44 protein-coding genes and 1 tRNA gene (1 of these 45 running past the window's edge) are annotated in these 57671 nt (G+C 45.8%); 31 read left to right on the plus strand and 14 right to left on the minus strand.

The genetic code is table 11. The features are described 5' to 3' along the window. On the minus strand, positions 1-650 hold a 650-nt coding region (locus D7V92_RS06290; RefSeq protein ID WP_121772562.1), incomplete at its 3' end, for a site-specific integrase. 84 nt (positions 651-734) lie between these two features. On the opposite strand from D7V92_RS06290, the gene D7V92_RS06295 reads away from it, so the two are divergent. The 6 genes from D7V92_RS06295 (at position 735) to D7V92_RS22210 (ending at position 9499) form a co-directional block, all read left to right on the plus strand. Then, positions 735-3557: a sugar-binding domain-containing protein gene (locus D7V92_RS06295; protein ID WP_121772516.1), complete on the plus strand. Its 2823-nt coding sequence runs from the start codon at positions 735-737 to the stop codon at positions 3555-3557. 96 nt (positions 3558-3653) lie between these two features. Then, complete coding sequence (locus D7V92_RS06300) at positions 3654-7373, plus strand: Eco57I restriction-modification methylase domain-containing protein (protein ID WP_121772517.1); 3720 nt, start codon at positions 3654-3656, stop codon at positions 7371-7373. A gap of 24 nt (positions 7374-7397) precedes the next feature. Further along, entirely contained in the window at positions 7398-8201 is an 804-nt protein-coding gene (locus D7V92_RS06305) for a hypothetical protein (RefSeq protein ID WP_048927439.1), read from the plus strand. After that, positions 8194-8724 (plus strand): hypothetical protein, encoded by a 531-nt coding sequence (locus D7V92_RS06310; protein ID WP_121772518.1) that lies wholly within the window; start codon positions 8194-8196, stop codon positions 8722-8724. Before D7V92_RS06305 ends, D7V92_RS06310 begins: the two co-directional genes overlap by 8 nt. A 49-nt stretch (positions 8725-8773) precedes the next feature. After that, positions 8774-9118 (plus strand): hypothetical protein, encoded by a 345-nt coding sequence (locus D7V92_RS22205; RefSeq protein WP_199718899.1) that lies wholly within the window; start codon positions 8774-8776, stop codon positions 9116-9118. A gap of 12 nt (positions 9119-9130) precedes the next feature. After that, a complete protein-coding gene (locus tag D7V92_RS22210; protein WP_199718900.1) occupies positions 9131-9499 on the plus strand; it encodes a PDDEXK nuclease domain-containing protein in 369 nt (122 codons plus the stop codon). A gap of 853 nt (positions 9500-10352) precedes the next feature. On the opposite strand, the gene D7V92_RS06320 is transcribed toward D7V92_RS22210, so the two are convergent. Together D7V92_RS06320 and D7V92_RS06325 are read right to left on the minus strand one after the other, a co-directional pair. Then, positions 10353-11264, minus strand: a complete 912-nt coding sequence (locus D7V92_RS06320) for a ThuA domain-containing protein (RefSeq protein ID WP_057328538.1) — start codon at positions 11262-11264, stop codon at positions 10353-10355. Beyond that, complete coding sequence (locus D7V92_RS06325; protein WP_057328539.1) at positions 11261-11758, minus strand: hypothetical protein; 498 nt, start codon at positions 11756-11758, stop codon at positions 11261-11263. The genes D7V92_RS06320 and D7V92_RS06325 overlap by 4 nt, the downstream gene beginning before the upstream one ends. A 100-nt stretch (positions 11759-11858) precedes the next feature. Here D7V92_RS06325 and D7V92_RS06330 point away from each other — a divergent pair, with 100 nt between their 5' ends. The 3 genes from D7V92_RS06330 (at position 11859) to D7V92_RS06340 (ending at position 14914) form a co-directional block, all read left to right on the plus strand. Then, positions 11859-13091: a DUF5009 domain-containing protein gene (locus D7V92_RS06330; RefSeq protein WP_008771862.1), complete on the plus strand. Its 1233-nt coding sequence runs from the start codon at positions 11859-11861 to the stop codon at positions 13089-13091. A gap of 20 nt (positions 13092-13111) precedes the next feature. After that, positions 13112-14224 carry a family 20 glycosylhydrolase gene (locus D7V92_RS06335; protein ID WP_036616617.1) on the plus strand — a complete coding sequence of 371 codons (1113 nt, stop codon included), beginning with the start codon at positions 13112-13114 and terminating at the stop codon, positions 14222-14224. 126 nt (positions 14225-14350) lie between these two features. Further along, entirely contained in the window at positions 14351-14914 is a 564-nt protein-coding gene (locus D7V92_RS06340; protein WP_005868180.1) for a sugar O-acetyltransferase, read from the plus strand. A gap of 13 nt (positions 14915-14927) precedes the next feature. On the opposite strand, the gene D7V92_RS06345 is transcribed toward D7V92_RS06340, so the two are convergent. Together D7V92_RS06345 and D7V92_RS06350 are read right to left on the minus strand one after the other, a co-directional pair. Next, on the minus strand, positions 14928-15830 hold the full coding sequence (locus D7V92_RS06345; RefSeq protein ID WP_121772519.1) for an AraC family transcriptional regulator: 903 nt from the start codon (positions 15828-15830) through the stop codon (positions 14928-14930). A gap of 145 nt (positions 15831-15975) precedes the next feature. After that, positions 15976-16049 (minus strand) — tRNA-Asp (locus D7V92_RS06350). 144 nt (positions 16050-16193) lie between these two features. Between D7V92_RS06350 and D7V92_RS06355 the strand changes: the two genes are divergently transcribed. Both D7V92_RS06355 and D7V92_RS06360 read left to right on the plus strand, forming a co-directional pair. Continuing rightward, positions 16194-17507, plus strand: a complete 1314-nt coding sequence (locus D7V92_RS06355) for a pyridoxal phosphate-dependent aminotransferase (protein WP_008771858.1) — start codon at positions 16194-16196, stop codon at positions 17505-17507. Between the two features lie 120 nt (positions 17508-17627). After that, positions 17628-18224 (plus strand): YqgE/AlgH family protein, encoded by a 597-nt coding sequence (locus D7V92_RS06360; protein WP_005856219.1) that lies wholly within the window; start codon positions 17628-17630, stop codon positions 18222-18224. On the opposite strand, the gene D7V92_RS06365 is transcribed toward D7V92_RS06360, so the two are convergent. The 3 genes from D7V92_RS06365 to recR are packed head-to-tail and all read right to left on the minus strand — an operon-like array spanning position 18216 to position 20567. Then, positions 18216-18731 (minus strand): GNAT family N-acetyltransferase, encoded by a 516-nt coding sequence (locus D7V92_RS06365; RefSeq protein WP_005856217.1) that lies wholly within the window; start codon positions 18729-18731, stop codon positions 18216-18218. The two genes, D7V92_RS06360 and D7V92_RS06365, sit on opposite strands and share 9 nt — an antisense overlap. Before the next feature lie 17 nt (positions 18732-18748). Further along, positions 18749-19915 carry a glycosyltransferase family 2 protein gene (locus tag D7V92_RS06370; RefSeq protein ID WP_008771857.1) on the minus strand — a complete coding sequence of 389 codons (1167 nt, stop codon included), beginning with the start codon at positions 19913-19915 and terminating at the stop codon, positions 18749-18751. A gap of 25 nt (positions 19916-19940) precedes the next feature. Continuing rightward, positions 19941-20567, minus strand: coding sequence for a recombination mediator RecR (gene recR / locus D7V92_RS06375; RefSeq protein WP_005856213.1), 627 nt, complete (start codon positions 20565-20567; stop codon positions 19941-19943). A 484-nt stretch (positions 20568-21051) separates the two neighbouring features. Between recR and D7V92_RS06380 the strand changes: the two genes are divergently transcribed. The 7 genes from D7V92_RS06380 (at position 21052) to D7V92_RS06410 (ending at position 32766) form a co-directional block, all read left to right on the plus strand. Then, positions 21052-23049, plus strand: coding sequence for an OPT family oligopeptide transporter (locus tag D7V92_RS06380; RefSeq protein ID WP_121772520.1), 1998 nt, complete (start codon positions 21052-21054; stop codon positions 23047-23049). 17 nt (positions 23050-23066) lie between these two features. Continuing rightward, positions 23067-24380, plus strand: coding sequence for a SpoIID/LytB domain-containing protein (locus D7V92_RS06385; RefSeq protein WP_121772521.1), 1314 nt, complete (start codon positions 23067-23069; stop codon positions 24378-24380). 148 nt (positions 24381-24528) lie between these two features. Next, on the plus strand, positions 24529-26907 hold the full coding sequence (locus tag D7V92_RS06390) for an FtsX-like permease family protein (protein WP_121772522.1): 2379 nt from the start codon (positions 24529-24531) through the stop codon (positions 26905-26907). 225 nt (positions 26908-27132) lie between these two features. Beyond that, positions 27133-28716 carry a bifunctional UDP-sugar hydrolase/5'-nucleotidase gene (locus tag D7V92_RS06395; protein ID WP_036616591.1) on the plus strand — a complete coding sequence of 528 codons (1584 nt, stop codon included), beginning with the start codon at positions 27133-27135 and terminating at the stop codon, positions 28714-28716. A gap of 41 nt (positions 28717-28757) precedes the next feature. Further along, on the plus strand, positions 28758-30221 hold the full coding sequence (locus tag D7V92_RS06400) for a sodium:solute symporter (RefSeq protein ID WP_121772523.1): 1464 nt from the start codon (positions 28758-28760) through the stop codon (positions 30219-30221). Positions 30222-30265: 44 nt separating this feature from the next. Next, on the plus strand, positions 30266-30868 hold the full coding sequence (gene yihA, locus D7V92_RS06405; protein ID WP_121772524.1) for a ribosome biogenesis GTP-binding protein YihA/YsxC: 603 nt from the start codon (positions 30266-30268) through the stop codon (positions 30866-30868). Positions 30869-30885: 17 nt separating this feature from the next. Next, entirely contained in the window at positions 30886-32766 is a 1881-nt protein-coding gene (locus tag D7V92_RS06410; RefSeq protein WP_121772525.1) for a radical SAM protein, read from the plus strand. Between the two features lie 191 nt (positions 32767-32957). Here D7V92_RS06410 and D7V92_RS06415 read toward each other — a convergent pair whose 3' ends face one another. Further along, positions 32958-35264, minus strand: a complete 2307-nt coding sequence (locus tag D7V92_RS06415; RefSeq protein ID WP_005856196.1) for a TonB-dependent receptor — start codon at positions 35262-35264, stop codon at positions 32958-32960. 99 nt (positions 35265-35363) lie between these two features. Then, positions 35364-35717 carry a hypothetical protein gene (locus tag D7V92_RS06420; protein WP_005856195.1) on the minus strand — a complete coding sequence of 118 codons (354 nt, stop codon included), beginning with the start codon at positions 35715-35717 and terminating at the stop codon, positions 35364-35366. Between the two features lie 97 nt (positions 35718-35814). Between D7V92_RS06420 and D7V92_RS06425 the strand changes: the two genes are divergently transcribed. From D7V92_RS06425 to D7V92_RS06435, 3 genes are all read left to right on the plus strand, one after another. Then, positions 35815-37482 carry a putative transporter gene (locus D7V92_RS06425; RefSeq protein WP_005856194.1) on the plus strand — a complete coding sequence of 556 codons (1668 nt, stop codon included), beginning with the start codon at positions 35815-35817 and terminating at the stop codon, positions 37480-37482. 83 nt (positions 37483-37565) lie between these two features. Continuing rightward, positions 37566-40487 carry an ATP-binding cassette domain-containing protein gene (locus D7V92_RS06430; RefSeq protein WP_121772526.1) on the plus strand — a complete coding sequence of 974 codons (2922 nt, stop codon included), beginning with the start codon at positions 37566-37568 and terminating at the stop codon, positions 40485-40487. 34 nt (positions 40488-40521) lie between these two features. Beyond that, positions 40522-41352, plus strand: a complete 831-nt coding sequence (locus D7V92_RS06435; protein WP_009276759.1) for a hypothetical protein — start codon at positions 40522-40524, stop codon at positions 41350-41352. A gap of 159 nt (positions 41353-41511) precedes the next feature. Here the strand turns inward: D7V92_RS06435 and D7V92_RS06440 are convergent, their stop codons facing one another. Both D7V92_RS06440 and D7V92_RS06445 read right to left on the minus strand, forming a co-directional pair. Then, positions 41512-42699: a class I SAM-dependent methyltransferase gene (locus D7V92_RS06440; RefSeq protein WP_121772527.1), complete on the minus strand. Its 1188-nt coding sequence runs from the start codon at positions 42697-42699 to the stop codon at positions 41512-41514. A gap of 6 nt (positions 42700-42705) precedes the next feature. Then, complete coding sequence (locus D7V92_RS06445) at positions 42706-44991, minus strand: ATP-binding protein (RefSeq protein WP_121772563.1); 2286 nt, start codon at positions 44989-44991, stop codon at positions 42706-42708. 195 nt (positions 44992-45186) lie between these two features. Between D7V92_RS06445 and D7V92_RS06450 the strand changes: the two genes are divergently transcribed. The 9 genes from D7V92_RS06450 to D7V92_RS06490 are packed head-to-tail and all read left to right on the plus strand — an operon-like array spanning position 45187 to position 54254. Beyond that, a complete protein-coding gene (locus D7V92_RS06450) occupies positions 45187-46380 on the plus strand; it encodes a saccharopine dehydrogenase family protein (protein WP_005856184.1) in 1194 nt (397 codons plus the stop codon). Between the two features lies 1 nt (position 46381). Then, the gene (gene bcp, locus D7V92_RS06455) at positions 46382-46840 is read left to right on the plus strand and encodes a thioredoxin-dependent thiol peroxidase (RefSeq protein ID WP_009017848.1); all 459 of its coding nucleotides are present in this window, start codon (positions 46382-46384) and stop codon (positions 46838-46840) included. 9 nt (positions 46841-46849) lie between these two features. Next, a complete protein-coding gene (gene recA / locus D7V92_RS06460; protein WP_005868144.1) occupies positions 46850-47902 on the plus strand; it encodes a recombinase RecA in 1053 nt (350 codons plus the stop codon). Between the two features lie 41 nt (positions 47903-47943). Next, positions 47944-48897 (plus strand): GNAT family N-acetyltransferase, encoded by a 954-nt coding sequence (locus tag D7V92_RS06465; RefSeq protein WP_008771840.1) that lies wholly within the window; start codon positions 47944-47946, stop codon positions 48895-48897. After that, on the plus strand, positions 48888-50195 hold the full coding sequence (locus D7V92_RS06470) for a polysaccharide deacetylase family protein (protein ID WP_008771839.1): 1308 nt from the start codon (positions 48888-48890) through the stop codon (positions 50193-50195). The genes D7V92_RS06465 and D7V92_RS06470 overlap by 10 nt, the downstream gene beginning before the upstream one ends. A 38-nt stretch (positions 50196-50233) precedes the next feature. Then, entirely contained in the window at positions 50234-50869 is a 636-nt protein-coding gene (locus D7V92_RS06475; RefSeq protein ID WP_005868139.1) for a PIG-L deacetylase family protein, read from the plus strand. Between the two features lie 14 nt (positions 50870-50883). Beyond that, complete coding sequence (locus tag D7V92_RS06480; protein WP_121772528.1) at positions 50884-52119, plus strand: glycosyltransferase; 1236 nt, start codon at positions 50884-50886, stop codon at positions 52117-52119. Positions 52120-52123: 4 nt separating this feature from the next. Beyond that, positions 52124-53257 (plus strand): glycosyltransferase family 1 protein, encoded by a 1134-nt coding sequence (locus D7V92_RS06485; protein ID WP_121772529.1) that lies wholly within the window; start codon positions 52124-52126, stop codon positions 53255-53257. Continuing rightward, positions 53241-54254 (plus strand): class I SAM-dependent methyltransferase, encoded by a 1014-nt coding sequence (locus D7V92_RS06490; protein WP_121772530.1) that lies wholly within the window; start codon positions 53241-53243, stop codon positions 54252-54254. The genes D7V92_RS06485 and D7V92_RS06490 overlap by 17 nt, the downstream gene beginning before the upstream one ends. On the opposite strand, the gene D7V92_RS06495 is transcribed toward D7V92_RS06490, so the two are convergent. Further along, positions 54198-54608, minus strand: coding sequence for a 2-amino-4-hydroxy-6-hydroxymethyldihydropteridine diphosphokinase (locus D7V92_RS06495; RefSeq protein WP_081031975.1), 411 nt, complete (start codon positions 54606-54608; stop codon positions 54198-54200). The genes D7V92_RS06490 and D7V92_RS06495 overlap by 57 nt on opposite strands. Positions 54609-54624: 16 nt before the next feature. Further along, positions 54625-55110 carry a hypothetical protein gene (locus D7V92_RS06500; protein WP_008771835.1) on the minus strand — a complete coding sequence of 162 codons (486 nt, stop codon included), beginning with the start codon at positions 55108-55110 and terminating at the stop codon, positions 54625-54627. Between the two features lie 137 nt (positions 55111-55247). Between D7V92_RS06500 and feoB the strand changes: the two genes are divergently transcribed. Further along, positions 55248-57671, plus strand: the 5' portion of a protein-coding gene (gene feoB, locus D7V92_RS06505; protein WP_087343854.1) for a ferrous iron transport protein B. Its footprint extends 66 nt past the window's final position; the window shows 2424 of its 2490 coding nt (coding positions 1-2424); the start codon lies at positions 55248-55250; the stop codon falls past the right edge of the window.

Genomic DNA, 57671 nt, shown 5'->3' on the forward strand with positions numbered 1-57671 from the left:
GCCGCCTCACCGGTTCTCGTTCCACTCAAAAAAGGAAATAAATAAAGGGATTCCTTTGCCGTACAAGCGGACAACTCCTCCAGCAGCCGCAACGCCCCGGAGGGAATCTCCAACTGTATGAGAGATCCGCTCTTTTGTCGGTGATACTGCAATATCCCATCCCGGATATTCTCCCATTTCAAATGCGCAAGATCCACAAACGCTATCCCGCTGAACGCGAACATCAACCGAACGGTCAACTGTACACGCCGCAAGGATTGATCCTCCAATTCAGCGTTAAACATACGCTCCAGCATCTCTCGCGGCAACGCCTTCTTCCGCTTGCTTTCAACGCCCGTGAAGACATCTTTGAACAGGTTGGGTACAAAGGGAGCCTCGTCCGCTTCCACGGCCAAGTTATAAATGTGACGGATCCGGCGCATATAGGTGGACACCGTATTCAACGAACGGCCCCCACCCAACAACCATGACTGATAGCACAAGAGCGTATCCCTATTAATATAGGAATAAGGTATCTTCTCCATACCGCAGAAACACTTGAACGAGTTCAAGGCATCTTGATAACTCTTCGCCGTGGAATAATGCTTTTTTTCACGCAGACGAGCTATGTAGACTAACAGGCCCATAACAAAATCTTCTTCTTTTTTCATATCTTCTCCTTAATAAAAAGGCCAAAAATACTACCTTTGCCCACTATTAATTAAGTAAACCATATTTAGAGTAAAAACATTACCATGAAGAGATTTTGGAGTATTCCACTTATGCTCATGCTATTCGCATGCCAAACTCCCAAAGAGAGTAGAGAGGAATTATCGCTTGCCGGTTGCTGGGAATTACGATTGGATTCAACAGATGTCACCGAGCAAGTTCAATTACCGGGTACCACGGACACCAACCAAAAAGGATACCCTAACAATGACAAGGAGGAGACAACTCATTTGTCTAGGCCCTTCCGCTATCAAGGTAAGGCTTGGTATCAGAAAGAGATCACGATTCCGGAGAACTGGGAAGGCAAGAGCATTTGGTTAATCTTGGAGCGAACAAAACCGACCCAAATATGGGTAGATAGCATATATGTCGGTTCATCCGACCATATTTCCACCCCTCAAGAATACGATCTGTCCGCATATCTCCGGGCTGGGAAGCATCACTTGACTATTCTTGTCGATAACGGTTTGAGCGTACCGCCCCAATTATTGGACAATTCACACGCTTATACGGAATCCACGCAGACAAACTGGAACGGTATTATCGGAGACCTAAAATTGGAAGCCCGTCCGCAATTCCATATCCGCCGGATACAAGTATATCCACATGCGGATCAAAAAACGGTGGACGTAAAAATAAAGCTTTCAAATCCATTCGAGCAAATGATAGTAGCCGCCGTTCAAATAGAGATGGAGGCTTTCAACACAGGCTTAGAGCACCATATCAAATTCAATAAGAATATCGTAGTTCAACAAGATGAGATCGTATTCCAAATACCAATGGGTGATGACGCCTTGGAATGGAGCGAGTTCTCCCCTACCTTGTATCGCTTGACAGCGAACATCCAAGGAGAGAATATCCAAGATAGCCAAAGTACTACTTTCGGGTTAAGAGATTTCAAAGCAGAAGGAACACAATTCAACATCAACGGATTGACCACCTTCCTTCGTGGAAAACATGATGCTTGCGTATTCCCGCTTACAGGCCATGTACCGATGGATACCGCAGCATGGAGACGCTATTTCCGGATCGCCAAGGAATACGGTATCAATCACTGCCGTTTCCATTCATGGTGTCCTCCTAAAGCTTGTTTCGAGGCGGCCGATATCGAAGGTTTTTACCTCCAACCGGAACTACCTTTCTGGGGAAAGATGGAAAAGGGCGATACCACTTTGATCCATTTCCTCACCAAAGAAGGATTACAAATACAGGAGGCTTATGGGAATCACGCCTCTTTCGTCATGATGGCGATCGGCAACGAGCTTTCCGGGGATCAAGACGCGATGGTAGACATGATCGCCCGTTTCCGTAGTGAGGACGGACGGCATTTATACGCATCTGGATCGAATGACTATCTAGGCTTCAACGGCCCCGCGGCGGGTGACGATTACTTCACGACCTGTCGAGTCCCCGGCGCTAACGTATTCAGCAACCATACCCGGGGTTCTTTCTCTTTCGCAGACGCGGAGGACGGCGGTTATATCAACCATACCTATCCAAACTCGGTCATGAATTTCGAATCCGCTATCGAACAATGTTCATTGCCTATCATCGGACACGAGACCGGGCAATTCCAATGTTATCCGAATTATGAGGAAATCAAAAAATATACCGGGGCACTAAAACCTTGGAATCTGGAGATATTCCGCAAACGACTGGGCGAGTCCGGTATGGCCGGACAAGCGGATGATTTCTTCAAGGCTTCCGGTAAATGGATGGCGCAACTTTACCGGGCCGAGATGGAAATGGCGTTCCGTACTCCGGGAATGGCCGGCTTCCAATTATTGGATTTACAGGATTATCCGGGACAGGGCACGGCGTTAGTCGGTATCTTGGACGCATTTATGGATAATAAGGGCTTGATAACCGCCGAGGAATGGAAAGAATCTTGCGATGATGTCGTATTATTGGCTCTCCTGCCTAAATTCTGTTACTCCGGGAATGAGGCGCTCAAAGGCTCCATCAAGGTAGCGAACTATACACCTACCGCTTTAAAAGGGAAACATCTAACTTGGACCTTGACGAATAGTCAAGATCAAGTAATCGCCCAAAACAACATACCGCTGCAAATCAATCAAGGGACGTTGGCCGAGGTAGACCCATTAAATATCGCTTTACCTGCCATTCAAGAGGCTGAGACCTATACTTTACGGCTGGCGATCGAGGGCACGGATTATCACAATCATTATCCGTTATGGATTTATCCGGAACATAATAACGTGCAAATCCCTACGGATATCAATGTTATTAAGAAATGGGATAAACAGGCCGAGAACTTATTGGCGAACGGGGCGAAAGTATTGTGGTTCCCGGATGCCAAGACTTACAAGAGCGTGACGGTAGACGGGTTATTCCAGACAGATTACTGGAATTACCGGATGTTTAAGTCCATCTGCGAATGGGTAAAGAAACCGGTCTCTCCGGGTACCCTCGGATTATTAATGAATCCCTCTCATCCGGCTTTCACTCATTTCCCGACGGATTTCCATACAAACTGGCAATGGTTCACGATGATAAAGAATAGCCATCCGTTGATACTAGACCAGCTTCCGGATAATTACAGGCCAATCGTACAAGTGATCGATAACGTGGAGCGTAATCATAAATTAGGGATGATCCAAGAATTCAATGTCGGCCCGGGTAAGTTATTAATCTGTATGACAGACTTGGAAACCCAACAAGAATACCCGGAAGCCCGCCAATTATACCATAGCTTATTAAGTTATATGGATTCCTCCGAGTTCTCGCCTCAGATGACATTAACGCCCGCTCAATTGATCGAGTTATTCACGCATCAAGTCGGAGATTCGAAGATTAAGGAATTAGGGAATATCTCGTATGATGAGTAAGCATCGCATAATATTCCCTATATTTGCCAAAATTCAATATCATTTACCTTTAAGAGAATGACAGCTTAAATACGAACAATATAAAATCGAAAGGAAATGTACAAGATACTAACTCCCAACCAAGCGATTCCTAAGGCTTACCTTCACGACAAACCCGATGTTCAAGAGGTAATGGCTTTTAAGTCCGCCATGAAGGAACTGCTTATGCGCATAAACCCTTCTGAGCATGAAGAATTCAACAAGAATCTTGTGGCAGAGTTTTTCAATCAAAGCCTTTATCGTGACAAGAGCTATATGGTTAATACCTATAACGTAACCGACCTTGCCATATATGCAGAAATGGAGACCCATAATGAGCACCCGGTTGTTCTATTTGAGTTTAAAGGTCCCGGACGACCGGATATGGTGACGAGAAATGATCTTAAAAAAAAGGCTCTTTATGAGTTGATTCTATACTATATCCGCGAAGAGATAGCAAAACGAAACACAGATATCAAACATCTCATCATTACTGATTGCGAGGAATATTTTGTCTTTGAGAAGAATTTATTCTATCAATTGTTTGCCCGTAACAAACGTTTCGTAAAGAATGTCTTGGAGGCAGATTCCGGAAATGACAAAACCGACTATATATACAATGCCATCATCAAACCCGAAGTGGAGAAGGTGGAACATCGCCTGCAATTTATCTATGTTGACATAAGAACATTTGACAGTAAGCTACAAAGCAATGATATTGTCAATAACAAATCGTTCATCGCCACATACAAACTTTTCTCTCCAACCCACCTTTTAAAACGTCCATTTAACTCTGACCATAATAGGCTGAATAAGAACTTTTATAGGGAGTTGCTTTATATTATGGGAGTTGAAGAAGTGATTGATAACGGTGTTCACAAGATTAAACGTTTTAAATCAGGCAAACAAAGTTTCTCTTTAGCAGAGCAAACCTATGCAAAACTGGAAGGATATTCACGCATAGCCAATGATGAAGAACGGTTTGACGCCGCTTTAGGATTGGTACTCGTTTGGATTAACCGTATATTGTTCCTAAAATTATTAGAGTCACAGCTTGTCTGTTTCAATAAGGGGCGTGATGTAAAGTTCTTAGATGTGATCCATATACAGGACTATGACGTACTGAATGACTTGTTTATGCAAGTGATGGCTAAACCTGTAACAGAAAGGATGGAAGAATTGAAGAACCAATTTCCCAATGTGCCATATCTGAACAGTTCCCTTTTTGAGTTGGCAAAGATAGAAGAAGACTTCTTCCCTATCAGCGGTATTCGCCTCGGAGATATAGATATTTATTACCAAACGGTACTAAAAGACGGGAAAGGAAGAAAAGTGACTGGCAGGAAACCCGTACTGGATTACCTGTTCTCGTTTCTCGATGCGTACGACTTCGGTGCGAATCAGAATCAAGAAAAGGAGGTTGTCAGGACAGAAAGTGACAAACTGATTGACGCATCGGTGTTAGGACTCATATTCGAGAAAATCAACGGCTATAAGGACGGCTCTTTCTTCACGCCGGGATATATAACGGAATATATATGTAACAAGACACTACGCCGGGCGGTTATAGACAAGTTCAATAAGGTAAAGGGATGGAAATGCGAGTGTTTTGAAGACCTGAAAGAGAAAATAGAATATGGGCAAAGGGATGTAAGAATTGAGGCTAACAAAATCATCAATTCTCTACGTATCTGCGACCCCGCCGTTGGTAGCGGCCACTTTTTGGTCTCTGCCCTGAACGAGATTATAGCCATTAAGAGTGAATTAGGCATATTACAAGACCGACAATCTCAGCCTAAGCGCATTCGGGATTATGAGATAAAAGTGGAATATGACGAATTGGTGATAGCTGACGAGGATGGTGATATATTTAAATACGATCCCTCCAATCCGTCAAGCCAATGCATACAAGAGACGCTATTTGAGGAGAAACGGACAATTATAGAGAATTGTCTCTTTGGTGTGGATTTGAATCCTAAGAGTGTAGATGTTTGCCGACTGCGTTTATGGATTGAGTTACTGAAGAATGCCTATTATTATAAGACAGAAACGGGAGAACGTCTGTTGCAAACCCTGCCTAACATTGACATTAATATCAAAGTGGGTAACTCATTAGCTTCTGTACATCCTGTATGCATCGGCAGGAAAATTACAGAAAGCGCAGGTATACAGAAATTGGTAAGAGAATATAAGGCGAATGTACGGGAATATAAGAATTGCCGTTCTAAAGCTACAAAAGTTCTGCTGAATAAAGACATACAAGACATAAAACACAAATTAGTACCTCCTGTTCAACTGGATGCATTTGGTAGCAATAACAAGCAAATCATTGCTACCCAAGAAGTATATAGGAAAACCTTGGAATGGATGATAGAGTTTCCCGAAGTGCTAAATGAAGAAGGGACATTTGAGGGATTTGATGTAATTGTAGGTAATCCACCATACATCAGCTTGGAGAAACTTCGCAGAGATACTTCCGTGTATGCACAAATGCATAGGACTGACGAGGGTGGAAATCCCGGACAGAAAACATACAATACGCTTGAGTCTCGTGGCGACATTTATACTCTTTTTGTTGAACGAGGTCTGCATTTGCTCCGTAAAGGAGGCTTGTTGTCATACATCATACCAAACAAGTGGGAAAAGGTAATGTATGGTCGCCCACTTCGTGAACTCTTCCGAAATACGAATCTAACTCATTTAATAGACTTTGGCGATAACCAGATCTTTGAAGATGCTACTACATACACCTGCATTATCCGAATGAGAAAGGAAAAACAGGATGGAAAACTTCTTGTGTCTACCATAGAAAAGATAAACTCTGAAATGATCCATGAGAATGTGGAAGAACAGAAAGAAATGTTTGACACTACAAAAATGAATGACGGTATTTGGGTTATATCCAGTCTGCACAACTTTAATATTATAGAAAAACTAAAGGCTCAAATGATTTCTTTGGGAGATTATGTCGGTGGGGAATCATATCGTGGTATACTCACAGGTTTGTCGAAAGCATTTAACATTCCCGTAGAAAAAGCAAATGAATTGATAACACAGGACATTCGTTCTGAGGAAATATTACGTCCATTCTTGCAGGGTAGAGGGCTTGTCGCTTATGGAGGAGCAAAGGCTGGTTCTTATTTGGTGTTTATTCCTAAAGGATTTACCGCTCTACAAATGGGTATTGACAGGGAGAGACAAGAACTGCCGTCAGAAACTGTTGCCTGGGACTGGTTTAAAGATAACTATCCAGCCATAGCCTCGTGGTTAAAACAATTCAAGAAAGAGGCTAAAGCTAGAACGGACAAAGGTGATTATTGGTGGGAATTACGTGCTTGTGCCTACTATAAAAAGTTCGCACAACCCAAAATTTTTTATCAAAAATTTCAGGTAAAGCCATGTTTCCTTTATGATAATAAACATTCATTATTTAATGATTCAATGTGGTTCCTATCTGTTCCCGACAAGTCATTGTTGGCTTTGCTATGTTCAAGAATAGGTTGGTGGCTTATCACGGAGTTTTGCCCTCGCATTCAGAATGGAGCGCAACTCATTTGGGATAATTTCCGTCAAATTCCCATTCCTCAAGAACTACCACAGGTATTGAATGAATATGCTGATAAAATGATGGCGGCAAGAAACGATGAAGCGGAATTTCTACGCTTATCAAAAGAGATAGATAATATTATCGCTACTCTGTATAATTTAACTGAAGAATTAAACTTCATCATTAACAATGATACCAAATGCCGTATGTATGATGAATTAAATGTACATGAATATGCAGAAAAAAAATAAAAGAGATCTATAATCAAACTAAAAATGGAAAGAAATAGTAATAAAATAATTGTATGTTTATTCTGTGGAGTCTTTGTTATAACATTAATAATGCTCATAGGATATTTGTGTTATTCATCTAAAACCCTCAAAGACTCTCAGGTAAAAATTGTAAATGAGCATATAAAGCACATCGCAAAGATTGATTCTATTTTCTATGACATGAAAACAGTGGTATTGAGCAATGATTCCGGAACTATAGTGAATGCTCCAGCCCTACTTTCTCAATTACAAAATGATTCGGCCCTGTTTAGACGTGAGATATCGCTTTCACAAGAAGAAGTGAATAATTTGGTAGCTTTACATATAAATAAAATAGATAATGATTATTCTCAGATTGGTATATGGGGAGGGTTATTGAGTATTATCTTTCTTATCTTCGGATTTTTTGCAATATTCAAAATAGAAGAAACAAAAACAGAAGCAAGAATAGTCTTGGAAGAAGTGGAAGAAAAAGGGGACGCTGCCACAGGAGAAATCAACAGGTTGCAAAGTCAAGCTTTTGAGTTAAACAGTTCTTTAACTTCTATTAGACAAAATGGGGACACTTTTATTGCTAATAAGACTAAAGAGTTTAAGGAAATAGTAAAAGGCATTCATAGTGCGCAAACACAATCAAATAAAAATTTAGAAAGAATAAACAAACTTCTTGAGGATATAGAAAATAAGAATAAGAAATATAATTGGTCTATAGAAACAATGGAAAATCAAATGAAACAATTAGAGGTACTAACAAGTATGTTGAAAGTGATTTTGGAAAATAACGGAAAGGAGGAATCCCATGAGTAATTTTATAAATAATGATCAGCCAAATGGCAACGTATATACTTATTTAGCACAAATTCAGTCAATATATTTACAATATATACAGATTAGAACACGACTTACTATGATAGATGATAATCTGAAAACATCAAGTGTTGAATTTGACAGATTGCCTACACAGCAGAATCTTTATGCTGTACAAAATGCTTGGAATCAAAAATTCACACTCATGCAACAGATTCCACACATAGTAAATAATATTGTTTCTAATCTTACAGAAGCAACGAAATTTGTTTTGTCGTCAATGCAATCAAACATTGCTGCAAACAACAGATTAGGTGCGACTCTCAATGATAATGCTATTGCGTCTATATGTTCATTTGTTGAGCAAGATCCACATCAGCTACACATACAAGAATTATATAAACAATATTGCATAACACAAAACGTTCCTATGCAACTGAGTGATATAGAAATTAGAGCACAAATGATGAGATTACTGTTACCTAATTTTGACAATCTAAAGAAAATAATCAGAGGTTATTGATTCAATTTCCTTTATACAATAACACTAACTAACGATACGTTTAATAAACATGAGTGAATCACAGAACAAAGAGTTAGTACCCATCAATACAAAGCAATTCGCAGATGTAGTGGAAATGATTAGAAACACTCGCTACCAGATACTGCGAATGGCTAATACCGCACTTATTGACCTCTACTGGAAAGCAGGGCAATTATGGCGAATGAAACAGTTCTATGAAACATACACAGAAAATGAAAAACTCTCACCAATGTTGAGAGAAATGACACCGCAAGCAGAACAGACGTTTCGTGATAACTATGTGATGGAGTTTATCATGGGCAGTGAAAGTAGACCAGAGAACACGTTACGGCAGGCTTTGATAAAGAACATGAAGGATTTATCCTTGAATTAGGCAAAGACTTTCATATATATTGATGAAGAGTATCGACTACAGGTAGGGAACAGCGATTTCCGCATAGTTCTGTTTTATCACCGGGAGTTGCAATGTCTTGTGGCATTTGAACTGAAGACAGAAAAGTTTAAACCTGAACATCTGGGACAACTGAACTTCTATTTAGAGGCACTTGACCGCGATGTAAAAAAGGCGATAGAAAATCCCAGTATTGGTGTGTTGCTCTGCAAAGACAAGGACGATGAGGTGGTGGAATATGCTTTGAGCCACAGCCTTTCTCCCACAATGGTGGCAGAATACCAGCTCTGCCTGCCGGATAAAAAACTTCTACAACAGAAGATGCATGAAATTGCTGACAATAATATGGAAAAACAGAAATGAGAGTAAGCAGATGGAAACATTTGGAAATACCAAACTTCTTCAATTATACAAGATTGGTTATTTTGACTCTGGTACAATAGCCTCCTTGTCGGTATTACCTATACTTGGCTGAGCAGCAAAAGTGACTAAGCGGGATGATGTCCCAATTATCAGCGGTTTCCAGTCAAAAGAAAGATGGGAAAACAGTCTGTACACTAATTCTACCGATGATCTTGAAGAACTGCTTGCAAATCTCAAAAAATGAAATTATGGGCAACAATGTTTCACCCAATAAGCTTGCGTGGTTTTTCGGAGGAAAGCATCAAAAAGATGCGTACGTTTACTGAAATTTAAATCGGTCACCGTCAACAAATAAGATCCAATCCGATCTTTTTGACAGATATAAGGCATATATTGTGACATAGCCTTTTGCGCAAGACCACCAAATAGAGGAAAGAGGATAGCTATATATGGCGCTTTTTACTCAAAAAGGCCGCTTTTTATACACGATAAGTCATGAAAGCCTACGCAACTAGTCGTGTTAGGCAACACCAATAGTCACGTTGGGCATCGAAAGCAGTCATGAATAGGGTTATGAACTGTCATGAATAGGCATCATAACCCTATCATTTCCCCATCGTAACCCTATGAGATAGCCCAAACAACCCATAAGATATGAATTACGATGAACTAATTTCGCTAGAATGAAAGGCTGTTTTTTGACATCTATCTATTTAACAGACGATTACTGATTTTTTCTTGCGTATTTAGGAGCGAGCCGTACTTTGTCCCGGAAAAATCGATTCTCCGGGACTTAACTTTACAATTTGTCAATTTGATTATTCTGTCGAAAGACACCATCTTATTAAGGCATTTAATTCGTCGCATGGAAAGGAGCCTTGAATTCCGGACGGAGCGTACAGGTATCTTCCAATGGGAAATCCCGAGGGGCCTCTTGCGTCACTTCCCCGGTGGCTGCCCATTCAGCCCCTCTTAGTAAGGTTACCTGAAAACCCGTACACTCCATCGAGTAAATCATATTCGGGTCATTGCCGCAATGCCCCAACAGATCGACAAAGACACGCCCCTTCCCCCATTTCACCGTCCACATCAACGGTTCATGGCGTCCACGCTCACAAGCGGTAGCCAATATCTCCACATTCCGTACCGGACCACGCAAGCGGGTATAAATCTCGTCCTTGAAATGTTTCCATCTTATAGGCAGACCTTTCAAAATAGGGTGCTCCGGCGCACGATGCTCTAGGATCGTCTCATGCTGCAAGCCATGATAACCCGCATAACCGGGTGTATAATCGTATACATATTTGCCCTCTTTCCAATACAGGTAAGGACCGTCTTTCTCGTTTCGCCCCTCCCAAGCTCCCATGCCGATTATCTCGTTGTACGCTTTCCAACCGGCCATAGGTACCACGGAGGAATGGATAATCACGACCCCACCACCATCCGCTACATAGTTCTCGAAAGCTTTTTGGACAGGCTCGGGCCAGACTTCACCTCCGTAATTAACAACAACCAAGTTATATTTAGCGAAATCGGGCTTAAAGGTATTTATATCTCCTCCGAAATCCGGGGTAAAGACGAAATCCACCTTAAACATTCCACTGTTCTCTAAGATCTGCTTCATGGCCTCGCAAGCACCTCGCCAATAATGACTGCCATCTTGCCCGGCGATCATCATCGCTTTTATCACCTTTTTCTGGGCGTAAGAGGTTGAGGCTGATAAGGCGCAACAGATAAGCGCTATAAAATAGATATACTTTCTCATGGTTGTTGGGGGTTAAATTTTTCACTCTCGGGGCTCCATTCGATACGGTCGTAGCAACGGGTGGTTCGCAAATTATATCCTCGCTCATCAACCGTAAACTTCCCATCCTTGAAATAATCGATATATAACTCGGAGATCCCGTCATTATTGCGATCCTCCACCGTAAGCGTATATTTATCTGTCACATAGATCTCATCCGATATATATTGGATCTCTTTCGTATAATTATCCACGATCACGTAATAAAACTTAAACAGGTCGAAAGTAGGGTAATGCCCATTATCCCGCCCGAAAAGCATGACCTCTTCCATAGCGGCATCATCATCCATATTCGCTAAAACGGATTGTTGAAACCAAAAGCCGTCTTTTTGCGCTTGCGGAGGAATCCGGTCCCAACCCTCTTGATGGGCTGTCACCCGGAATTGGGCATGGGCACCCATACAAACAAAAAGCAGGAGAACCCAATAAATCAATCGTCTTATCATGTCTATCATTTTTAATTATTATTCATATTTATAAGGCACAAATGTAATGATATGTCTCTTATTGATTATATTTGTCTTGTATTAAATTCACCTTTAGTCTAAATATATTATGAGCGATCAACCAATAGATTTTACGCAACGTAACATAGCCATCGACATCCTCCGGGCTGTCACGATGTGCGTGATGATCTTCGTAAACGATTTTTGGACCGTACATGATGTCCCTCATTATCTCGAACACGCCGCTTATGGAGAAGATTTCATGGGATTGGCGGATGTGGTCTTCCCCGCCTTCCTGTTTGCCGTAGGGATGTCCATTCCTTTTGCTATCGAACGGCGTTACGCTAAAGGGATGTCCGGCGAGTCCACGATCCTGCATATTCTTTCCCGAACCCTAGCCCTATTGATAATGGGCGCTTTCATCGTGAACTCCGAGGCAGGCATGGCCGATGATGCCTTGTTCCCGATCGGCGTCTATTGGTTATTAATGGTAGTGGCTTTTATTTGTATCTGGAATCAATATCCCCGGACTGATAATCCTACGAGACAGTTAACGTTTCGGGGACTGAAATGGATAGGGATTCTTATCTTACTATTCTTGGCCCTTACATTTAAGAGCCAGAGCGACGACTATTTCTCCGCCCGTTGGTGGGGAATCCTTGGATTGATCGGATGGACTTATCTGATTTGTGCCCTTATCTATGTTTTCGTTCGTAAGCGGATCGGTATACTAATCGGCGCATGGGTCACATTTTTACTCATTTGTGCCGTAACCAGCCCTATGAATGAGGCGCATGGCGGCGAGACATTATTTAATCTGCCTACGCCTAATATTTTACAAGATTTCCTGAATATCCTACATATCGGTAATGGGGGATTACCGGCTCTCACGATGGGAGGAATGATCTTATCCTTACTGAGCACCCAATACGCAAGCTCGGATAAAAAGAAAAAGCTGTATTTCATTGTCGCTACCGTTCTATGCCTATGTATAGCAGGCTGGATCTCCCGGCTATTCTGGATCCTTTCTAAAATAGGCGCAACTTTACCCTGGATATTTTATGTATCCGCTATTACGACAGCCGCCTATGCCTTTTTCTACTGGCTCGGGGAAAAAGGCTGGGTTCGTTGGTTCGCTATCATTCGTCCGGCAGGAACAGCTACGTTAACTACTTATTTGATGCCCTATGTAGCCTATGCGCTAGGATCTTTGCTCGGTATCAAGATGCCCGAAATGCTCACACAGGGTATGATCGGTATACTCAATTGCGCTTGCTTCTCTTTGTTGATCGTCTGGTTTACCGGCTTCATAGGGAAAGCGTACATCAAATTAAAAATTTAAACTTTAAAACATATCGCTATATGAAAAAGATTATCGGACTATTCTTGCTTATATGGGCCATAGGTTCGGCCCAAGTTTCCGCCCAATCAGAGACAAACCGTTTAGATAGTATCATGCCCGTACGAGGCTTGGCCATCGCCGCTCCATCCGCGCAGAAGTTGGATCTATTCTTGAAGTTCGTCCAAGAGGAACTGGCTCCCAGTCATTTCAACTTGTTGATTCTACGGGTAGACTGGAATTATGCCTATGAGTCCCATCCAGAACTGAGGGATCCGACCCCACTCACACGAGAGGATGTGAAAAAGATCGTAAAGGTTTGCCGGGATAACGGAATACGTATCGCTCCCCAGATCAATCTCTTGGGGCATCAATCATGGGCTGAGACTACCTACGCTTTATTACGTGAGTATCCGGAGTTCGACGAGACGCCACACGTGGATACCAAGAACTATACGGGTTGGCCCAACTCAGACGGGCTTTATTGTAAAAGTTACTGCCCGCTTCATCCGGAAGTACATAAAATCGTATTCGCTTTAGTAGACGAGTTGACGGATGTTTTCGAGACTCAATTATTCCATGCCGGGATGGACGAGGTCTTTTATATCGGACATGATAGTTGCGTCCGTTGCGGCGGACATGACAAGGCTGAGTTATATGCCGGTGAGGTCACTAAAATACAAAACCACTTAGCCTCACAAGGCAAACGATTGATGATATGGGGAGACCGCCTGATCGATGGCAAGACTACCGGGATCGGCGCTTGGGAAGCCAGCATGAACAATACCTACCGTGCGATCGACTTGATCCCGAAAGATGTTTTTATCTGCGACTGGCATTATGAGCGTGCCGAGCAAACCGCTGTTTACTTTGCCATGAAAGGCTTCGACGTTGCTACATGCCCTTGGCGTAAACCTCAGATAGCGCTTCAACAGGTAGATGATATGATCCATTTCCGCCAGCATTCAAATCCGGAAATGTCTCGCCATTTCCAAGGAATTATCGAGACAGTCTGGTCCGGTGCAGACAGTTTCCTCGAGGCCTATTATAACCCGACAACCTATAAGCAAGAGGTCTCGGACGCTGTCACGGTCAAGAAACTGATTGAGAAATATAAGGCCTTGGAGAATCGGTGAATGTAATTTAGGTCATAATTCCTGTAATCCATCTACAAAAGTTTCTCTGGATTTCATCGATCTTTGCCGTTGCAATCGAAAAGGAATAAAACAAACCAAGAAGTAGAACTTATTAAAATAGCAATTATGACACTAAACGAATTCTTGAAGTACGTAGAAACAGGAAAGCCTCTTAAAGGAGACGAGATCCATCAGTTTATGAACGAGATGAGCGATGAGGCCAGACGCATGACATTCGAGTTAAACGGCTCATATCACGATCCCGAGGAAATCCGTGAGCTGTTATCCCGCTTGTTTAATAAGCCGGTCGATCCGTCTTTTCGTGTATTCCCCCCGTTCTATACGGATTTTGGGAAGAATATCACGGTAGGCAAGAACGTTTTCATCAACGCTTGCTGTCATTTTCAAGATCATGGCGGGGTGACACTGGACGACGGTTGCCAGATCGGGCATAACGTGGTCTTTGCCACCCTCAACCACGGCTTCGCCCCCGAAGACCGGAGCACTACCTACCCTGCCCCGATCGTTTTGAAAAAGAATGTCTGGGTAGGCTCGAACGCAACGATCCTATCCGGCGTAACCATTGGCGAGAACGCTATAGTCGGAGCCGGCTCGGTAGTTACTAAAGATGTACCGGACAATGCCATCGTGGGAGGTGTTCCCGCCAAGGTCATAAAATACATCCAATAACCCGTAACACCGATTACGACATCTGGGATTTCCGATATTCATTCGGGGTACACCCCACGGTCTTCTTGAATATGCGGCTGAAGTGCTGGGAGTATTGGAATCCTAGGTCGTAAGCGATTTGGCTGACGGTCTTGTTTGTCCCTAATATCCATTCTTTCGCTAAGGAAATAATCCGGTCTTGTATATTTTCTTGGGCAGTTTTCCCTGTCTCTTTCTTGATCAGATCACCGAAATAGTTTGGGGACAAACAAATCTTCTCGGCGAAATACCGTACAGTAGGTAGCCCTTCCTGTCTTAACAGATCGCTTTGCAGGTATTCATCCAGTAATCGTTCGAACCTCACCAACACATCCTTATTCGTCTCCGCACGGGTCGTAAACTGACGGTCATAAAAACGCAGGCAATAATCGAGCAGCAACTCGATATTCATCACGATCAGCCGTTTGCTATGCTTGTCGATGGAGTGCTCCAACTCGATCTGGATTTTCCTCAGGCAATCCACGAAGATCCCCTTCTCTTCCTCAGAGAGATGCAACGCCTCGTTCGATTCATAGGAGAAGAAAGAATAACGCTTGATGTCCCGCCCCAAAGCCGTACCACGGATCAAGTCCGGATGGAAAAGCAACCCATGCGCCAAAGGCCGGGTCCCATCCTTAAGTTCAATACCCGTCACCTGCCCGGGAGCGAATCCTACCACGGTGCCTTCTTGATAATCATAATATTGCCTCCCGTACCGGATATCCCCGCACTTCGTATCTTTCAGGAAAAGTCCGTATATACCATAATTAACCCGGAAATTAGTAGGCCATGTCTCGGACTTGGATAAATCTACCACGCTCACCAATGGGTGCAACGTCTCCAAGCCAAACATCTTGTTGTATTGATCAACGGTATCGATCTTTATTAGATTCTCCATAAGGCTATCTGTTTTATTGGTCTCAAAGATAAACATTCCAAATATAACAACCTCATGCCATCAGGCAAAATCCATCGAACCGGATGATATCGTATTAAAATATGTATTAAAGGAAAATTTAAAAAGAGGAAGGAGAAATAAAAAGCGGTCTGGACGGGACTCGAACCCGCGACCCCATGCGTGACAGGCATGTATTCTAACCAGCTGAACTACCAGACCAAAATGTTATTCTTTATCGCTATTCCGTTGAATTGCGGTGCAAAGATAGGTAGATTTTTTGAATTAGCAATAGTTTAGGATGAAAAAATTAGAACAAATCGATAAATTTCATACTTTTGTCCCCCATATATAATTAACACTAGCATGAAAAATACTCCTGTAGACTATCAGACAGCCAGACGGATTATCGATGGCTTTGGACTTCCCGATTTTGGGAAAGCGACTATCCGGGAGGTAGTTGCCATATCCACGCAATTGGAACAAGAAACGGGAACCGAGTTCATCCATATGGAAATGGGCGTACCGGGCTTGAAAGCCGCTCAAGTAGGCGTAGACGCTGAGATCGAAGCCCTTCGTAACGGTATAGCGTCTATCTACCCGAACATCAACGGAACTCCCGAAGTGAAAAAGCAAGCTTCCCGCTTTATCAAGGCGTTTATAAATATAGATATAGACCCAGAGTGTTGCGTACCCGTAACCGGTTCCATGCAGGGCACATACGCCTCTTTCCTTACGGCCGGACAATGTACGCCGGGAAAAGACACCATCTTGTTTATCGACCCCGGATTCCCCGTGCAGAAACAGCAAATAGCCGTTATGGGCTATAAATATGAGTCGTTCGACGTATACGAATACCGTGGCGAGCGATTGCGTGAGGCCTTGGAAACGCATCTTTCCAAAGGCAATATTGCCGCGATGATCTATTCCAACCCGAACAATCCGGCTTGGTTCTGCCTCACCGACGAGGAGTTGAAGATCATCGGCGAGATGGCCAACAAATACGACGTGATCGTCATAGAAGATCTCGCCTATTTTGCCATGGATTTTCGCAAGGACCTCGGATGTCCTTTCGAGCCTCCTTACCAAGCGAGCGTAGCCCGTTATACCGATAATTATATTATGCAGATATCCGGTTCCAAAGCGTTCAGCTATGCCGGACAGCGTATCGGCGTGACAGCGATCTCCAATAAACTTTACCATCGCTCCTATCCGGGATTGACTCAGCGTTATGGAGGCGGTACGTTCGGTACGGTATATATCCACCGTGTCTTATACGCCCTATCTTCCGGAACCAGCCACTCGGCCCAATTCGCCTTAGCCGCCATGTTCAAGGCCGCCGCGGACGGTACGTTCGACTTTGTCTCGCAAGTGAAAGAATACGGACGTCGAGCGGAGAAACTAAAGAAGATTTTTACGGATCATGGTTTCACAATCGTTTATGATCACGATCTGGACCAACCGATAGCCGACGGTTTCTATTTCACGATCGGTTACCCGGGAATGACCGGCGGACAATTGATGGAAGAGCTGGTTTATTACGGAGTAAGCGCCATATCATTAAGTACCACAGGCAGTAACCAACAAGGACTACGGGCTTGTACCTCTTTCATAAAAGATCACCAATATGATTTGCTGGACGAAAGACTGAGATTATTCGAGGAAAATCATCAAGCATAAATTAACAATAAGCCCGGTCGGTTCACGTTTATTAACTTGAATCCCGGGCTTTTCATTTGCTTCTTATTAAAAAACGCCTTATATTGTCGGTGAATTAGTAACAACCTAACATTCACGATCATGGCATCTTATAAAAATATATTTAAAATAACACATAACGATGTCCTTCCTATTCAAGGAAGTATTCTGATTGCCGAGCCTTTTTTACAAGATGCCTATTTCCAACGTTCCGTCGTATTATTAATAGAGCATACGGAACACGGATCGATGGGATTTGTCTTGAATAAAAAAACGGATCTTATCGTAAACTCTTTTTTCAAGGAGTTTGCCGAATTTCCGGAGATACCGATTTATCTGGGGGGGCCGGTCAGCCCCAACCGTTTGTTCTTTATTCATTCCTTAGGGGATAATATCATTCCGGACGCATTAAAGATCAATGATTATTTATATTTCGACGGGGATTTCAACGCATTGAAACGATACATCCTCAACGGGCACCCAATCGATGGGAAAGTGAAGTTTTTCTTGGGATACTCCGGATGGACCGAAGGACAATTAAACCATGAAATCAAACGGAACTCGTGGGCTGTAAGCCATATCACCACCGATAATATCCTGTCTGCCGATGGGGAGGGCTATTGGAAAGATTCCGTAGAATTATTAGGCAATGATTATAAAACTTGGACAAAATATCCGAAGGACCCGTATTTAAATTAACTGCATTATGCAGACATCGGAATAACCATCCGGTGTCCTGATCCAGTCCTTAAGCGTCCCCGCCTCGACAAATCCCAGACGGGTAAATAATTTCTTGCTAGGCTCGTTCGCCACGGGAATATGCACATAAAGTTGATGAAGCTTCAAAAACGTATAAGCGTATTCCATCAATAGTCTTAACGCTTCCGTAGCAAAGCCACGTCCTTGATACCTACGATCCAGCATAATACCGCAAGCCGCCCGATTCGGATGCGGCTCAAAATCGAATAAATCCACGATCCCCACGGAAGTCCCCGTATCGCATTCCTCGATCATGAAGCGAAGTTGGCGAGACTCATAGATACTCCGGTCGCTACCCGCTATATATTCCTTCAATATATAACGGGAATAGGGCGCCAAGGTATTCCCTACTTCCCATAACTCCGGATCATTCTCCCAACGATACAACAACTCCAGATCCTCTGGTTCCAATGCCCTCAAACGGACTCTATCATTCGACAACAACATATTTACTCAAGGATTACTTAAACAAGCCGACCACTCTTCTTCGTATATATATGGAAAACCGCTTTCTTGTTCACGAGCTTGTCCATGAACAAGAGCATCTGCTCATAGCGGGCATCGGGGAAGCAGAAAGCGTAGTCCGTAAAGCCTTTCATCTGGTTCTTGCGACAGATAGCATCCATCACACGCTCCACGTCCAAATCCCAGAGATTCACGAATTCCAGATCCGGCATAGCTTTCAGGCAAACGGCCTTTACCTCCTCAAAATGATCCTCCCTGCACAAGATCAAAAGGCGGCGATGCTTAACCGCTTTAGCCTTCTTGCGTAGAGGGGCTGAAATCGTCGCCCAGCAAGCTTTCAGCAGGACAGCCAACCGGATCAGTATCCGCATCAACCAACCGGACCCCGGATAATATTTCTTATAGAAAATCAACATGGCGCCGTAAAAAGCCCTTATGTACCTCAAGTCACCATGCTTCGTACTCTCCCCCTTATAATGCAGGATCCGTTCCGGCACGTACAAGTTCTTATAGCCTCCCAACACGATCCGATAAGACAAATCGATATCCTCCCCATACATGAAGAACGACTCATCCAACAAGCCAACCTTATCCAACGCCTCATGGCGAAGCAACATGAACGCACCCGCCAGCACCTCCACCTTATGCGTCTGCTCTTTATCCAGATACGGCAGGCTATAACGTGCGAATGCCGGAGAGTTAGGAAACAGCTTTGAAAGGCCGAATATCTTGCAGAACGACACCCAAGGCGAAGGGAAAGCCCGTTTGCTCTCCGGCAAGAATACCCCGTGCCCATTCAGCATCTTCACGCCGATAGCTCCGATCTCCGGATCCTCATCCATCTGGAAGCACAGGCTGCGGAGGCTCTCCTCTCCCACCACGGTATCGGGATTCAGCAATAACACGTATTCCCCGGTGCACTGGCGAATCGCCTGATTATTGGCCTTGGCGAAACCGGGATTATCTTTATTCTCGATGAAAACCACTTCCGGGAACTTAGGCCGGAGATATTCGACAGATCCATCCGTCGAGTTATTATCCACCACGAACACCTCGGCGTCCATCCCCGTTACGGCGGCACGGACAGAATAGAGGCATTGCTCCAGAAAATACTTCACGTTATAGTTAACGATGATAACGGACAACTTGGTTTCTTCGTAGGTCATTCCGGATATTAATTATGAGTTATGATTATGAATTAGAAGAGGTGAGATTGAACTCAGTACGATTGATAATGGATCGTCCTAAGGTGATCTCGTCGGCATACTCGATCTCATCACCGATAGATACGCCACGTGCGATGACACTGATCCTCACATCGTAACCGGATAGCTTCCGGTAAATAAAAAAGTTAGTCGTATCGCCTTCCATGGTAGTGCTCAACGCCAAGATGATCTCTTTCACCTCACCTTCGGCCACACGTCGCACCAGACTGTCGATACGCAAGTCGCTCGGTCCGATACCATCCATCGGCGAGATGATCCCGCCCAACACATGGTATACGCCACGGAATTGCCCGGTATTCTCTATCGCCATCACCTCCTTGATATTCTCTACCACGCAAACCAAGGAATGGTCACGGCTGGGGTTGGCGCAAATAGAGCAAACCTCATCATCACATATATTATGGCAGACCTTGCAGTACTTCACGTCTCGACGGAGGGCAACCAAGGCCGCGGCGAAGTTTTCCGTATAGCCGACGTCCCGGCGCAACATATAAAGCGCTAGCCGGAGCGCTGTCTTCCTCCCCACCCCCGGCAAGGAAGCCAATTCATTCACGGCATTTTCCAACAAGGCTGAAGGATATCTTTGATTCATCTACTTTCTGTATTTGACTACAAAAATAGAAAGAATTTACGAATTAACGATAAACCTCAAATTATTTACTCGGCTTCTCCCCCATCCCATTCAAGTCGCACATCTCTTGCTTGATATGTACAACTATAACTGCTCTAGGTATAATTGTTCATGTCCTCAAGTAATAAACATTCTTTTTGCCATATACAAACATACTTGCTACTTGATCTATTTCCAAATGATCGCCGTGGGATGTACAGACCACGACGTGATTTGTATATTCCACGACTTGGTCTGTACAGATCACGCCGTGGTTTATAGAATTATACAGCATGCGAACAAGAATTCATACGCTACTGGGTAAGAATTCATATAGATAATTTGGGTACGGTTGCCCTAACTATTCTAAAGAATCCTTGCATGTCTCAGCCAGAAAACATAAATTTGTCACCCAACACCCGTTTGGTGGAGCTATTACGAACTAATAATCTAACATTTTAATATCGTGAAACCAGAAAATGAAGAAAAGGTAACCGGGCTGCCAGAAAACGCCTACCGAGAATTAAAAGAAGGGGAAAGCTACAAGCCTCTTATGTCTCCCAACAAACACTATCCGGAGGTTACGCTTTGGTCCGTCCTTTGGGGATTGGTCATGGCGGTGATATTCAGCGCGGCGGCCGCTTATCTGGGCCTGAAGGTCGGTCAGGTATTCGAGGCCGCCATCCCGATCGCTATCATCGCCGTAGGGTTGTCCAGCGGATTCAAGCGGAAGAACGCCTTGGGAGAGAACGTCATCATCCAGTCTATCGGGGCCAGTAGCGGCGTGATCGTGGCGGGGGCCATTTTCATCTTGCCCGCCCTTTATATCCTGCAAGACAAATATCCGGAGATCACGGTCAATTTCTTCGAGGTTTTCATGAGTTCCTTGTTAGGAGGTATCATCGGGATCTTGCTATTAATCCCGTTCCGTAAATATTTCGTATCCGATATGCACGGTAAGTATCCCTTCCCGGAGGCTACGGCTACCACGCAAGTACTCGTCTCCGGCGAGAAAGGCGGAAGCCAAGCGAAGCCCTTGATCTTCGCCGGATTAATCGGAGGTTTGTACGACTTCATCATCGCCACCTTCGGTTGGTGGGGCGAGACGATCAGTACCCGTATCGTCGGAGCCGGTGAGATGCTGGCAGAGAAGGCCAAGATCGTATTGAAAGTCAATACGGGCGCTGCCGTACTAGGTCTGGGTTACATCATCGGATTAAAATACTCCTTGATCATCTGCGCCGGTTCATTCTTGGTATGGTTGGTAATCATCCCCGCCATGTCCGCCATTTTCAGCGCCGACGTGCTTACGTTCGGAAATGACGCTATCACGGCGACCGTCGGGAGCATGAGCGCCGAGCAAATCTTCACCACCTACGCCCGCCACATCGGTATCGGAGGTATCGCTACCGCCGGGGTGATCGGCATCATCAACTCTTGGGGAATCATCAAGGGAGCCGTAGGCTTGGCGGCGAACGAGTTGAAAGGAAAAGGAGACGCTGTGGAGAGTAATACCATACGTACGCAAAAGGATTTGTCGATGAAAGTGATAACGATCGGTATCATCGTATCGCTGATTGTCACCTTCCTGTTCTTCCAGTTCGGCGTACTTCATAATTGGTTCCATGCTGCCATCGGCTTATTGCTGGTCGGGGTGATCGCTTTCCTGTTTACGACCGTAGCGGCAAACGCTATCGCTATCGTAGGGACGAACCCGGTATCGGGCATGACGCTCATGACGTTGATCCTCGCCTCCATCATCTTGGTCGCCGTAGGGTTGAAAGGGCCGGCCGGCATGGTATCCGCCCTGATTATCGGAGGCGTGGTTTGTACGGCGCTTTCCATGGCGGGAGGTTTCATTACCGACTTGAAAATTGGCTACTGGCTGGGTAGTACGCCCGCCAAGCAAGAGACTTGGAAATTCCTAGGCACACTAGTTTCCGCCGCTACGGTAGGAGGCGTGATCTTGATATTGAACCAGACGTACGGTTTCACGACCAGACAATTGGCCGCTCCGCAAGCGAACGCTATGGCCGCCGTTATCGAGCCGTTGATGAGTGGCTCGGGGGCACCTTGGGCTTTATACGCGATTGGAGCCGTCCTCGCCGTCGTATTGAACTTCTGCAAGATACCAGCGTTGGCATTCGCCTTGGGTATGTTTATCCCTTTGGACCTGAATACGCCGCTTTTGATCGGTGGAGCGATCAGTTGGTACGTGGGAAGCCGTAGCAAAGACCAAAGCTTGAACTCAGCCCGCTTGGAGAAAGGTACGTTACTGGCTTCCGGCTTTATCGCCGGCGGTGCCTTGATGGGCGTGGTTAGCGCGGCCTTACGTTTCGGCGGAATCAACTTGATGAACGAGGAATGGGCATCTAGCAATGCCGCCGAGATACTGGCGGTTGTCATGTACCTTGTCATGATCGCTTACCTCACATTTAATTCCCTGAACGCGAAAAAAGAATAGAATAAAGGAATAAGGATATGGAAGCACCTGTAATCAATGTGGGAATCATGACCCACAAAGCAATCTCATTTGTTTTTAACGAGGAGTATGTACATACGGAAACCGGCACGTTCACCATAGGCGAGCAACGTGCCCTCTGGGTAAACGGCAAGATCGTGTACAATGGGAAGCTTTATCAGGAGCTATTCTTCGAGCCGACCAGCCCGCAATCCTCTTTCGACTTGAAGGCGGTCACGATCGGCGTGGATTTTCACTGGCAACGACAGGAGGATCAACGCTTCAAGGGAGCGTTGAACCTCGTGGCGACCGATAAAGGTATCGTCACGATCAACCAAGTGGACGTGGAGGAATACCTTACCAGCGTAATCTCCTCGGAGATGAGCGCCAACGCTTCCAAAGAGTTGCTGAAAGCCCATGCCGTGATCTCGCGAAGCTGGCTCTTGGCACAGGTCGAGAAGAATTTCAACTTGAACGGATCGGTTACGCCCTATAAAAGTTGTTACCGCAACAACGAGACCTTGATCCGCTGGTACGACCGGGAGGACCATGATCTGTTCGATGTCTGTGCCGACGACCATTGCCAGCGTTACCAAGGTATTACCCGGGCATCGAACCCGATAGTCAGGGAGGTGATCAAAGAGACACGTGGAGAGGTATTGATGGATAACGATACGATCTGCGACGCCCGCTTCTCGAAATGCTGCGGAGGCGTGACCGAGAAATTCGAGAATTGCTGGGAACCGGTTCCCCACTCCTATCTTACCGCCTTGAGGGATGACGAGGTTCCCTCCTATCCCGACTTGACGGACGAGCGGGAAGCGGAACAATGGATACGTACCTCACCCGAAGCCTTCTGTAATACAACGGACAAGGAGATCCTTAGCCAAGTGCTAAACAACTACGATCAAGAGACCACGGATTTCTACCGTTGGAAGGTAGAATATACGCAGGAGGAACTATCAAGGTTGATCCACCGGAAAACGGGTATGGATTTCGGGCCGATCATCGATCTCATACCGTTGGAAAGAGGTTCGTCCGGACGCATCACGAAACTCAAGATCGTAGGGGTACGCCGTTCGTTCACCATCGGCAAAGAGCTTGAGATACGCCGGACATTATCCGAGACGCATCTATACAGCTCGGCCTTTGTTGTCGATAAGAAGGATATCCGCCTTGATATCCCCTCCCGCTTCATCTTGACAGGAGCCGGATGGGGACATGGCGTAGGGCTTTGCCAGATCGGAGCCGCCGTGATGGGAGCCAAAGGATATTCGTACCGGAAAATCCTCACGCATTATTTCCCCGGAGCCTCTATTGAGAAAAGGTATTAAACAAAGGTGTCCAAAATCTGGACACCCTTGTCCAATTATTGGACACTCATAAATAATCATACGCTACTCACCCCTCTGTTTTTCAACCACATAAACACAATGGCACGGTATTTGATTTTATCTTACCGGAAAATAATACAATAACAATATGAAAAACATCGGGATCGCAATTCGCTCCCTTTTTAAGAGAGGGCAACACAATGTAATGAAGATTATCTCCTTGGGTATAGGACTGACCATCGGCTTGGTGCTGATCGCTAAAGTCCACTTCGAGAACACCTACGATAACTTCTATCCGGACGGAGACCGGATCTATCGAGTATATGAGAAATTTTTCATGAACGGGGAAGTGGGCGACCACGGGCAAACGCCCGCCGGAGTAATCCCCCTCTTGAAACAAGAGACACCGGAGATCGAGGCCGCCACACGCTATACGTACTTCCGGGGAAACTCCCCTTTTACGATGTCCGACAACAAGCATCGGCTCAAAGCGACCTTCATCCTAGCGGACAGTTGTCTTTTCGACGTATTGCCCCGCCCCATGCTCATCGGAGACCCTAAGCAAGTTCTCTCCCAACCCATGTACGTGCTCGTATCCGACGAGATCGCCGAACGTATCGGCGGCAACGTGATGGGAAAACGCTTCGAGATTGACGACGCGCCGGGACAAGCCCTCACGATAGGCGGCGTATTCAAGAAACTACCGGACAACACCGAACAGAGTTATGACATTATCGTATCCCTTTCCTCCATCAGCAAGTTCATGTGGGACGGAACCCATATGTTAACCGGAAATGATCGCTACCAAAGTTTCGTCAAGGTATCGCCGGGTACGACAGAGGCCCAATTGGAAGCGGGAATGAAACAGATGATCGACAAGCATTTCCCCGTAAACGACCTTAAGAAAGCCGGCGTGGAACTGACCTTCACCTTCCACAAACTACTCAACGTACATATGGAGGACGATATGGCCAAACGTATGGCCTTGATCCTCTCGTTCATCGCCTTCGTATTGATCTTCACCGCCGTAATGAACTATATATTGATCGTGATCTCCTCCATCGTGAACCGCACGAAAGAGATGGCCGTACGCAAATGTTACGGGGCGAGCGGTAAGGATATCCAAGGTATGGCGTTGTCCGAGGTAGGGACCCACGTCACCGTCGCGCTAGCGCTGGTCGTACTTTTGATCCTAGGATTTCAAGGAATTATAAAGGAGCTGATCGGCACGGGAGTCCGATCGTTATTCCTATCCACGGGTATGTGGGCGATATGCCTCACGGTCATAGTCGTACTGATCTCTACGGGCATAGCTACCGGCTGGTTCTTAGGACGCATTCCTGTAGCGGCTGTTTTCCGGAGCATCCGTGAGGCACGCCGCCTTTGGAAATTGGGACTCTTGTTCTTCCAGTTCACGGCAATCAGCTTCCTCGCCTCCTTATTGCTAGTGGTAGGCAAGCAATACGACCATATGGTGAATGATCATCCGGGATACAATCCCGAGAATCTTGCCTATGTGTATATCGGTGCCGTAGACTCCACGGGGCGTGCCAAACTGATCGAGGAAACCCAGAGATTGCCCGAGGTAGACGCCATCACGACTTGCTATAACCTTCCTTTCTGGGGAGCCTCGGGCAATAACGTCTATCTTCCGGGAGACGACCGGGAACTATTCAACATCGCCGACCTCTACGACGTAGGAAACGATTACCTGAACGTATTGGAAATCCCGATCGTAGAAGGACAATACTTCACAGAGAATACCACCTCCTCGCAAGAGATACTGGTGAGCCGCAATTTCATTGAATACATGAGACCTTTCGCCGACTGGAAGGATGGAGCCGTGGGCAAGACGGTACAAATAACCGGACACGATACCAAGTCCGAGTCGATGCCTCTCTTCACGATCCGGGGCGTATTCGAGGATTTCCGCCTAGGTTCCATAGCGGGAGAAGATCCGCGAGCCAAGATCATGTTCTATACGAAAGGGGCGGCCCAACATATGGTCATTCGGTACCATAGCCTTTCTTCCGAGGCCCTACGCAAGACACAGGATCTAATGGGGCAACTCATCCCGGATAAAGAACTCAACGTGATCTCCTTCAAGAGCGAGATGCTGGAAGGATACACCTCCTCCCGAAAATTCCGTGACTCCGTCATGATCGGTGGCATCGTCACCTTGCTGATCGTCTTTATCGGATTGATCGGATACACGAACGACGAGGTGAACCGTCGCCGGAAAGAAATGGCGATCCGTAAGATTAACGGAGCCACGGTAAAAGACATACTCCATATTTTCTTGAAAGATATCATCACCATAGCATTGCCGGCCATCTTACTTGGTTGCGGTATCGCTTTCTATATCTCCCAAAAATGGCAAGAACAATTCTCGGAAAAGATCCAGCTATCCTGGTATCTATTCGTGGGAGGAGGCGTATTGGTACTCACCGTCATACTGGCGGTTTCCGGATATAACGTATTCCGTACCACCCACGACAATCCCGTAAACAACCTCAAGTCCGAATAAATCAAAAGGGCCGCATCTTATCCGGACGGCGGCCCTTTGACTTAATGTTTACCTATTTCCCGGTTATGATGAACAACCGGTTCGCTTTCACTCTCACGAGCTATTACTATGACACAAAGGTAGGCCGAAGGTTTAAAACGATCAAAAAGAATTCGACGAATCGGGCGTTTTCCTCGGTGAATCTCGTTATTTTTCCTACTTTTGTCCCTATTAATACATACAACCATGGGACTGAAAAAACAATTCGTATCAGCGATTTTGCTAGGCAGCGCACTAACCGCTCCCCTATTCGCACAAGATATCGCCACCCCGTCCAGCTCGATAGACACTTTAGCCATTTTCTCATTCAACGATTTTCATGGGGCTTTCGCCTCCGACGGGATCACGCCGGGAGCCGCCCGGTTGGTACAAATGACACAAAACGAGAAACAACGCTATCCGCATTCCATCGTTGTCTCAGGCGGAGATAATTTCAGCGGAAGCTATTTCTCCAAGATCACGAAAGGCGAGCCTATCAAAGAGATGTACGAGGCGATGGACGTGGAAATGTCCGCCATCGGTAACCACGAGTTCGACTGGGGACTTTCTTATCTAGTGGACACCGCCGCCTTGAATATCCCCCATGTGGCCGCCAATATCACCGAAGAGAAGAGATATACTCACCCCGACTGGTTGAGTCCCTACCGTATCGTAGAGCGTAAGTTGAAAGATGGCTCCTCCCTGCGCATAGCCTTCATCGGACTGACCACGACGGACACCTACGTCAAGACCAAGCCGGAGAACCTGAAAGGGCTTCAGTTCACGCATCCGCTGGGAGCGGCCTGCATACAAACCGTCTACCAGTTAAAGAAAGAGGGCCAGATCGATATGATTATCCTCTTGATGCACATCGGCACGGATATGAAAATGCCTTACCGCATCACCGAGGAGAACGCCCAAGGACTGCCGTTCATCGATAAGGTAGACGCCATCATATCCGCCCACTCGCATGAGCTGGTGCTCGATAAGATCAATAACATTCCCATCATCCAAGCCGGCGTAAACGGTACCCATATCGGGAAACTGCTGTTCCAGATACAGGATTTCAACGGACACCGGGATATCTCTTTCATCCAAGGGGATACCGTGCGTGTAGCCTGCGAGGAGAACCCGGAGATGCGAGAGGCCGTGGAGAAGATCATGGATAAATATCGGCTGAACGAGAAACTTGCCACGGCAAAAGAGGCCTTGATCCACGACCGTACCATCAATAAGTTCGACTATACGCCTATCGGGGCGTTGGTCACGGCCGCTTACGCCCAGCGTTTCCAAAAAGAGATGCCCGCTTACAAGGATCAGCCGGTGATCGGCGTAAACCATTACGGAGGTATACGTGCGGCCCTCCCGAAAGGAGATATCACCCGACTGCGTGCCGGCAACATCTTGCCTTTCGGCTCCGCTATCGTTGCCTATCGTTTCGACGGCAAGCGGTTGAAGAAGCTATTGGAGGATGGACGGAAGAATCCGAACGGTTTCCTTCAATCCTCCGACCTCACGCTTACCCTAAGCGGAAATAAGATCGAGAAAATAGTCTATACGAGAGACGGGCAAAAGACCGAGATCGAGGACAATACCCCTTGCGTGGTGACCCTAGACGCTTTCATCACCGATGGCGGAGACGGGTACGACGCCTCTTTATTCAAGGGCTACGAGATCCCGGAATTCGATAATTTAGGTATCATATCGACCGACGCTTTCATGGACTACCTAAAGGGCATCAAGAAACCCATCACGGTAGAATCCACGCATATGCCCGTTATTTCAAAGTAAAGCCGTATCTTTGTGGAGAAAAAGAAAGAAGTTAGCAATACATGAACAGCTATATCATCCTTTTTATTATCGCTGTCTATTTCACCGTCTTGCTGCTGATAGCATGGATCACGGGGCGTAATAACAGCAACGAGGCATTCTTCCTCGGGGACAGGAAATCACCTTGGTATATCGTCTCTATCGGCATGGTAGGGACATCCTTATCGGGGGTGACGTTCGTATCGGTACCCGGCATGGTGCGGGCGATCGATATGACGTATATGCAGACTGTATTAGGCTTCTTCGTGGGATATATCATTATAGCCAAGGTATTGCTACCGCTATACTATAAGTTGCAGCTTACCTCCATCTACTCGTATCTGGATGACCGGATCGGGAGAAGGGGGTACAAGACAGGGGCCTCATTCTTCCTGCTCTCGAAGATCGTAGGGGCGGCCGCACGCTTATATCTAGTGGTCTTGATCTTGCAAACCTACGTGTTCAACGCTTGGAACATCCCATTCGCCGTGACCGCTATCCTCAGTATCCTGCTGGTATGGCTATATACGTTCCGGAGCGGTATCAAGACGATCATCTGGACAGATACGTTGCAGGCCCTTTGTCTCGTGGCAATGTTGGTCGTGATCATCTGGCAGGTGAAGGACAAGATGGGACTGGATTTCGGGGATATGGCGCAGACCTTGGTGGAAAGCCCTCATTTCCGGATCTTCGAGTTCGGCGATTGGCATAGTACGCAGAACTTCTTCAAGCAGTTCTTCAGTGGTATCTTTATCACGATCGTCATGACCGGGCTAGATCAGGACATGATGCAAAAGAACCTCTCCTGCAAGAGCTTGAAGGATGCCCAGAAGAATATGTACACATATGGATTCGCCTTCACGCCGGTCAACTTCTTGTTTCTCGCGCTGGGGGTACTGCTACTGACATTGGCGGCACAGCAGAACATCCAGTTGCCAACCCTCAACGACGATATCCTCCCGATGTTTTGTACCTCGGGGATCTTGGGCGGGAGTATCTTGATCTTCTTTACGATCGGTATCATAGCGGCGGCTTTCAGTAGCGCCGACTCGGCGTTGACAGCGCTCACCACCTCTTTTTGCGTAGATATCCTCGGTGTGCAGAAAGAGGAAGCGAAAAGGGCGAAACGTACCCGCCTGAAGGTACACATGATGATATCCGTCTTGTTCGTCTTGATCATCTTGGCGTTCAAGGCCGTAAATAACCGGAGTGTTATCGACGCAATCTACATGATAGCGTCGTACACGTATGGTCCTCTATTGGGGCTGTTTGTTTTCGGGCTTTTCACGAAGCGGAAACCCCGTGACAAATACGTGCCCTATATCTGTATAGCCTCCCCGTTGATTTGCCTCGCCACGGATTTCTTGGTGAAACAATACGCAGGCTATACGTTCGGCTACGAGATGCTTATGGTAAACGGAGGCATCACGTTCGCCGGGCTGTGGCTTTCGGCAATTGAAAATGGAAATTTGAAAATTGAGAATTAAGCCTAGCCATTATTCAATACTCATTATTCATTAATTTATATTTTATGGAAATTAAAAGCGCAGAATTTGTTATCAGTAACACAGACGTAAGGAAATGCCCCGAGGGTAATAAGCCGGAGTATGCCTTCATCGGACGAAGTAATGTAGGCAAATCCTCTTTGATCAATATGCTTACCAACAAGAAGGGCTTGGCGATGACTTCGCAAACACCGGGTAAGACTTTACTTATCAATCATTTTCTTATCAATAACGAGTGGTATCTGGTAGATCTTCCGGGGTATGGCTTCGCCCAACGAGGCAAGGAGAACCGGGAACAATTGAAACGTATCATCGAGAACTATATCCTCGATCGAGAGCAACTGACCAACCTATTTGTCCTTTTGGACTGCCGTCACGAGGCGCAAAAGATCGATCTGGAGTTTATGGAATGGCTGGGTGAGAGCGGGGTTCCTTTCTCTATCATCTTCACGAAGATCGACAAGATCAGCAAGGGACGCTTGAAAGAGAACCTAAAAGCCTACACGGATAAATTACTGGAGACTTGGGAAGAGCTTCCTCCGATCTTCGTCTCTTCCTCGGAGAAGAAAGAGGGACGGGATGAGATCCTTGACTATATCGAGTCTATCAACAATAGCTTGAATAATTGAAAATTAGTTGAGTTGATATGGGATTAGCTTCGGTTCTTCTGGTTTTATCTCCGTTTACGCAGATCAATACGCCTTATCCTTCCACGGCTTACCTAAAAGGTTATTTGGAGGCAAAGGGTGTACATGTCGGGCAGACCGATCTGGGTATCGAGACAATCTTGGCTTTGTTTTCCACGCAGGGTCTCGGGGAGTTATTCGCCGAGATCGAGCGACGGAAAGGTAAATATCCGGCTAAAGTCCGGGGGATGCTAGCTAATAAGCAACGGTATATCGACACGATAACCGCCGTTGTCGCTTTCCTTCAAGGAAAGAACGATCCTCTCGCTTATCGCATCTGTAATCAAGATTACCTTCCAGAAAGCGATCACGGGAGCCAAAACGAGGAGGAGCTGGAATGGGCGTTCGGTACTTCGGGATTACGGGATAAGGCCCGTTATCTGGCGACCTTGTATCTGGAGGATCTCTGCGACTTGATCAGGGAAACGATCGACCCGGATTTCGGCTTCAGTCGATATGCCGAGCATCTGGGCCGCTGCGCCTCCTCTTTCGACGAGATCGAGGAAGCCCTCCAAAAACCTTTCGGCTTTATCGACCGCCTGACGCAACCGCTATTGGAAAAGCACATCGCCAAGAGCAAGCCCAAGGCGATCGCTTTCAGCGTACCTTTCCCGGGGAATTTATTCAGTACCCTCCGGCTCGCCCAATGGCTACGGCAGGCACATCCCGATATCCCGATCCTTATGGGAGGTGGTTTCGTGAATACGGAACTTCGCTCCATCACGGATACACGCTTCTTCAAATACATCGATTACCTCTTGCTAGATGATGGAGAGGACCCACTCTTCCAAGTGTTACGCTATCTGGACGGGGCGATCCAAAAAGAGGAACTGGTACGCACCTTCTCCTTGGACGAGAACGGTAGCCGGGTCGTTTATCAAGATAATCCCGCTTACCCCGCTTGCCGGCAAAGCGAGACCGGATTCCCGGATTACGAGGGCTTGCCGCTGGACAAATACATCTCCGTCATGGAAATGGCCAACCCGATGCACAAGCTTTGGAGCGATGGTCGCTGGAATAAACTGACCTTGGCGCACGGTTGCTACTGGGGGAAATGCGCCTTCTGTGACGGCTCATTGGATTACATCAAACGATATGAGCCGAATACAGCCAAGACTTTGGTAGACCGTATGGAGCGCTTGATCGAGCAAACCGGCGAGATCGGCTTCCATTTCGTGGACGAGGCCGCTCCACCCGCCTTGCTACGAGAAATGGCGCAGGAGATTATCCGCCGTGGGATAACCGTCGTGTGGTGGGGAAATATTCGTTTTGAGAAAAGCTATACTGAGGAACTATGCGACCTTCTTCAACGAAGTGGCTGCATCGCCGTGTCGGGAGGTCTGGAAGTAGCCTCTCCCCGACTCCTCAAGCTGATAAATAAAGGGGTGACAGTGGCTCAAGTGGCACGGGTCGCCAACAACTTTACCGGGGCAGGCATCATGGTCCATGCCTATTTGATGTATGGTTTCCCGACCCAAACCGCTCAAGAAACCATAGATTCCTTAGAAACGGTCCGGCAAATGTTTGAGCTTGGGCTGATTCAATCCGGATTTTGGCATCGTTTCGCCATGACAGCGCATAGCCCTGTGGGGTTGCACCCCGCCGAGTACAGTTGCCGTGTCACGGAGCCTCCCTTTGGCGGATTCGCCCGTAATGACGTACAGTTCGAGGCGCTATCCGGCTGCGATCCGGAGCTTTTCAGCGAGGGGCTTCGCGTTTCCCTCTACAATTACATGAATGGAACAGGCTTCGACTTGCCCTTGCATAAATGGTTCGGCGGCATGAAAGTACCACGCACCACCCTGCCGCCGAATTATATAGAGAGGATAGTGGAGGAATAGCCCCGTAGAGGCTCGCCGGAGGATTGGAAACGGGTTGGAACTCTGCGGCGATCTCCGCCGGGCATCTTGAGTTCCCTTCCGATCCTCCGGCGACCCCCGCCGGGCATCCCAAGAGTCTTCCACATCCCCCGGCGATAGCCGCCGGATGCTTCAAAGTCCTTCCAACTCCCTCGGCAAGGCTCGCCGAGTATTTAATAACTGATCTTGCACCCCACGAAATAACTTCTAGGAATTCCCGGGCCATAGATATACCCGGCATCCCGATGCGCTCCCTTGTCGAAATCATCTTGATAGGAGTCGAAGATATTCTGTATTCCGGCGTTCACCTGCAAGGTTGCGGACTTGAAGATCGGGAAGTCGTAAGACAGTTTCAGGTTCAAGTCGAAGAAATCACGAGTCTTCTCCTCACGATCCTCGGGAATGTAACCCGCCAAGTGCTGCACCAACATGCTGCCCGTATAGGTTCCCGTCAATGAGGCGGAGAAACGTTTCACGGGCGTGAAGGTAGAGGTGAAATAGCCATATACGTCCGGAGAGCGGAACATCTTCTTCTGCGGGGTGATATTCGGGTTCTCGCTCCATTGCTCTGCCTCCTTGTAGCGGCTCCGTTGCAAAGTAGCGCCCGCCTGTATCTGCATCCAAGAATAGGCCATCTTACCCTCCAGATTGATACCCATCACACGGGCACCCTTTCCATTACGGCGTTCCATCAGCAGGTTATTGTCCTCGTCACGGCCGATCTCCTCCAAGATAAACACGTTCCGTAAATCCGTATAGAAACCTTCCACTAAGAAATTCACTTGAACCGGGCCGAAGCGATGATAAAAATCCACGGAAGCGCTCACGCTCTGCGAATTCTCCTCCTTCAAGTCCGGAGAGATCTGGATGATCGCCACGTCGCCCCCCACGGCGGTGATATGCAAATCCTCGTCGAACGCTTGAGGGGCCCGGAAACCGCTGGAGTACGACATACGCAGGTTGATATCCTTCGTCGGATTGAAGCGCACGTTCGCACGAGGGCTAAAGATCACATGATCCATCATGTTATGCTTATCCAAACGGCCACCGATCAAGAAACTCCAACGGTCATTCTTCCACTCGTTCTGGGCGAAGGCGCTACCGATATGCACGGTCTGGGCGATCGTACGGTGATAGCCAAGCATCTCGTCTTGCAGATCATCGTAGCTATATTCGGCGCCTCCCGTAAAGGTAGCGGGCATAAAAAGGCATTTATCCCATTCGTAGGAATATTGGGCGCCACCGATAAAGGTCATGTCCGTCGTGTTACCATAGGCGTTCGGATCTTTTCCGGCACCGTAATAACTCTGGCGTTTCGTATGCTGGGCGGAGGTATACACATTCAGCCGATGATGGTAGTCGCGAGAGAAAAGATCGAATTTCAGGCCTCCCCCGTTGATCTGGTGGTCGGTCTGCTCGGTGATATCCGTCTCGTGAGGCGGAAGATCCAATAAATTACCACCTCGCCGGAACTCGCTGATGTTATGGTACTCGAAAGTCAGCTTGGAATAATTGCTGGTCTTCAAGTAGGAACGGAATCCGAGGGTCTTCGCCTCCAGCTTACCCAGCTCCGAGTAGCCATCGCCATCATGGTCGTAAGAGGCACGGTGGCGGCCCTGCCCAAAGAGGTAGATACCCGCCTTATGATCGTCCGTCACCAACGAGGCGTTCACGGTCGTATTATTATCCGGACGGCTTCCCCCGATCATCGTCAACGAATGGGCAATCTGGGCAGAGTTGCGCATCGGTTCCTTCGTGATGATATTGATCGTACCGGCGATAGCGGACGAGCCGAACAAGGCCGAGCCTCCTCCGCGCATCACCTCTACCCGCTCGATCATATTCGCCGGGATCTGCTCCAAGCCATATACGCCGGTCAGGGCGCTGAAGATCGGCCGGCTATCCACCAAGATCTGGGTATAAGGGCCTTCCAGACCATTGATACGTACTTGTTGGAAACCGCAATTCTGGCAGTTATTCTCCACACGCACGCCGGGCTGGAAGTTCAGACCGTCGGCCAAGGAAGTGGCGTGCGTAGTCTCGAACACCTTGGAGTCGAGTACATTTACCAAAGAAGGAGCCAGACGGCGGGTCGTCTCGTTACGGTTTGCCGATACGACGACACCGTCCAAGGAGACAGCGTCTTCCTCGGCATTGAAATTGATCTCCAATGTCTTCCCTTTCTTAAGGGTCACCGTCTTCTCCTCGGTTTTATATCCGATAGACTTCATGACCAAGGTGTATTTTCCCTCGGGAAGATTCTTCATATAGTAATGACCGGTAGCGTCGGTGGTCGTACCGATCGTCGTACCGTGGAGGTAGACATTGATAAAAGAGAGATGCTCTCCTGTTTTCTTATCGAGGATATGGCCTACGATATTAGCGTCGGAAGGATTCAGGGAGGTATGATCGTCTCCCTCTGCCCACGCTGATGTAAAGACACAGCACAGGCATAGTATAAGTGTAATGAACTTATTCATTGCTTGATTAATAGTTGTTTGAATATTAATGATTACGAATTGCCGAGGAGACGGGCATGCCCCGTCTCTACAAACGGATATTGATTTCTGGATATGTAATCAAACAACTGGGGGAGCCCGCAGGTATCGCAGTCCCTCAACGGAAGTGACATGATCCGGATAGACCGGAGACTCAGAGAGATTAGATATTTTTAAAGAATAGAATTGTAAACGTAACAGGTGAATCGCCCCGTCCATCACGTGAATAGATGAGAGCATATGAAACAACTGTATCTCCGCCAAAGAGGTATGATGATGGCAAGTACCGTCCGCCGTCTTCTTGAAAGGGTGCGCATGCACGATGGTCGTACCATGCTCCACATGGACGTGCGTAAAAAGCGAGACACTGCTATAATACGCAATAAAAAGTACCGGCAGCAACCACTTTATATATTTAACCATCGTTTCCCTCACCCTGTATCATCGTTATTTCGTGGGCAAAGATACTACAATTTTTTTAATTGCTTTGTTTTATATATTTTTGCGCTTCTAAAGCAAAAAAGAAACTCTTATGAATTGGTTACTTGAGACGCTTACAGAACCCTCGATGATACAGGCCGTGGCCGTCATTTCTATCGTGGCGGCGGTTGGTGTGTATTTAGGGCGGCTAAAGATATTCGGCATTTCATTAGGCATCACTTTTGTATTCTTCGCCGGTATTATGGCAGGGCATCTGGGCATTACCGTAAATAAGGACATGCTGAACTTCGCTCAGAACTTCGGGCTTATCGTTTTCGTATATACCTTGGGATTGCAGGTAGGTCCCGGTTTCTTCTCTTCCCTAAAAAAAGGCGGGGTGGAAATGAATACGATGGGATTAGGGGTGATCGCTTTAGGACTGATTTTGACGTTGGTGTTTCATTGGATAACAGGAATTTCCGTCCCCGTTATGGTAGGGTTGCTATCCGGTGCCGTAACGAATACCCCGGCCCTAGGTGCCGCCCAGCAAGCGCTCTTACAAATGGATCCGGAAAATACGAGGAACGTAACGGATATGGCTCTGGCCTGTGCCGTAGCTTATCCATTAGGTGTCGTAGGCGTAATTCTCGCTATTATCATCTTGAGGTCCTTATTCGCAAAAAAGACACAGAGCACGCATAAGGAGCAAGACACGACAACAAACGTAGCGGAATTTCAGGTATTAAACCCCTCTATTTACAATAAGAGCATCCAGCAAGTCATGAAATTGACAGAGAAACATTTCGTGATCTCCCGCCTCTGGAGGAACGGAAAGGTGACGATCCCTACCTCTGAAACCATCTTAAAGGAAAAAGACCATTTGCTTATCATATCCGTAAAGGCGGATGTCGAATCCATCAAGGTACTTTTCGGAGAACAAGAGACTACGGACTGGAATAAGGAAGATATTGACTGGAACGCTATCGACAGCCAATTGATCTCCCGCCGTATCGTCGTAACCCGCAACCGGGTAAACGGGGTAAAGCTAGGCTCGCTCCGGCTCCGCAACCTATACGGGATCAACATCACCCGGGTAAACCGTGCGGGTATCGATCTGGTGGCCTCCCGTGACCTCCGTCTACAGATTGGGGATAAACTAACGATCGTAGGCGAGGCCAATTCCGTGAATAACGTGGGTAAGATATTGGGAGACGAGCTGAAACGGCTGGATAACCCCAACCTGCTTGCCATATTCGTAGGACTTACGCTGGGCGTATTAATCGGGGCGATCCCAATCGCCATACCGGGAATGAGTACCCCCATCAAGCTGGGTATCGCCGGAGGACCGATCATCGTTGGAATCTTGATGGGTGCGTTCGGCCCCCGTTTCCACCTAACGACTTATACCACCCAGAGCGCAAACCTGATGATGCGGCAGTTCGGTATAGTGATCTATCTGGCGGGACTGGGAATCGACTCCGGAGCTCATTTCTTCGAGACCGTCTTCCGTGCCGAGGGATTGTTATGGATCGGTCTCGGTTTCCTATTGACGATCGTACCGGTCTTGATCGTCGGGTTCATCGCCTCGCAATTCTTCAAGTTAGATTACGCCCACAACATAGGTATGCTATGCGGAAGCATGGCCAATCCGATGGCCTTGAGTTATGCCAATACGACCGTCGAGGGTGACGAGCCTTCCGTATCTTACGCTACGGTTTACCCGTTATCCATGTTCATCCGGGTGATTTCTGCCCAATTATTGATCATGTTATTCACTTGACCGCTTAAAAAGTCTAACATTCGACCTGTTTTTTGTTTCACTTACCTTATCTTTGCAAGACATTTGAAACAATACTTTGATGAATGAATGAAACTATACTCAATGGGCTACTAAACTTGTTCGCTATATTTGCGTCCTTGGCAAAAATAGAAAGTGATCAAGCACGTCAAGCTGTCAATTCTTACTTAACCAGTCATTTTGGTATCCGCTCCCATAAAGAATATATGGAGCTATTTGAAGAGATACAAAGTGTTTACGATGACCCGGAGTTCGACATCGATAGAGAAAGCGTTATTATTAACGTATGCAACCAGCTCAAGCCCAAATTGATCGCAGAAGACCAACTATTGCTTCTTCTCCGTTTCATGGAGTTCGCCCATGGCAACAATGAAGGATTGAACGAGAACTTAGCCATTTTCCATAAGATCGCTACGATATTCAATATCGATACGGATACCTTCGACAACCTATACGCCTTTGTAGTCGGTAAAAAATCCCCCTCCATACTTACGATCAACGCTGATGATAGCGATAAAGACGTCAACCATATCTACAGAAGGGGGTTGGAGGGCGAGATACGGGTGTTGAGACTGACCCGGTTCGACCGAATGGTCTTTATCTACCAAGGCAGCGGACGGGTATTCATGAACGATATCCCGCTTACTTCCGGTATCTTCTATGGCTGGCAACGCAGCAGCGTAATCAAAAGCCCACTATTCTTGCCGGTTTATTATAGTGATGTCCTCGATGTATTCAATCAGAATGAGCATAAGGAACGTATTTTATTAACCGGGAGGGATATCGAGTTCAGCTTCAAGAATAGCGAGAACGGTATGCACAATTTCTCTTTCAACCTTGAATCTGGCCAGTTGGTAGCCATCATGGGAGGAAGCGGCGTTGGTAAGTCGACCTTGTTAAGCATCTTAAATGGGAATATTATCCCCGGAGAGGGAAATGTATGCCTGAACGGACATCCGCTGAGTGATCCGGAATGCAAGCAATTGATCGGTTTCGTGCCTCAGGATGACTTGCTGATCGAGGAGCTGACCGTATTCCAAAATCTATGGTATACCGCCCGCCTTTGTTTCGCCAACCTGACCAAAAAGGAGATCGAGGATCGTGTCAATACGATACTGGAGGATTTGGATCTGAGCAAGATCCGGGATTTGGCCGTCGGGTCTCCAATCCGGAAAACGATCAGCGGAGGGCAACGTAAACGTTTAAATATAGCACTGGAACTTATCCGTGAGCCGGCGATCCTTTATTTGGATGAGCCTACCTCCGGCCTCTCGTCCACCGATTCCGAAAAGGTCATCATGCTGTTAAAGGAACAAACACACCGGGGACGGCTCGTGGTTGTCAATATCCACCAACCTTCGTCCGAGATCTATAAACTGTTCGACCGCCTATGGTTATTAGATACCGGCGGTTACCCGATTTACGACGGTAACCCGATCGAGGCGATCACCTATTTCAAACGGATCGCCAATTATACAGATCAAGACATCAGTGTTTGCGGCACCTGCGGAAATATCAATCCGGAACTAATCCTAACCATTATCGACGCAAAAAAGATAGACGATAGCGGAAACCAGACAAACATCCGGAAGATAACTTCAAAAGAATGGCATGAGTTATATGTAGCTTCCCGCCCGAAGTTCCAAGAGGTTAAGCCTACCCCCCTGCCCCCGAATCATCAGCAGAAGCCCTCGATCTGGAAGCAATTCTGTATCTTCTTGGAAAGAAACATAAAGACCAAGCTGACCAATAAGCAGTACTTGTGCATCGCCTTACTGGAGACTCCTTTATTGGCGGTGATCGTGGCCCTGCTCACCCGCTTCGTACCCGATGACGGGTATTCTTTGCTGGCGAACAAAAATCTGGTATCCTACATTTTCATGGCGGTGATTGTCGCTACTTTCACGGGATTAAGTATCAGCGCCGAAGAGATCATCAAGGACCGGACGCTCCTAAAGCGAGAACGATTCTTGCGATTGAGCCGAGGCAGTTATCTCTCGTCAAAGATGTTCTACCTGCTTTGTATCTCAGCGATCCAAAGTTTGCTATTCATAGTGGTAGGAAATTTATTGATAGGCATTGGAAGCGAGATGTTCCTTACTTGGTGGATCACGCTATGGGCAACCTCATTCCTCGCCAACCTGACAGGTTTGGTACTATCGCAATCCCTAAACTCGATCGTAGCGATCTATATAACGATACCGCTGCTTTTAATCCCGCAGATCTTACTTTGCGGCTTAGTTGTCAAGTTCGACGATTTGAGCAGAAGCGCATCCAGCCGGAACATAGTGCCCCTTATCGGTGAGGTTATTCCCTCACGTTGGGCATTCGAGGCGTTGGTTACGGAACAATTCCGGAACAACAGCTACAACCGCCTATTTTTCACGGTCGAGAAAGAAAAGTTCCTAGCGCAATATTACCGGAATGTCCATGCTGACGAGGTGCGCAGCCTCATAAACAGCCTCAACCTGATCCCGGAGAAACGGGAAAAGAACACCCGGACGATCCACAACGAACTGGCCGTACTATCCCGTGCCGCCCGTATCGCCCCCTATACGTCCAAAGAGAGTTACGAGAGCTATATGGATAAAGTAGAAAAAGCCCTGCATACCCGTAGCGATAATTTCACGGCGTTATTAGAGAAAAAACAGAAAGAGGTCATTCAAGAACACGGCTCCGAATGGTTGAACACCTTGAAAAAGGAACATCATAACTCAGCCATCGAGGAGCTGGTACTCAACTCAACCAGTACCCAATTCTATAAGGAGGCCCACAACCGGATCTACCCTAAAATCGGGCAGATTTATCTGGAACCGGACAATAATTGGGGACGTGCGCCTTTCTATAGTCATGAAAAAAAATTCGCCGGTTATACATTTTCTACTTTTACATTTAATTTATTAATGTTAGGAATCTTTGCTTTATTGGTAATTATATCTATCTTCGCAGAGTTTCCCGGCAAGTATTTAAACAAAGGGAGCGATTAATGACAAAATATATAATCTAAAAATAAAGAATAACATGAAAAAGAGTTTTGTTAGCCTGCTAACCATAGCAGCGATTACATTTGGAATGGTATCTTGCAACAGCAGTAAAAAACAAGACGCCGCTGAGCAAAAAGTAGAGGAAGAAGCAGCTATCGCAGGAGAAGTATCTAAAGGTCTGCTTACTGCCGAGTTGAAAGACGAGGTTACTCGTTTCTTGAAAGATATGCCGGATTCGGAGTTGCCTTACAAAGTATCTACCGGCGAGGTTACGATCTCTGTCGCTAATACTGATTTTATGTTGCCGGTCAGCAAGGTTTCCGAATTGAACACACAAGCCCAGAAAGCACGTGCTTGCGGTATCTACTTCGCAGACTTGAACGTATTGAAGGCTATGAAAAAGCCGACTACAGATATCGAGAACGTATTGGTTAAATTGACTACGGATCTGGACATTCCATTCGCTATCGACATCATGAAAGAGTCCGCTCCCGCTAACGCCAGCAAAGAGGAGTTAAGCAAATTCATGAAAAACCAAGAAAACAAATTGATCGACGCTATGATGGAAAATGATAAGGCTGACGTTGAGCTTGAGTTGTTAGGGGGCATGGCTGTAGAATATGCCATTGTATACGCAAATCCGGGCTTGGTTGTTAAAGGCGACGCTATTTCCGCCGGTTTGAGCGAGAATATGGAAAAACGTATCGGTATCATCCAGCAGATCACAGCCGACTTAGCTAAATATTATCCTGACTTGGAGCAATTAGGAACTACAATCGCTCCGTTAAGCGGAATGGTAGCAACCATAAATACGGCTCGTGAGTCAAAAGCTAAGATTGAGGAAATGCGTGCGAATCTATTGAAGTAATATAAACCTCATATCATAAAAAGTGTATGGTGATAACATCATACACTTTTTTTATATCCCTTCGGATATCACTGCAACAGGCCTTGCAATAGTACTGCAACCCTTATGCAGTAATGCTGCAGCACCTATGCAGTAACACTGCAACGCCCATGCAGTATCCTATATCTTATGAGTTTTGATAAGTACCTTATCCCCATTTTCCAGAGTAGTAGCGAAAAGATAGATAGTTCCTCCATCCACAATTTTAGTTCGTTTACGTAACTCATCCACCGAGAGGGGGAAATTACGGACTGTGATATTCGCTTGGGGAATCTGCCTCGACAAGGTCTTACATTGTTTATTCGTAAAGGGGATCACTTCGTCTACCACAAAAGAACGTCCCGGAAAACTAGGGACAACCTCATCCGACGTATATAAATGACTGCTGACATGCAATTTATTCAATCCAAAACGAGTGGCGACCGCTTTAAACGCACCCGCCTTCAAGATGGAAGCGTTCGGTTCGTATAAATAACGCTTGACTTCTCCACGGATGGAAGCGACAGCTTCCCGTTCTTCCACCAATGAGAACGCAAACAATTCCGGCTCTTCCTCCGAAGTGAAATTCACGCAACAGATTTGAGGACTCCCGCCTTTCGAGCCTCGCTCCAACACAAACAAAAGCTCCTTACATTCATTTTTCACCGAAAGCACCTGTATGGCTGTCACATCCGGAAGCAAATCCAACGTCATATGAATATCCGCCATCGGAGATAATTTAGCGATCACCTTAGGGGCATGACCAAACAAGACAGGAACCAACTTTGTCAAGTCCGGCTCGCAATCTTGCAGCGCAAAAACCCGCTTATTCCCCTCTCCCCTACGAGCCGGATCGATATAAAACACATCTATTCCATCGATCTTATCTATTAACTCCGTAGAATCGCCATTCAATACCGTTACGTTACCAACGTCTAGCACCTTGAAATTATGGATAGCCGCCTCGCAATAAGCGGGAAAGCGTTCGATATAGGTAACCTGCCGTACTTTCCGGGAGAAGAAATAGCTATCGATCCCCAATCCACCAGTCAAATCACATACATGTGCCTGTGGATCTACCAACCTCTGTTTGTACAAGGCAGTCTGTTCCGAGGAACATTGCTCCGCCGCTATCTTCGCCGGAAAAACCAGTCGATCGTTTTGATACCATGAAGGTAGTTTATCCTTGATCTGCCGCCGAGATTTTAATTGATCCACCACGAAAGGGATATCGATCCCCGGATAACGAGAGGCGGAAAGCAACAGACGATTCAAATCATCCGACGCATGTTCCTTGATAAATCGTGAAAGTTCCTCTATTTGTTCCATGCTTTGTCAACCTATACGTTCTTTAGGCAAAGTTAGCGTAAAACGGCTACCTTTACCATATTCTGACTTCAATTGTATCTCACCGCCGAAACGCTGCGCTATCACTTGGCAAATCGCCAGTCCGAGTCCGGTGCCTTGCGCAAACTCATCCAATTTGCAAAAACGATCAAAGACTTGCTTCTGTTTCTCCTCAAGGATGCCGATACCAGTGTCTTCTACATAGATATGAAGGCAGTCGCCTTTCGTACAGAAATAGTATCCAACTTCTATATAGCCCGAAGTCGTGAACTTGATGGCATTATTGATAAAATTAGACAATACTTGTTTCAGCCGATAAGGATCTACCGCCACAACCACCGGGATCTCGGGGACACGCATGCGTAGCTCTACCCCCTCGGGCATCATCAATTGGAAAGTACAATAGATTTCATTGATCAAGACATTCAAATCATGGCGATCGAAAACAAAACTCATCTTTCCGGATTCCATACGGGAAAGATCTAAAATATCATTGATCAGTTTCAATAGTAAGTCGGAGTTCGTATTAATCAACTTCACGAACTGCTCACGCTCTTCCGGCTCCAAGACCTCTTCCGAGTTCATTAAATTCGAGAAACCGACAATCGCATTCAGCGGCGTACGGATCTCATGGCTCATATTCGCCAAGAAAGCCGACTTCATCCGATCCGACTCCTCGGCTTTTTCCCTCGCAGAGATCAATACCTCCTCCGTATCCTTGATATTTTGGATATTCAAACATAAGCCATTGATTACATACCCATCATTCGCATCCTCTAAGCTTCCGTAACGAAATTCCCACCATTGGTAACCTTTCCCGTTAAAATCGCAACGATATTGAAGGATATGATGAGAGATTGTACCCGTACAAATGAAATCAATTAAGGATCGCAAACTCTGCCTGTCGTCCGGATGGACCATCTCGTACAGCTCATCCAAAGGAATTTCCCGAGGAGAAGTATTCACATAGCTAAAGAGCTCGTTGTCAAACCGGAAAGTTCCAGACTGTAATTTCCAAGCGAATATATTACCCCCTTCCAACGCTAAAGAAAGATGCTCTTTCTCCTGCTTTAAATTAGCGAGCACCTCTTTCCTTCGTCTTGCTTCCCGCCAATAGAGATAAAACAAATAACCGATCAATGCCAACAATAAGATCACACCCAAGGAAGAGGCGATAAAAACCTCTATCTTATACCGTTCGGAAATAGGCATATTTATGACATGAACATTAGTAGGGACCTCTTCCTTTGAAATACCTAAACGTTGCATCTCTACCCAATCATACAGATACTCTTTGGGACTCTCTACGATCGGAACGGAAGAGACAGGCGTACCGGAAAGAATTTTAGCCGCCAACCTAGCCTGTTCCGCCGCTTGTATGCGGTTCGAGCAAAAATAGCCTCCCAGAACTTCCACGTTTATATTAAAGATTTCCCGCACTGCCGTAAATGAAGGAGTCACGAACATCTTAGACAAGCCTGCGGATGTATAGTCATAACGGATATTGAAAAATACGCAATAAGGATAGGTACCATTAATATTACTCAATAAAAACTCCCCATTGGCTTTACGAAAAGGCATGAAATGGATTATATTTTTCGAAGGACGTATCGCCTTCATTCTCATCTCGGTTCTAAACATCATGGAATCCACCTTAAAGTCCGGATCATTTAATTGGAAAGCCAATTGATTATAATCCAACACATACCGGCTCGTATCGACCGCTTTTATCAACTCCCGGAAAGCCAACTGCCCTAAGGAGGTCTTATCATAATTGATATAAATGCGAGACTTTCCCATTTGCCGATCGATCAAACGAAGGTTCTCCTCATAATCAATCTTATCCCAGCTACCTGTTACATTCGGATATTCTTCCAGCAAATCCCAATTAGGGAAATTGACGCCAGAGAAAACAACCGGAACTTTCTTTACAAAAGGATGGCCGCATTTCATCAACGTATAGGTAGCCTGATCATCATTCACCAATATGATGTCGGGCTTCCAAAGACGGATCGTATCGATAAAGTTATACATCCGTTCCTCTTCCTCCTCAGCCATATAACACTCGCAGTCGAGATAAAACGTACGGATGTCCGCATTCACCCGATTTTTTCCCAGCTCTTTCCGGATATCTGAGTTTAATTCCAGATAGTTCTTATCATCCCACCGAAAAGATTGGATCACAAGCACACGGCTCCGCTTCGCCTCAGGTTTACACCCCAACGCTAATAAAAGCAGAATAAAAACACCCCCGACATTATTTAAGAATCTCATGTCCAAACTTTAAACAGTAAATGTGACAAAAGTACGACTATTTTCATTATTCACATTCATTAGCTGTATCTTTCTTTTCCCTCTTCCGTTCTAAAATGAATAAATATATAGGGATTGTCAAGGAAAAGCCGTATATTTGTCCATTGGTTGAAAACCTTGTAAACTGTATATTAACAAGATTAATTCTATTAGTAAATGGGAAGAGTATTAGTTATTGGTGCAGGGGGCGTAAGTACCGTTGCTGTTAAGAAAATAGCGATGAATGCGGATGTCTTCACGGATATCATGGTAGCTAGCCGTACGAAAAGTAAATGCGACAAGATCGCCGCCGATATCAAGAACGTGAAAGTGCAAACCGCACAGGTAGACGCAGACAACGTGCAAGAGCTTGTTGCCTTGTTTAACGCCTTCAAACCGGATTTGGTGGTAAATCTGGCCTTACCTTATCAAGATTTGCATATCATGGATGCTTGTCTGGAATACGGTGTTAGCTATTTAGATACGGCCAACTACGAACCGCTTGATGAAGCCAAATATCAATACAGCTGGCAATGGGCCTATAAAGATCGTTTCGAGAAAGCCGGTCTTACCGCTATCTTGGGATGTGGTTTCGATCCGGGGGTTACCGGCGTATATACAGCCTATGCGGCAAAGCATCATTTCGACGAGATACACTATCTGGATATCGTAGACTGCAACGCAGGAGATCACCATAAGGCATTCGCTACCAATTTCAATCCGGAAATCAATATCCGTGAGATTACTCAACGTGGCAAATATTTCGAGGATGGGGAATGGAAGGAGACCGATCCGTTAAGCGTACATAAAGCCTTGAATTATCCGAATGTAGGACCGAAAGAATCGTATTTGATGTATCACGAGGAATTGGAAAGTTTGACCAAAAACTTCCCGACCCTAAAACGGGCTCGTTTCTGGATGACTTTCGGACAGGAATACTTGACTCATCTACGTGTCATCCAAAATATCGGTATGGCTCGTATCGACCCGATCCTTTACAACGGGCAGGAAATCGTTCCGATCCAATTCTTAAAAGCCGTACTGCCGAACCCGGGTGATCTGGGAGAGAATTATACTGGCGAGACTTCCATCGGTTGCCGCATCCGTGGTATCAAGGACGGTAAGGAATTAACTTATTACGTATACAACAACTGTAGCCACCATGCCGCTTATCTAGAGACAGGAGCGCAAGGTGTTAGTTATACCACCGGTGTTCCCGCCATGATCGGCGCCAAATTATTTATGCAAGGCATTTGGAAGAAACCGGGTGTATGGAATGTGGAGGAATTCAATCCGGACCCATTCATGAAAGAGCTAAATGAGCAAGGTTTGCCTTGGCATGAATTGTTTAACATTGACTTAGAATTGTAATATGGCAATACAAATAGGCGATAAGGTTCCCGAGTTTTTGGGAACCGATCAAGACGGTAAAGAGGTAAAGATGAGTGACTATAAAGGGAAAAAAGTAGCGCTCTATTTTTATCCGAAAGATAATACGAGCGGTTGCACGGCGGAAGCATGCAGCTTACGTGACGGCTATCAAGCCTTACAAGCGAAAGGCTTCGAGATCATCGGAGTAAGCAAAGATAGCGCCAAATCGCATCAAGGCTTTATACAAAAGCAAAACTTACCTTTCCGTTTAATAGCGGACACAGACACGGCCTTACAAGAACAGTTTGGTGTGTGGGCTGAGAAAAAAATGTACGGACGTTCATACATGGGGACTCTCCGGACCACCTTTATCATTAACGAGGAAGGTATTGTTACCAATATCATCGGGCCGAAAGAGGTGAAGACAAAAGACCATGCAAATCAAATCCTTAATTTATAAGGGACACATATGGCAAAAGAAGAAAATTTGTTCGAAGAAAAAGCGAAAGAAGAAGGTGGTAAACCAGCCGCTAATGCGGATAAGCTAAAGGCTTTACGTGCGGCAATGGATAAAATCGAGAAGAACTACGGAAAAGGTTCGATCATGAAACTGGGCGATGAAAGCATCGAGGATATCGAGGTGATACCGACAGGCTCTATCGCTTTAAACGCAGCGCTGGGCGTAGGTGGATATCCGAAAGGACGTATCGTCGAGATCTATGGTCCGGAATCTTCCGGTAAGACAACGATAGCGATCCATGCGATCGCCGAGGCGCAGAAAAAAGGAGGTATCGCCGCATTTATCGATGCGGAGCATGCTTTTGACCGTTTCTATGCCGAGAAGCTAGGCGTTGATGTAGAGAACCTATGGATCTCCCAGCCGGATAACGGTGAGCAGGCCTTGGAAATAGCCGAGCAATTGATCCGTTCATCCGCCGTAGATATCATTGTTATCGACTCCGTAGCCGCATTGACTCCTAAAGCCGAGATTGAGGGCGATATGGGAGACAGCAAGATGGGTCTGCAAGCTCGTCTAATGTCGCAAGCCCTTCGTAAGTTGACGGCCGCGATCAATAAGACGAATACGACCTGTATCTTCATCAACCAATTGCGTGATAAGATCGGTGTAATGTTCGGAAACCCAGAAACAACGACTGGTGGTAATGCGTTGAAGTTCTACGCTTCAGTCCGTTTGGATATCCGTAGCATCGGGAAGCTAAAAGATGGTGACGAGATCAAGGGAAACCAAGTGCGTGTGAAAGTTATAAAAAACAAGGTGGCTCCTCCATTCCGCAAGGCAGAGTTCGATATCATGTTCGGTCAAGGTATCTCCCGTTCCGGAGAGATCATCGATCTTGGTTCTGAACTGAATATCATCAAGAAGAGCGGTTCATGGTACAGCTACAACGATACCAAATTGGGACAGGGTCGTGATGCGGCAAAACAATGTGTCGAGGACAATCCCGAATTGGCAGACGAATTATCCGAATTAATATTTGAGGCATTAAAAGCCAACAAGTAATTTGCGGGGGCGGGCAAACCCCGCCCCTATACGAAATTGTAATGAGTAATAAAGACAAATATCGTTTACTTTGCAATACTGAAAAAAATATACCGATCTTCTCACATGACTGGTGGTTGGATACGGTTTGCGGAGAAAAAAAATGGGATGTCTTGCTTATAGAACAAAAGGGAAGGATACAGGCAACCCTCCCCCTTTACGTCCCCCATTCCGATATTGTCTCAATGCCTTCTTACACCCAAACGATGGGCCCTTGGTTCGCCGCAAGTTCCTCCGACACGAAATATACGACCGAGTTAGGACGACGTCAAGAACTATGCAAACAATTCACGGAAGAACTAAAACGCTATCCGCACTTCCTGCAAAATTTCAATTATGACATTACGGATTGGCTTCCGTTTTATTGGGCGGGATATAACCAAACGACACGTTATACCTATTTATTAAAAAATATCCGGGATCATCAAGCGGTATGGGAGAATATGAGCCCCAATATCCGGCGAAATATTACGAAAGCGCAGAATAAATACCATATATCCGTAAAAAAAGGGATTCCTTTGAATGAGTTCCTAGCTGTACAAACCCAAACATTTGACCGCCAGCATGTACGAATCAAGGAAGACACGAATGTACTGAAAGACTTGATCGCCACTTGCCGGCAAAGAGGACAAGGTGATTTATGGGGAGGTTATGACGAGCAAGGCCATTTACATGCGGCCGCTTTCATCGTATGGCAAGATCGATCGGCTTACTATCTCGCAGGAGGAGGAAATCCGGCCTATAGAGGTTCCGGAGCGCAAAGCTACGTCCTGTGGGAATGTCTTCATTTCGTTTCTCAATTTACGACGGTATTTGATTTCGAAGGGTCTATGCTACCCGGAGTAGAACGTTTCTTCCGCGAGTTCGGAGCTATCCAAACCCCATTTTTCACAATATCTAGGGGGAAATTGAGTTTATTAGACAGAGCACGCATTAAACTAAGCAAATGGGTATGAAAAATCGCACTTTACATTATATAATACGTTTTCTTGTAGGAGATGATGTCCCTAGCGAACTGGTGGAAACGATCGGGTACACGGCTGATCCCAATAAATTCGACCGATATAACGTCGTTATCATTCCATCCGGCTTCTTTGATGGACAAACATACGGGACTCCCGCTTCCTTACCGGAACTCCCCTTGCAAGAGGTTCAAGGTATCCCCTTGTTATTCGGCTCGCCGAAAGAGGAATGGATAAGAGATACATGGGTGGTTCATGCCGATATCATCGCAAGTACTTATTTTCTCATTTCCAGATACGAGGAGATGGTACGGCGTGGACTTCGGGATGAGCATGGAAGATTTCCCGGTAAAGAGTCCTTGCCCTACCGGGCCGGTTTCCTGCATCGTCCGATCGTGGATGAATATCGCATGCTGCTTCATCGTTGGCTGCGCCAATCCCGGTTACGTGTACCCGAGGTAAAAAAGCAAATCCGGAAGATCTACCTCACGCACGACGTAGATTCTCCGACTCTATATCGTTCGTGGAAAGGTTTGATACGGTCTATTAGAGATAGAAGAGGTTTATATAAATCCTTTCAAGGTAAATTCGGTTCCCTTGAGAAAGACCCGTTTTATACCTTCCCTTGGTTTTTCCGCCAGAATAGTATCCTTCAGGACTTGATCGGGAAGGAACAATGTCACCCTATCCTATTTATCCGGAACGGGGGGAAAGCCAAGCACGACAAACCTCATTACGATTTGAGGAATAAAGATATTCGTAAATTGATAAAAAGTGCTTTAGAGCATAATGTAACTATTGGTTTGCATAGTAGCTACCAAGCGGGTACGACTCCCAGCCTTATCCGGAAAGAGAAAACCGGTCTGGAAGATCATATCGGTAAAAATGTTCGGTTCAACCGTCATCATTTCTTGGCAATCCGGGAACCGGAAGATATGGACCAAATAGAGGCTGCTGGGGTTACGGACGATTTCACCATGGGGTACGCCGATGTCTCCGGATTCCGGTTAGGGACTTGCTACCCGGTTCGTTGGATCAATCCGATCACCCGCCGGCTATCTCCTCTCCGACTACATCCGCTTATTATAATGGATTGTACCCTAGAGGAGGAGAAATATATGGGACTGGATTTTGACAGGGCTTTAACCTATTGCCGGAATTTAGTGGAACAAGTAAATAATGTAGGAGGTGAATTGGTTTTACTATGGCATAATGACTCCGTACAAGAAGGGTCCGGAAGTTATTTACGTAAATTATACGCCCAGCTATTAAAAGAATTAGCGAAGCAGTGAAAACAATAAAATCCCTGTATTCAAATAAATCAGAAAGAATGATTACTAATTGTAAAAATATTTTAGTCCTCGCCCCTCATACGGATGATGGGGAACTTGGGTTGGGGGGAACTATCTCACGCCTGATAGAAGATGGTAAAAAAGTGACCTATGTGGCTTTCTCCACCGCACAGCAATCGGTTCCCGAGGGTTTTCCGAAAGATATCTTGAAGACAGAGGTCAAGCAAGCGACCCAGACCTTAGGTATAGAACCGGAAAACCTAATCATATACAATTACGAAGTAAGAAAACTGGGATACGCAAGACAAGAGATATTAGAGGAGTTAATACGCCTGAAAAAAGTATCCGATTTTGACCTAGTCTTCATCCCTAGCTTGCATGACATCCACCAAGATCATACGACGATCGCCCAAGAGGGTCTACGAGCGTTCAAAAACACGAATATATTAGGTTATGAGTTAATCTGGAACAACCTGACATTCAATACACAATGTTTTGTAAGGCTGGAAGAACGCCATATCGACGCAAAGGTAGAATCATTGAAAGCCTATAAATCGCAAGGAGCGAGAGATTATCTATCCAAGGACTTTATCTATTCATTAGCGAGAGCACGGGGCGTCCAAGCGGGATGTACCTATGCGGAAGCGTTTGAAGTCGTTCGTCTATTCTTATAACACTGATTGAATCCATGAATAAACTTCTTATCATATGTGATATGTTCCCACCCGCTTTCGCCCCCAGAATGGGATATCTATGCAAATATTTGACACGCATGGGATGGGAAGTTACCGTAGTGACAGAATACATAGAAGACAATACATTCGAATTCCTTACGGGGTATGCGGACGTGTATTGCGTCCGCTACTACAAAGCATCAGGAAAGATCTCAAAGCATATCGAATGGATGTGGGTCATGTTTCTAGACATCTTGTTTGGTTATAAAGACATGAGAATAATCAACGCATGCATCCCCTTAATAAAGACCAACCAATACAAGGGGATATTGTGTAGCACATACCGCACCTTTCCTTTAACCGCCGCCAAGACGTTAGCGATCCATACCAACCTCCCTTTCGTCGTGGATTTACGAGATATTATCGAGCAATACGCCTCCAACGAATATATATCGCATAAATTCCATACATTTTCATGGTTAGACGCATTCATCACAAAGCGATTTCGCAAACGGTTACTTAGAAAGCGAAATAACGCTTTGGAGGTAGCGGATTGTGTCACGACCGTATCGCCTTGGCATGTGGAGGTACTCAAACAATATAATCCCAACGTAAGACTGATTTATAATGGATTCGATCCTGAGTTGTTCTATCCGCAACAAATCAAGACCTCCCGGTTTATCATTACCTATACCGGACGGTTGTTAAGTTTAGCGATCCGAAATCCGGAGTTATTATTTGCAGCCATCGCCCGTCTTACGGAGGACAAGGTCATTATCCCCGAAACTTTTCGAGTTGTATGGTATACCGATCAAGAGTCCCGCTCCATCATCCGCCAAGAGGCCGAACGACATGGGGTGCAATCTTTCATGGATTACCATGAGTATGTACCGGCATCCGATATTCCCCTCATCTTGAACAAAAGCTCGGTGCTGCTTTCCTTGACGAATAAGTTTGACACGTCTGGTCCAAAAGGCTTCATGACAACTAAGTTCTTTGAATCGCTTGCGGTAGAAAAACCCATCTTATGCGTACAAAGTGACGAGGCTTACCTCGCCGAAGCCATCAAGGAGACCCATTCCGGACTGGCCGCAACCCGGGTAGACGAGGTGTACGATTTCTTGAAACATTACTATGAGGAATGGCAGGAAAAAGGATATACGACCTCGCCCGTCAATCGGGATAAGCTATCGAATTATTCCCGGAAAGAACAAGCTAGCCAATTTGCGCATATATTTGAGGAGATTTAAGCAGATGGATAAATACCTCAACATAGTATCGTTCAATATACCTTATCCCGCCAATTACGGAGGGGTTATTGATGTGTATTATAAACTGGAAGCCTTGCGTGCTTGCGGCGTGAAACTCATATTACATTGTTTCGAATATGAACGTCCGCATGCGCCGGAATTAGAAAGCATTTGCGACAAGGTTTTCTATTATAAACGCCGTACCGGGGTAATCGCTAATTTAACATGGCTCCCTTACAATGTATATAGCCGTAAAGATCATCGCTTGATCGAGAATCTTTTACAAAATGATTACCCGATCTTATTTGAGGGCCTCCACTCCTGCTATTATATGGACGATCCCCGTTTAAGAAACCGGATGAAGATATTCCGGGAGTGCAATATCGAGCACGATTATTATCGCCACTTGGCAAAGTCTGGCAAAGGATTGGTTCGCAATGCCTTTTTCAAGATCGAGGCCATGCGCTTCCAAGCCTATCAGAAAGTAGCACGGTACGCAAATCTGATAATCGCCGTATCCACGACAGACGCAGACTATTTACGAAAACAATTTCCCAATCAAAGGATCGAGTTCGTTCCTTGTTTCCACGAGAATAACCGGATTACGGCCGAACCGGGAAAATCCGATTATATTTTATATCATGGCAAGTTATCCGTTATCGAGAATGAACGAGCCGTGTTATTTCTCACCAAGCATGTTTTCAGCCAATTAAAACATACCTGCATAATAGCGGGCATGAACCCGACCCGTTTGATACGAGAGGCAGCCGCTCCTTACCCACATATAAAAGTAGAAGCAAATCCCAGTAAGGAACGTATGGACGCATTGATCCACAACGCACAAATTCATATACTAATCACATTTCAAGATACCGGCCTAAAACTAAAGCTTTTGAACAGCTTATTCGCCGGAAGGCATACGATTGTCAATCATCTCATGCTAGCGGGTAGCGGATTAGATCCTTTATGCCATATCGCCGATACGCCGGATGAGATGATACGGGCTTGCGAACAATTAATGGCCCTACCTATAGATAAAGAGGTGATAGATAAACGAAAACAGTTATTGTTCCCTGCTTTTTCTAATGAAGATCAGGGGATACGTTTATACAAGATGATATATGATGAAAGAGAATAGAAGTGATTTATTACATACATTAACCGAACGTTTGAAAGCGATCGACTATAATAAATTACCGATCAGCGATTATAATAAGCGATACATCGGCAACTTAAAGCCGGCGTTAAGCTATTTCATGCATATATACGCAGATTGCCTACAAAGAGGACTTCAAGCGATACAAATCCCTATCTCCGATGTCACGCTAATCGATTATGGAGGAGGAACCGGCTTCCTTAGTATTCTGGCGAAATCCATAGGAATAGGACAAGTTATTTATATTGATCTTAACCCATCTTCCGTGGAGACGATCCAGCTATTGAAACAAATAATAGGAATAGGCCCCGATATCATACTCCATGGAGATTCAGATGTTCTTGCGGACTGGTGCGCAAGGCACAAAGTCTCCCCCCAACTTTTAATCGCTACGGACCTGATAGAGCATGTCTATGATTTATCTTTGTTCTTCAAGGATTTAATCCATATAAACGATTCCATGTATCTACTATTCACGACAGCCTCTACACCATTCAACCCGTATGTCCAACAACGGTTACATAAGATGATGGTCGGATGCGAAAGTGGATCTTTGGAATCCCCCAACTATTATACATTACGAGAGCAATTCATAACGAAACTTTGCCCGGCTTTCTCCCCAAAAGAAGTAGAGACATGGGCCCGGCAGACTAGAGGCTTGACCTATCCCGATATCCAAAAAGCGATCGAGAAAAAGAGTTTACCAAGCCCGGAAGACCCATACAATACTTGCGATCCGGCTACAGGTAATTGGGCCGAACGAATCCTTCCCATACAGACTTATGAGGACTTATTGGCACCCTACCAGTTCAAGCTTAAAGTAGAGAAAGGATTTTATAACGCATACCGAAGCAACCCAGTTCTTTCTTTGATATGCAAAGGTATCAACGCATTGATCCGCAACAGCGGCTCCTTTGGTTTTCTATTGGCACCATTCATCATTCTCTCCTGCGGCAAGGAGCGAGCAGATGCCATCTAGAACATATTCACGGGTCAAGTCCTCAGCTTTCAAGATTTGGTCGTTCCACTGCAATAAATCAATATCTATCGGCACACGCCCACAAGATTTATCTTCCGGCTTACGGCCGATGCAGCATTCTATATCTTTCAAGACATCCTTTATTCGCACCGGACTCTCCTCGCTATACAAAACAGCCACTCGATTCAAAAATGTAGTTGATAATGGACAATCGATCGGTTCCGTATAAACTGGCTGAGAAAACTGTATAAAAACAAAATGAGCACGCAGCATCTCCGCCGCGCGCTCCATATTTTTCTCTTTATCCCAATTAGAGCCTAAGCACAATAGAACCCGGTTTCGTTTATTCTCCATCTCCGGCTAAAAGCGTTTAGTCATTCTTATGATTATTCAAGAATGTATTGATAAAACCGATCAACTTCACGAAAGAAGCGGAAAATTGTCCGGTATCGCTATTACGGATAGAGATAAATTTCTCCTTACCTTCCGTGGTAAATGAAACCTGATACATGATATCCCCTAAATCCCGGTTCGTCTCCTCCTCAAAGCCATAAGAGTCTTTCATCTTAAAGAAATTACATTTTTGCAGAATCGGTTTTAAAGAAGCAAACTCCTCGTCAGTCAATGTCCCCTCCATAATTTTAGGATCTCGTTTCTTGGCGAAATTATCCATATAATAATTATACTCCTCGATACGGAATGTCTTGTCACTATCAAACAGAACCATTAGTTTGTAGTTATCTACACTTTCCATACTATAACTAAAAGAGAAATCCTTCAATTCTTTTTTACAGCCTGTAAAACAAGCAGACAGAAGAACCAATAAGGTGGCGAACAAAGTAATTCGTAGTTTCATTTGTCTAAAGTTGAAATTTGTGGCACAAACATACATAAAATACTCGAAAAACAACCCATGGAAATAAAAAAATACCTATTAGTTGGTATTGGTGGTACGAAGTTTTCAAGCTACCTTCGCGTAACATTTAATAGGACATGAGATTATCAGAACTTCGCACAGGCGATAAAGGTGTTATAGTAAAGGTAATGGGTCGCGGAGCTTTCCGCAAACGCATTATCGAGATGGGATTTATCAGAGGGAAAGAAGTGATCGTTATACAAAACGCTCCGCTCAAAGACCCTATTCACTATCGTGTAATGGGATATGATGTCTCATTGCGACGCTCGGACGCCGCATTGATCGAAGTCGTTAGCGCGGCGGATTTCGAGAAGGAACAAGCTACCTCGGTACAAGATACGAACAGGAGTGCAGACTCTTTTATCCTGCCTTCCGGCAATGAATTGCAAGCCATCGCATTACATAAAGGAAAAACAATTAACGTAGCCTTGGTTGGTAATCCGAACTGCGGAAAGACCTCTCTTTTCAATTTCGCATCCGGAGCACATGAGCATGTGGGTAACTATAGCGGCGTGACCGTAGATGCCAAGGAAGGAACCTTCCAACAGAATGGCTATACATTCCGCATCGTAGATTTACCGGGTACTTACTCCCTATCCGCTTACACGCCGGAAGAATTATACGTGCGTAAGCATTTGAATGAAGAGCAACCAGACGTGGTGATCAATGTTATCGACGCATCCAATCTGGAGCGAAACCTATATTTGACCGCCCAACTGATCGATATGGACGTTCGCATGGTAATCGCCTTAAACATGTATGATGAGCTGGAACGCCATGGTAATAAATTCGATCATGAGTCCTTAGCGAAAATGATCGGGGCACCGATTATCCCGACCGTAAGTAAAACAGGCTTTGGCATAGAGGATTTGTTTAACCGTGTAATCAAGGTATACGAAGAAGAAGATCCTGTCATCCGTCATATCCATATTAATTACGGAGAGTCTTTAGAGAAAGGGATCAGCAACGTTAGGAAGACCTTGAAAAATAGCGTGGATATACCCAAAAGCTTGTCAAAGCGGTATCTATCTATCAAGCTATTAGAGGGAGACCGGGAGATAGAGACATTTATAAAAACGCTGCCCGGTGCCGAAACGATATTCCAAGAAAGAGACCGTAATACAGCCCTAATAGAAAAGTTATTGCAAGAGGATTGTGAGACCGCATTCACGAACGCACGCTATGGCTTTATTTCCGGAGCGTTGCGTGAGACTTACGAGCAAAATACGATCAAAGAGGCAACGAGTACGCAGATCATCGATCTATTCGTCACGCATAAAGTCTTAGGTTTCCCTATCTTTATCCTATTCATGTGGATCATGTTCGAGGCCACTTTCCGTTTGGGAGGCTATCCGATGGAATGGATAGAGGCATTGGTCGAGGTGATCGGTAATTTCGTGCGCAGCCATATGTCGGAAGGACCTTTGAAGGATCTTCTCGTGGATGGTATCATCGGTGGCGTGGGAGGTGTTATCGTGTTCCTGCCGAATATCTTGATTCTGTATATGTTCATATCGTTCATGGAAGACTCCGGATATATGGCACGTGCGGCTTTTATCATGGATAAGATCATGCATAAGATGGGACTGCATGGAAAGTCGTTCATCCCTTTAGTGATGGGATTCGGTTGTAATGTTCCTGCTATCATGGCCTCCCGTACGATAGAGAGCCGTAATAGCCGGATGATAACGATGTTGGTAAATCCGTTGATGAGCTGTAGCGCCCGCCTGCCGGTTTATGTATTGCTGACCGGGGCGTTTTTCCCGAAGAACGCCAGCTTTGTGTTATTAGCTTTATATGTATCCGGAATCTTGCTGGCAGTTATCATGGCCCGTCTTTTCAAACGCTTCCTGTTTAACGAGGAGGATGTTCCTTTCGTAATGGAACTCCCCCCCTATCGGATGCCTACCGGCAAATCCATCATGATCCATATGTGGGAGAAAGCGAAACAATACTTGCACAAGATGGGAGGTATCATCTTGGTCGCTTCTATCATCATCTGGTTCCTTGGGTATTTCCCCAGACATTCGGAGAGCGGAGATCAGTTTGATCGCCAGATAGCGGAGATCGAAAATACGGAGTTGGATTCTCAAGAAAAAACAGATACGATAGAGGAGTTAGAACGCTTGAAGGCAATCGACCACCAACAAAATTCGTATATCGGGCGTATCGGCCAGACGATTCAACCGGTCTTGGCTCCCTTAGGATTCGACTGGAAAATGAGTGTAAGCTTACTTACCGGTATGGCGGCGAAAGAAGTTGTTGTCAGCACGTTAAGCGTATTATACACGGGGAATGCCGATGATGACAGCCAAGCCCTGTCGGAGCGTTTGAAGCAAGACCGTAACGCAGAAGGTAATTTGGTATTCACACCGCTCATAGCGATTAGCTTAATGCTTTTCGTCTTGATTTATTTTCCGTGCATAGCAACTATATCGGCTATTGTCAACGAGTCTGGCTCATGGAAATGGGGTATATTCGTTATCATTTATACTTGTGTC

It is taken from the genome of Parabacteroides sp. CH2-D42-20 (assembly GCF_003670185.1).
Lineage (GTDB): Bacteria > Bacteroidota > Bacteroidia > Bacteroidales > Tannerellaceae > Parabacteroides > Parabacteroides distasonis.

Bases quoted from the DNA above. Each gene is read 5' to 3' on its own strand.
- D7V92_RS06295 (WP_121772516.1), top strand. From the start codon at position 735: ATGAAGAGATTTTGGAGTATTCCACTTATGCTCATGCTATTCGCATGC.
- D7V92_RS06300 (WP_121772517.1), top strand. From the start codon at position 3,654: ATGTACAAGATACTAACTCCCAACCAAGCGATTCCTAAGGCTTACCTT.
- D7V92_RS06305 (WP_048927439.1), top strand. From the start codon at position 7,398: ATGGAAAGAAATAGTAATAAAATAATTGTATGTTTATTCTGTGGAGTC.
- D7V92_RS06310 (WP_121772518.1), top strand. From the start codon at position 8,194: ATGAGTAATTTTATAAATAATGATCAGCCAAATGGCAACGTATATACT.
- D7V92_RS22205 (WP_199718899.1), top strand. From the start codon at position 8,774: ATGAGTGAATCACAGAACAAAGAGTTAGTACCCATCAATACAAAGCAA.
- D7V92_RS06320 (WP_057328538.1), bottom strand. From the start codon at position 11,264: ATGAGAAAGTATATCTATTTTATAGCGCTTATCTGTTGCGCCTTATCA.
- D7V92_RS06325 (WP_057328539.1), bottom strand. From the start codon at position 11,758: ATGATAGACATGATAAGACGATTGATTTATTGGGTTCTCCTGCTTTTT.
- D7V92_RS06330 (WP_008771862.1), top strand. From the start codon at position 11,859: ATGAGCGATCAACCAATAGATTTTACGCAACGTAACATAGCCATCGAC.
- D7V92_RS06335 (WP_036616617.1), top strand. From the start codon at position 13,112: ATGAAAAAGATTATCGGACTATTCTTGCTTATATGGGCCATAGGTTCG.
- D7V92_RS06340 (WP_005868180.1), top strand. From the start codon at position 14,351: ATGACACTAAACGAATTCTTGAAGTACGTAGAAACAGGAAAGCCTCTT.
- D7V92_RS06345 (WP_121772519.1), bottom strand. From the start codon at position 15,830: ATGGAGAATCTAATAAAGATCGATACCGTTGATCAATACAACAAGATG.
- D7V92_RS06355 (WP_008771858.1), top strand. From the start codon at position 16,194: ATGAAAAATACTCCTGTAGACTATCAGACAGCCAGACGGATTATCGAT.
- D7V92_RS06360 (WP_005856219.1), top strand. From the start codon at position 17,628: ATGGCATCTTATAAAAATATATTTAAAATAACACATAACGATGTCCTT.
- D7V92_RS06365 (WP_005856217.1), bottom strand. From the start codon at position 18,731: ATGTTGTTGTCGAATGATAGAGTCCGTTTGAGGGCATTGGAACCAGAG.
- D7V92_RS06370 (WP_008771857.1), bottom strand. From the start codon at position 19,915: ATGACCTACGAAGAAACCAAGTTGTCCGTTATCATCGTTAACTATAAC.
- recR (WP_005856213.1), bottom strand. From the start codon at position 20,567: ATGAATCAAAGATATCCTTCAGCCTTGTTGGAAAATGCCGTGAATGAA.
- D7V92_RS06385 (WP_121772521.1), top strand. From the start codon at position 23,067: ATGGAAGCACCTGTAATCAATGTGGGAATCATGACCCACAAAGCAATC.
- D7V92_RS06390 (WP_121772522.1), top strand. From the start codon at position 24,529: ATGAAAAACATCGGGATCGCAATTCGCTCCCTTTTTAAGAGAGGGCAA.
- D7V92_RS06395 (WP_036616591.1), top strand. From the start codon at position 27,133: ATGGGACTGAAAAAACAATTCGTATCAGCGATTTTGCTAGGCAGCGCA.
- D7V92_RS06400 (WP_121772523.1), top strand. From the start codon at position 28,758: ATGAACAGCTATATCATCCTTTTTATTATCGCTGTCTATTTCACCGTC.
- yihA (WP_121772524.1), top strand. From the start codon at position 30,266: ATGGAAATTAAAAGCGCAGAATTTGTTATCAGTAACACAGACGTAAGG.
- D7V92_RS06410 (WP_121772525.1), top strand. From the start codon at position 30,886: ATGGGATTAGCTTCGGTTCTTCTGGTTTTATCTCCGTTTACGCAGATC.
- D7V92_RS06415 (WP_005856196.1), bottom strand. From the start codon at position 35,264: ATGAATAAGTTCATTACACTTATACTATGCCTGTGCTGTGTCTTTACA.
- D7V92_RS06425 (WP_005856194.1), top strand. From the start codon at position 35,815: ATGAATTGGTTACTTGAGACGCTTACAGAACCCTCGATGATACAGGCC.
- D7V92_RS06430 (WP_121772526.1), top strand. From the start codon at position 37,566: ATGAATGAAACTATACTCAATGGGCTACTAAACTTGTTCGCTATATTT.
- D7V92_RS06435 (WP_009276759.1), top strand. From the start codon at position 40,522: ATGAAAAAGAGTTTTGTTAGCCTGCTAACCATAGCAGCGATTACATTT.
- D7V92_RS06440 (WP_121772527.1), bottom strand. From the start codon at position 42,699: ATGGAACAAATAGAGGAACTTTCACGATTTATCAAGGAACATGCGTCG.
- D7V92_RS06445 (WP_121772563.1), bottom strand. From the start codon at position 44,991: ATGAGATTCTTAAATAATGTCGGGGGTGTTTTTATTCTGCTTTTATTA.
- D7V92_RS06450 (WP_005856184.1), top strand. From the start codon at position 45,187: ATGGGAAGAGTATTAGTTATTGGTGCAGGGGGCGTAAGTACCGTTGCT.
- bcp (WP_009017848.1), top strand. From the start codon at position 46,382: ATGGCAATACAAATAGGCGATAAGGTTCCCGAGTTTTTGGGAACCGAT.
- recA (WP_005868144.1), top strand. From the start codon at position 46,850: ATGGCAAAAGAAGAAAATTTGTTCGAAGAAAAAGCGAAAGAAGAAGGT.
- D7V92_RS06465 (WP_008771840.1), top strand. From the start codon at position 47,944: ATGAGTAATAAAGACAAATATCGTTTACTTTGCAATACTGAAAAAAAT.
- D7V92_RS06470 (WP_008771839.1), top strand. From the start codon at position 48,888: ATGGGTATGAAAAATCGCACTTTACATTATATAATACGTTTTCTTGTA.
- D7V92_RS06475 (WP_005868139.1), top strand. From the start codon at position 50,234: ATGATTACTAATTGTAAAAATATTTTAGTCCTCGCCCCTCATACGGAT.
- D7V92_RS06480 (WP_121772528.1), top strand. From the start codon at position 50,884: ATGAATAAACTTCTTATCATATGTGATATGTTCCCACCCGCTTTCGCC.
- D7V92_RS06485 (WP_121772529.1), top strand. From the start codon at position 52,124: ATGGATAAATACCTCAACATAGTATCGTTCAATATACCTTATCCCGCC.
- D7V92_RS06490 (WP_121772530.1), top strand. From the start codon at position 53,241: ATGATGAAAGAGAATAGAAGTGATTTATTACATACATTAACCGAACGT.
- D7V92_RS06495 (WP_081031975.1), bottom strand. From the start codon at position 54,608: ATGGAGAATAAACGAAACCGGGTTCTATTGTGCTTAGGCTCTAATTGG.
- D7V92_RS06500 (WP_008771835.1), bottom strand. From the start codon at position 55,110: ATGAAACTACGAATTACTTTGTTCGCCACCTTATTGGTTCTTCTGTCT.